The sequence below is a fragment of the Erwinia sp. JUb26 genome, assembly GCF_003751505.1.
Classification (GTDB): Bacteria; Pseudomonadota; Gammaproteobacteria; order Enterobacterales; family Enterobacteriaceae; genus Erwinia.
The window spans coordinates 783,344-841,014 of sequence record NZ_RJVB01000001.1 but is presented as its reverse complement, the minus strand read 5'-3'; the positions used below and the strand labels follow the sequence as shown (position 1 = coordinate 841,014).

Below are 57,671 nucleotides of genomic sequence, written 5' to 3'. Positions count from 1 at the left end.
CGCGCTGAGCGTGCGCGATGGCGTGGTGGTGAAAGCGGTGCAGGACAGCTGCGGCGTTGGCAAATGCCAGAAAGCAGAACTGCCCGGGATCCTGCAACGGCAGATGCGGCGGCTGGAAGAGGCGTACGATGAGCGGCTGCCCGTGCTGCTGTGTGGGATGATCGGCAGTAATATCGGGCTTGCCGACGCCGGTTATCTCGAAATGCCGCTCAGCTTTTCGCAACTGCTGGGGAAAGGCCGGGCGCTGCCGGGCATCCTGCCCAATCCGCTCACCCTGCGGCCCGGTATCTGCGACCGGCGGGTCCACGAGATCTGCCGGGGGGAAGAGATGCAGCTGGCGGGGGCGCTGACGCAGTCCGATGCCTCGCTGTTTGCCGCCGTGGGCACCCACAGCAAATGGCTCAGGGTGGACCGCGCCCGGCAGGCGGTTACGGGTATGCAGACCATCATGACTGGCGAGCTTTATCATCTGCTGCTAAATCACGCGGTGGTGGGTAAAGGCCTGCCGGAACAGGTTCACTCAGCGGCAGCATTTCAGTCCGGCGTCGAGACGGCGGTCACGGTGGTGCGGGATCGGGCCGAACTGGTGACGGAGCTGTTTCGCTGCCGGGGCCGCTACATCCTGGATGCGCTGGCAAAAGAGGCGGCTGCTTCCTGGCTTTCCGGTCTGCTGATGGGATACGAAATACTGCGCGGCGATCCCGGCGGCAATGAAACGGTATGCTTTATCGGCAGCGAAGCGCTGCTGCCGCACTACCGGCAGGCCTGTGAAATCCTGCACCGCCGCTATCAGCTCCTGGCCGCCGAAAGCGCCACCCTTGCCGGATTCAATGAGGTGTTTCGTCATGGAGAGTAATCAGAAAATTATCGCCATCCTTCGCGGAATAACCGCTGATGAGGCCGTGCCGCATATTGCCTGTTTAGCCGAGAATGGCATCACTCGTATTGAAATTACGACCAATTCCCCCAGCTGGGAAACCAGTCTTTGCCGGGTTCGGCAGCGCTTCGGTGGCGATATTCAGCTTGGGGTGGGGACTGTCACCACCGCCGATCACCTGCGGCGCAGCGTGGCCGCCGGTGCCGATTTCATCCTGACGCCGAATCTCAATCCGTCAATTGTGACTCAGGCAAAAGCGCAGGGGCTTTTCGTCTGCGCGGGGGTGTTTACTCCAGGCGAAATATTTAGCGCGGTCGAACTGGGGGTGGATGTGATGAAAATATTTCCCGCCTGCGCGCTGCCGCGCAACTATCCGCAGCTGATCAAAGGCCCGCTTTCTCAGCCCGTCAGCTTTTCGGCCGTCGGGGGCGTGGAGGTGGATAATGTCGCTGAGTTTCTGCGCTATTACGACAGCGTGGGTCTGGGGTCCGCGCTGTATAAACCGGGCCAGCGCGTGGCCGACACGGCAGCCCGCTGCGCACAACTAAGGCAGCATGGGCAGTGATTCCCCGCTGATTTTTTTCGCCGCCGAGATCAGGTACAAACGCAGGCTCGCCGTATCCATCTTCTCACTGTTGATGTTCGACAGCGCAATGGCGGCCTGCATGCCCGGGATGTTACACGCCAGGCGGTAATCGCCGGGCCCAAAATCTTTGGCAAACACCTGATGCCGGCGCGCCTCATCAATATCCGGTTTGAGCAGATGATAATCATTAATGCCGATCTGGCCGATGATTTCTTCATCGCTCATCGCCGACAGCAGCTTAATGCCGATCACGGAATCATGAACCGGATACGACTGGTAATTACCGATGGCACGCGCAATGCTCTCCCCACCGCGGGTATGGATCAAATAGACCACGTTCTTGCCGCTCAGCGCGCCGATCACGATGGAAATCGTACGATTGCCGCTTTCTTCCAACAAATCCATTACTGCACTGTAAAACGCCGAATTATGGATCGCATGAGCCGAGAGGCGGTGGATGCCGATTCCCAGACTGTATTTGCGCCTGGCATCACGCTGCACCATATCCAGCGCCAGCAGGGTCTGCATCAGCCGCGTGACCTTGGCAGAGTCCAGCGCCAGCTCGCGGCCCATCTCGCGAATGCCCTGCGGCCGGTTCGCCGTGGCCAGTAAATTCAGACAGCGAAAGGCATCATAGACGGTACTGTTCATCGGGGTCCTTGCCGGAGGTGGGAGTCCGCTAATGATAAATCCGGTGCGTGCACGGTGACATCGGTTTAGCGGTGGAATGTGAAGTGTCTCAATTGTACGAATGAAGTTAATTTGGTCATTCCGCGGCGGGATTAGTGACTGGGTTGACCGCTTCGGGCAGATCGCCGGGTCGCCGTAAATACCTTCCTGTAGGCTTGGCTGCCGCCTCCCTGCGGCAGACACCCGGCTAACCTGTCCCGCAGCGGTCTCCCTTCTGAGTCATGGCGTTGCTGCTAAAAGAAGTGTTTTCCTGACAGCAATACCAGTATCCACAGGCAATCGGTGCTATCCGGAAAAGCGGACCGTCCGAGCACAGGGAAGTGCGAGGCCGAGCGAACATGGATGTGACAGCGGGTCCGCGTTCCGGATAGCACCGATGCGCCAGGCGCGAATACCAAAGCGATCGTTTGAAGCGCTGTAATATGCATGACGAGCGAACAGGGAGGAGCCAGCGGGTCCGCGTTCCGGATAGCACCGATACGCAAGGAGCAGGAATTGAAGCGATAAGCTCATTCTCGAACCCGGCGGCAGAAAGTCTATATTGCAGCCTGTCAAAATGCGTCACTCATCACATTTCAAACAATTAAATTTCTCCCGCCAGCCGCGATTTACGCGATTAATTACACGAGTGTCACGCCTTGTGACACTATGGTCGGCATAAATGACAATTCAGGATACTAACGTGATGTTCAATGCTAAAAAAATCGCTGCTCTGAACCTGTTGGAAAGCCACGTCCACAATTACATTATCAAAAATATTAACGCGGTTATTTATATGACCATCAGGGAACTTGCCGACAATTCCGCGGTGTCTACCGCAACGGTACTGCGCTTCTGTAAAAAGATGGATTTCAAAGGCTACTCCGAACTGAAAACCTGTTTGAAAATCCATCTGCAGAAAAATAATACATTATTGATTCCGCACGGCGCGGACGAAATAATGACATTCTTTAAAAGCATCAGGAATGATGAGTTCGATGAAGTGATAAGCTGTGCCGCCGAGCAGATCCGCAGCGCGGAGCGCGTGTTCTTCGTCGGGGCAGGGAGTTCAGGCTCGCTGGGCCGCTACGGGGCGCGTTTTTTATCTAACATCGGCAAGTTTAGCAACCACATTGATGACCCCTGGTACCCAGTCAGCACGGACATGGCCCAGAGTGCCGTTGCTATAGTGCTCTCCGTCTCGGGTGAAACGCCTGAAATAATAAAAATCGCCAGGCAATTTGTTATTCATCAGTGCAAGGTCATTGCGATTACCAGCAACCAGAAATCCACCCTTGCCAAATTGGCTGACTTTACTATTCCCTATCATGTCTCGCGTATTCTTATTGATGATGAATACGATATTACGACACAGGTTCCGGTCCTGTTTATCCTCGAATCTATCGGGCGAAAACTGGCGCTGGGTCGTCAGAATGGTCAGTCACAGGGTGTGACATTTCTGTAATTAGTGACGGATTTATTCATATTGTGACCACGTGACATTGCCTGATGCTTTACCTAACATGCCGGGAACAATTTGGGACCTCAGACCTGAACTCCCCTCTGGCAATGGAAAAAAACGATGGCAATAAATTATGCAGACTCTGCAAAAGAAATCGTAAGGCTTATTGGTGGTGATAATAATGTGCTCAGCGTCACGCATTGTGCGACGCGGCTGAGATTTGTGCTCAAGGACCCTTCTCAGGTCGATGTTGAATCGCTAAAACGCGTGCAGGGTGTGATTACCGCCGTGAAGGCCAGCGGTCAGATGCAGGTGGTGATTGGTAACCACGTGAGTGATGCTTACCGTGAAGTGCAAAACCTGCTGAACATCGACGAGAACGCCGCGGTTGAGGCACCGAATGTCGGTATCGTGAACCGCATCATGGATATCATATCCAGCATTTTCGCGCCTTTTCTCTATCCCCTTGCCGCCTGTGGCGTACTGCAGGGCATTATTTCCCTCCTGACGGCGATCGATCTTATGGATCCTGCGGGGGGCACCTATCGCATACTTAACTTCGTTTCCTGGACGGGGTTCACGTTCCTTCCCGTGATGGTCGCCTTCACCGCCGCCAAAAAGTTTAACGTGAATCCGTTTACCGCAGTTATTTCAGCCTGTGCTCTGGTCTCCCCGGACTACTTGAACATGCTGACCGCCAATAAAATACTGACGGTCAATTCAGCCGACCCGGCGATGCAGGCGCTGATGAAAAGCGCGGTTGAAAACCCAGCGATTGCAAAAGTGCTGGTGGAAGTCGCCGGCATTCCCATTGAGTCCGCGCCTCTGACCTTTATGGGCTTGCCGGTAGAGTATCTGAGCTACACCTCGTCGGTGATCCCCATCATTCTGATGGTCTGGGGGATGTCTTACGTCCAGCGTTTCTTTGAACGGATCCTTCCGATGGTGATCAGGAATCTGTTCACGCCGATGTTTTGCATCGCGATTATGGTGCCGCTAACGCTCCTCGCCTTCGGTCCCGTCGGCAATATGATCGGTGGAGCGATCGGCGGCGTCTATAACACCCTGTATCACCTGAGCCCTGCCGTTGCAGGCTTTGTCGTGGGCGCACTGTGGATGCCGCTGGTGACGCTGGGTGTGCACTGGGGCATTACGCCGGTCACCGTGGGTAACTACGCGACGCTGGGCTACGACACGTTCACCGGCCTGCAGGCCTCCGCGGTGTTTGGCATGGCGGGTGCCGTGCTGGGCGTGTACCTGAAAGCGAAAGATGCGGAGCTGAAGCGGCTGGCGTTATCCGCCGGGGTCACCGCCCTGTTTGGCATCACAGAACCGGCGATCTACGGGGTTGCACTGCGCCTTAAGCGCCCGATGATTTGTGGCTGCTTGGCCGGGGCCGGCGGCGGGGTGATTGCCGGCGCCTTTAATGCGGTTTCCTGGAGCTACTGCATCCCGGGGATTGCCGTGCTGCCGGTGTTCTTCAAGGAAGGACATATGACCCAGTTCCTCGGGTTCCTGATGTCGATTTCCGTCGCGTTTATCCTCGGGATTGTCTTCACCTGGATCGCCGGCTTTACAGAAAACACTCAGCCCAATACTCGCGCCATGGCACAGCCCGGCACTGTCTGAATATTTTTAGAGAAACATTATGAACAACGTATTTCCAGAAAATTTCATGTGGGGAGGTGCCGTAGCGGCACATCAGGTCGAGGGTGGCTGGGACCAGGGAGGAAAAGGCCCAAGCATTGTTGATGTGCTGACCAGCGGAGCGCACGGCGTTGACCGGGTGATCACCGACGGGATTCAGGAGGGCTGTCTCTACGCCAATCACGAGGCTTCAGATTTTTACCACCGCTATCGTGAGGATGTTGCGCTGCTGGCAGAGATGGGGTTCCGCTGCTTCCGCACCTCTATCGCCTGGTCACGTATTTTCCCCCGTGGCGATGAAGCTGAACCTAACGAAGAGGGTCTGCGTTTTTACGATGCGCTTTTTGATGAGCTTTTGAAGTATGGCATCGAGCCGGTGATCACCCTGTCGCATTTCGAAATGCCTAATTTCCTGGTGACGGAATACGGCGGCTGGAAGAACAGGAAGGTCGTCGACTTTTTCGTCAATTTTAGCGCGGTGGTATTAAAACGTTATCAGCACAAAGTGAAATACTGGATGACGTTTAATGAGATTAATAATCAGCGCAACTGGAAGACGCCGCTGTTCGGCTACTGCTGCTCCGGGGTGATTTTTACTGATGAGCCTAATCCCGAAGAGTGCATGTACCAGGTGCTTCACCACCAGTTTGTCGCCAGCGCACAGGTAGTGAAGCTGGGTCATGAGATTAACCCCGCGCTAAAAATTGGCTGCATGATCGCCATGGTGCCGCTTTATCCTTACTCCTGCCATCCTGATGATGTGATGTACGCGCAGGAGGCGATGAGGGAGCGATTCCTGTTCAGCGACGTGCATATGCGCGGCCATTATCCGGCCTACATTCTGAAAGAGTGGCAGCGTAAGGGCTACAGCATTGCGATGGAACCTGATGATGCGCAGATCCTCCGCGAGGGATGTGCAGATTACATCGGGCTGAGTTATTACATGAGCAATGCGGTCAGTAAAGCCAATGCAGGCACAGGGTCGGCGCTTTCCGGTTTTGAGGGCAGTGTGCCGAATCCGCATGTGAAGGCATCCGACTGGGGCTGGCAGATCGATCCGGTCGGCCTGCGCTACGTGTTGAACATCCTCTATGAGCGCTATGAGAAACCGCTGTTCATCGTTGAAAACGGCTTTGGTGCGATTGATAAGAAGGACGCATCCGGTGAAATCAACGATGACTATCGCATCGACTACCTGCGTTCACACATTGAAGAGATGAAGAAAGCCGTGGTGGAAGACGGCGTAGACCTGATGGGTTACACCCCGTGGGGCTGCATTGACTGTGTATCCTTCACGACCGGGCAGTACAGTAAGCGGTACGGCTTCATTTATGTCGATAAGAACGACGACGGCAGCGGTACTTTTGCGCGTTCTAAAAAGAAAAGCTTCGACTGGTATCGCCGGGTCATTGCCAGCAACGGGAGTGAACTTTAACGATCGCTAAGGGCAGATCGCGGTGGGATTGGTGTATGGGGTGACCGTTACGGGCAGATCGCCGGGTTGCCGTTAATACCTCCCTGGGGGCTTGGCTGCCGCATCCTTGCGGCAGACACCCGGCTAACCTGTCCCGCAGCGGTCTCCCTTTCAAATCATGGCGTTGCTGCCAGATACAATCAGTTGTTCCAGCAGCAACACCAAAACATGCGGGTAATCGGGGATGGACGGGTTAGTGGACCGTCCGAGCACATGGATGTGCGAGGCCGAGCGGATATGGACGTGACAGCGGGTCCGCGTTCCGACCAGCCCCGATAAGCCAGACACAGGATCTGAAGCAACTCCCCGAGCACTGGAACATGTCAGTGGGTCCGTGTTCCGGATAGCACCGATACGCCAGGCTCAGGAACCCGCAGCGAGACAGCCCTGCCTGACCGCAGCGTTAAAAATCATCCTGTTGCAGATAACGCCACGCATACTGCGCGTAAAGCTCCGCGCCGTGCACCATCACATCTTCATCAATATTAAAGCAGCCGTGATGATGCGCCCAGTCGGTACCTTTCTCCTTGTTACCGCACCCCAGCAGCGCAAAGCAGCCCGGGATATTTTCGATAAAGTAGCTGAAATCCTCACCGCCGGTAGTAGGGCGCTCGGCGTACAGCACCTCTTCACCAAAGGCATCGCGGATCACCGACTGCGCCAGCAGGGCGCTGCGCTCTTCGTTGATCACCGGCAGCGTACCGTAGGTGTACTCCACTTCGGCCGTAGCCCCGTAGATCCCCGCCGTCTGGTGGGCGTAACGCTCGATGGCCGCCTTCAGGCGCTCGCGGGTGGCGACGTCAAAGCAGCGCACCGTACCGTCCAGTTCCGCGTTCTCGGCAATCACGTTAAAGCGCGTGCCGACTTCCATCCGACCAATAGTGACTACCGCCGAGTCCAGCGGCGAGGTCTCGCGGGAGACGATGGCCTGCAGATTCATCACAAACGACGAGGCGACGACGGCGGCGTCAATGCAGGCTTCCGGCATCGAACCGTGGCCGCCGCGGCCTTTGAATTTCACCTTAAGCAGGTCGGCAGAGGCAAAGCTGGATCCGACGTTGCAGGAAATCTTGCCGGAGGCGGTGGTGGTCCAGATATGCATACCGAACACGTTATCCACGCCCTCAACCGCACCCTGGCGAACCATCTCGCGTGCGCCCTGGGCAATCTCTTCCGCCGGCTGGAAAATCAGCCTGACGTTGCCGCGCAGTTCGGCGCGGTGCTCCTGTAGCGCTCTGGCCGCGTTCAGCAGCATGGACGTATGCGCATCGTGGCCGCAGGCGTGCATCTTGCCGTCGGTCAGCGACTTATAGCTCAGCGTGGTGCTCAGTTCCTGAACCGGCAGCGCATCCATATCGGCGCGCAGCGCCACGGTTTTACCCGGCTGGCCGCCTTTTATCTCGGCGATAATGCCGGTCGGTTCAGTGAGACGATAGCTGATGCCGATCTCATCCAGCGCCTGCGCCACCTTCTGCGTGGTGCGGACTTCTTCCCACGGCAGCTCGGGGTGGGCGTGCAGGTCGCGGCGGAAGGCGATCATCGCCTCGGCCCAGGCTCGAACGGACTCGGTGATTGACTGACTGGTCATGAGTATTGCTTCCCTTATCTCTTGTACCGGTTGTACTGAATAATGCGTTAAACAGCAGGAATAATGTAGCCGACCATGATCCCGGCAAGGACCACCGACACCATGGTAACGGAAATAAAGCCACCGACCAGCATCGGGGCCAGCATGTGCTGGGTCAGCACCTCGCGCTCTTTCTCATCTTTGGTCAGCGCGGTGATGGCTTCGTTAGTAATAATGTAGTCCGCCGGGAAGCCGTACATCGAGGTCAGCGCAATGGCGAAGGCCATCTCCATACTGACGCCCAGCAGTTTGCCCACCACCCAGGAGACGATAAACATCCCCACCACGGCGGCGGCAATCAGCACCAGCATCGGAAACAGCAGGCGCAGCAGCATTTCCGGCGTGGCGCGGTTCAACGTATCAAAAATAAACAGCATCAGGCCCATCACCGCGAAGCCAAAGCCGTTGGCCTTTTGCAGCGGCTGCCTTTCCAGGAACCCCAGCGAGGCGGCGATCACCCCGAACAACAGGCAGAGCACGAACGGGCTGACCGCGACAACGGGCGCCAGCCAGCCGGAAACCAGATACGCCAGCCAGCCAACGAAGGCGAGGCGCATAAATTTGAAGTAGCTGGTGTTGTAGTGGGCGGGGAAACGGCCAAACAGGCGCGGCATGGCATTTTCGGCGCTGGCGGCACCCGCCGCCTTTTCCGGCAGCGGTGCGGCGGCAACGGTTTCCTGCCATTCCCCACGGCGGTATTTCTGCAGCACGCGCCTGCCTTCGCGCTGCAGCATAATGGCGGTAAGCGGATAGCCGGCAAAACCCTGCATTACGTAGATCAGAATGGCGAAAACGGACAAATCGACCAGCCCGGCGGACGCCGCACCTTTGGACATGATGATCGCCGACACGATGCCGCCGACCAGCGGTGGGATGGTGACAATGGCGGTATTACGGTCGAACATCAGCAGGCAGACCACGAAAACCGTGGCCATTATCCCGGCGATACCGGCCAGCGAGATAATAATGGTTTTCCACTGGCGGATCAGTTCAGGGACCGAGAGCAGGGTGCCCATATTGGTGATCAGCAAATACATCAGCATAACGGCCACCACCGGCGTGATACCGGCGCGGCTGACAATATCCTGCGGGAAGAAGGTCCAGTAGCCAATTAAAAACAGCACCGCACAGACAAATACGGACGGGATCCAGGCTTTGGTTCTGACCGATACCAGGTCACCCAGGTATAAAATGACCACAACCAGCAAAAGTGCGAACATTTGAGACATAAGACACATCCATTTGATTATTTTTAGAATAACAGCCCTGTTAGTCAGATAATCTGATTTTTACCTGAAAACTATAATTATCAACTTGTTGGTGGGGCTGGTAAGTCGGGGTTTTAGAACAAATGCCCAGGGTGTTAAATAAAGTGACCCGTGACAATAATTAACACAGCGCCAAACTGATGACCAGAGAAGAATGGGTGAAAATGTGAGGTTATAAGGAAAAACGATGCGCATTTAAGATGGCGGGATATTTCCCGCAGCGTTGAAACTGGCGTGCGGCTATATTCGGCTGGATACAAAATCTAATTTTACTTACGGTACGTAACCATCAAATAAGCACCGGCAGCACCGTCAGGCACCGCCGGTACATTTTTTAGCGTGCCAGACGATAATAAGCGTCGTTCCAGCGCAGCGCATCGCGGAAGCCGTGAATGGTGGTGTCGTTATCGATCACCAGTACCTCGATATTATGCAGTTCGCCGTACAGTCGCATATCGTCCACCGTCAGCGCCTGGCTGAACACCGTATGGTGGGCGCCGCCGCCGAGGATCCAGGCTTCTGAAGCCGTCGCCAGCGAAGGCTGGGCGCGCCACAGCGCACGGGCCACCGGCAGCACGGGCAGTGCGTGAGGCTGCTCGATGGCATCCACCACGTTAACCAGCAGGCGGAAGCGATCGCCCATATCAATCACGCTGGCATTCACCGCCGCACCGGCCGGAGAGGAGAAGATCAGGCGTGCAGGATCCGCCTTACCGCCAATGCCCAGCGCCTGCACGTCCAGCAGCGGGCGGGCTTCGCGGGCGATAGACGGGCACACTTCCAGCATGTGCGAACCCAGCACCAGATCGTTGCCCGGCGAGAAGTGGTAGGTGTAATCCTCCATGAACGAGGTGCCGCCCGCCTGGTTACCAGCCATCACTTTGAAAATATGCAGCAGCGCGGCGGTCTTCCAGTCGCCTTCACCGGCAAAGCCGTAGCCCTGCTGCATCAGGCGCTGCACCGCCAGCCCCGGCAGCTGGGTCATGCCGTGCAAGGTCTGGAAGTTGGTGGTAAAGGCGCGGCAGCCTTCGCCGTCGAGGAAGCGCTTCATGCCCAGTTCGATGCGTGCGGCATCCAGCACGTTCTGGCGTCGTTCACCGTTTACCGCCGCCGCCGCTGAGAACTCGTAGCTGCTCTCATATTCATCAACCAGCGCGCTGACGTCGCCGTCGCTGACCTGATTAATCACCTCCACCAGGTCGCCGACGCCCCAGCCGTTCACCGCATAGCCGAACTGGATCTGCGCGGCGACTTTATCGCCTTCGGTCACCGCCACTTCACGCATATTGTCGCCGAAGCGCGCCACCTTCAGTTGCTGGCTGGCAAGCTTCGCCGCCGCGCCGCGCATCCACTGTGCAATGCGCTGCACCGCCTGCGGATCCTGCCAGTGGCCGGTGACCACCTGATGCGGCAGGCGCATCCGCGCGCCGATAAAGCCGAACTCGCGGCCGCCGTGCGCGGTCTGGTTGAGGTTCATAAAGTCCATATCCATGCTGTCCCACGGAATTTCCGCATTGAACTGGGTATGGAACTGCAGCAGCGGCTTGTTGAGAACGGACAGCCCGCCGATCCACATTTTCGCCGGTGAGAAGGTATGCAGCCAGGTAATAATCCCCAGGCACTGCTGGTCGTGGTTGGCATCGCGGCACAGCGCCAGCACCTCGTCCGGGCTTTTGACCAGCGGCTTAAGCTGAAGTGGGAAGGGCAGTTTTCCTTCACGGTTAAGCTGGTCAACCACCTCTTTGCCGTGCTGTTCAACCTGACGCAGGGTTTCCGCGCCGTAAAGATGCTGGGTACCAATCACAAACCATACGGTTGCGGTGCTTAACTGGGTCATAAAACCACTCCTTCACTAACGGTTGACTGTTGTGGCGCAAACTGCGGTTCGGCAACTTCGCACCATTGAAGATAACGCTGATAAAGCTGTTGAAAACGGGCGACGCGCGCGGGGTCCGGCTGCAGGGTCTGCTCCAGCGGGCTGGCCATGTGCTGCTGCGCGGCCGGAATATCGGCATAGACGCCGGCGGCAACTGCGGCAAAAATGGCCGCACCCAGCGCGCAGCACTCGTCGGAGGCGACGATATCCAGCGGGCGGTTCATCACGTCGCAGCACACCTGCATAATCGCCGGTGACTTGCGGGCGATGCCGCCGAGCGTCAGGATCTGCTGCACCGGAATATCCTGCTGCTCAAAGCACTCCATAATCGCTCTGGCCCCGAAGGCGGTGGCGGCGATAAAACCGCCGAACAGGGTGGGCGCATCGGTCCCCAGGTTAAGATCGGTAATCACCCCCTTCAGGCGCTGGTTGGCGAACGGCGTGCGGCGGCCGTTAAACCAGTCCAGCACTACGGGCAGATGATCGAGCTGCGGATCGCTGGCCCAGGCTTTAGTTAAATCCTCCAGCAGGGCGCGGCGAATGGGTTCCAGCTGGGTTTTGAGTTCCGGCCGCTGCTGCATGGCCTGCACCAGCGGCCAGCTGAGAAGACGGCTGAACCAGGCATACATATCGCCAAACGCCGACTGCCCGGCTTCAAAACCGATCATGCCCGGCACCACGCTGCCGTCGACCTGGCCGCAGATGCCCTTGATGGCCCGGTCGCCTACGCGCTCGGGGTCGGCAATCAGAATGTCGCAGGTGGAGGTGCCGATCACTTTCACCAGTGTGTACGGCTTCGCACCGGCCCCGACCGCGCCCATATGGCAGTCAAAGGCACCGCCGGAAATCGCCACGCCGCGCGGCAGGCCGAGCCTTTCCGCCCACTCGGCGGTCAGCTCACCCACCGGCAGATCGGCGGTCCAGGTATCGGTAAACAGGGGAGAGTCCAGATCGCGGGTCAGCAGCGGATCCAGCGCATCAAGGAATGCGGCCTCCGGCAGCCCCTGCCACAGCGGATGCCAGAGTGATTTATGCCCGGCGGCGCAGCGGCCACGGCGCAGGTCGGCGGGGGCGGTGGTGCCGCTGAGCAAAGCTGGGACCCAGTCGCATAACTCCACCCACGAGGCGGCGGCGTCACGCACCGCGGCATCTTCACGGCTGACGTGCAGAATTTTGGCCCAGAACCATTCAGACGAGTAGATCCCACCGATATAGCGGGAATAATCTCCGAACTCGCCGCTGTGGCACAGGCGGGTAATGGCTTCCGCTTCTTCGATGGCGGTGTGATCCTTCCACAGCACAAACATCGCATTGGGGTTATCGGCAAATTCCGGGCGCAGCGCCAGTACACGGCCTTCGCGGTCGATGGGGGCCGGGGTCGAACCGGTCGAATCCACGCCAATCCCGACCACGTTCTGGCTGTCCGCGCCGAGTTGAGTGACAACGTCACGAATTGCCTGCTCCAGCGCCTCAATATAATCCGCGGGATGATGGCGGAACTGATTGCGATTGGGCTGACAGAAACGACCTTCCTGCCAGCGGGGATAGGCGACCACCTGTTTCGCCAGTTCACGTCCGCTGGCACATTCCACCGCCAGCGCCCGAACCGAGTCGCTGCCAAAATCCAGACCGAGGGTAATGGCACCCTTGTTCATAGTTGTTCTCCAGAGACGATAGTCAAGTCTCCTTATCCTGAGCACATGGTGCAGAAGCGGTTAGGTGTGAGTGGCTGCATATATGCACTTTTCTGCCATCCGTTCCGGTTATGTGATGCGCTTCAAATGTTATTTTCCGGTTAAATCAGCTGAATGCATGGACAAAACGCCTGTAATTCCAGTGTGTGATAGCGCTCTACAAATTTCCGTTTATATACGGGTAAAACTAATTAACCGCCGCCGCAAAAAACACGACGGTTTTAGATAAGTTGCTGTTTATACGATTTTAATAATTTCATCTTCCGATTGTTACCGTTTACACAACCCCGTCAAAAGCGGGCACTGAGCCGGAGAGCCTCATGCACAAATTTACTAAAGCACTGGCCGCAATCAGCCTTGCTGCCGTTATGTCACAATCCGCTATCGCAGAAACAATGAAACTCGGTTTTCTGGTGAAGCAGCCGGAGGAACCATGGTTCCAGACCGAATGGAAATTCGCTGACAAAGCCGGTCAGGAGCTGGGCTTTGAGGTGATAAAAATCGCCGTACCGGACGGTGAGAAAACCCTGAACGCCATCGACAGCCTGGCGGCCAGCGGTGCCAAAGGCTTTGTTATCTGCACCCCGGACCCGAAACTGGGTTCCGCGATTATGGCGAAGGCGCGTAGCTATGACCTGAAGGTGATTGCGGTCGACGACCAGTTCGTTACCGCGAAAGGCAAGCCGATGGATACCGTGCCGCTGGTGATGATGGCGGCGACCAAAATCGGTGAGCGTCAGGGTCAGGAGCTTTATAAGGAAATGCAGAAGCGCGGCTGGGATGTGAAAGAAACCGCGGTGATGGCGATTACCGCTAACGAGCTCGATACCGCCCGCCGCCGTACCGGTGGATCGATGGATGCGCTGAAGGCGGCCGGGTTCCCGGAAAAACAGATTTATCAGATCCCGACCAAATCTAACGATATCCCGGGCGCGTTCGATGCCGGCAACTCGCTGCTGGTGCAGCATCCTGAAGTGAAAAACTGGCTGATCGTCGGCATGAACGACAACACCGTGTTGGGCGGCGTGCGCGCAACGGAAGGCCAGGGCTTTAAAGCGCCTAACGTTATTGGCATCGGCATCAACGGCGTGGATGCGGTCAGCGAACTGTCGAAAGGCCAGGCCACCGGCTTCTACGGCTCGCTGCTGCCAAGCCCGGACGTTCACGGCTACCGCAGTATCAAAATGCTGCATGACTGGGTGACCAGCGGTACGGAGCCCGCCAAATTTACCGAAGTGACCGACGTGGTGCTGATCACCCGCGACAACTTTAAGGCCGAGCTGGCTAAGAAAGGATTGATGTAAATCATGGCGTGACAATGTCACTTAATGTGGGTCGATTGCTGCCGCGATCGGCCCACGGTCAGGTTAACCGTATGACTGGACGCGCACAGTTTACGCCGTCCCACACCGTTTCAGGGGAGTGATATGACCAGAGAACCCGCTTATCTCAGCTTTCACGGCATAGGTAAAACCTTTCCCGGCGTGAAGGCACTGCAGGACATCAGCTTCGACTGCCATGCCGGAGAGGTCCATGCGCTGATGGGGGAAAATGGTGCCGGGAAATCAACGCTGCTGAAAATTCTCAGCGGAAGCTACCGCGCCAGCAGCGGAGAGATTCGCCTTCAAGGCCAGCCGGTGAATTTTCAGCACACCACCGATGCGCTGAACGCCGGGGTGGCGATTATTTATCAGGAACTGCATCTGATCCCGGAAATGACCGTGGCAGAAAATATTTTCCTTGGCCAGCTACCGCAGCGCGGCGGGCTGGTCAATCACCGTCGCCTGCGCGCCGAAGCGGCGAAGCAGCTGGCGGTGCTGGGTATGGATATTGACCCGGACATGCCGCTGAAATACCTGTCGCTGGGGCAGTGGCAGATGGTTGAAATCGCCAAGGCGCTGACCCGCAACGCGCAAGTGATTGCCTTTGATGAGCCAACCAGCTCGCTTTCCGCACGTGAAATCGACCAGCTGTTCCGCGTGATCCGCCAACTGCGCGCCGATGGCCGTGTGGTGCTGTACGTCTCGCACCGCATGGAGGAGATCTTTGCACTCAGCGATGCGATTACCGTTTTCAAGGACGGCCGTTACGTCCGGACCTTCAGCGACATGAGCACCTGCGATAACGAACAGCTGGTGCAGGCGATGGTTGGCCGCGATATCGGCGATATTTATGGCTACCGCCCGCGCCCCTGCGGTGAGGTGCGCCTGCGGCTGGATAACGTGCAGGCGAAAGGCGTGCGCAGCCCGGTATCCTTCAGCGTGCGCGCCGGTGAAATCGTCGGGCTGTTTGGCCTGGTGGGCGCAGGGCGCAGCGAGCTGATGAAGGGGCTGTTTGGGGCCACCCGGCTGACCGGCGGTGAACTGTGGCTGGACGGCGTAAAACTCACCCTGCGTGAACCGGTCGAGGCGATCCGCGCCGGAATTATGCTCTGCCCGGAAGATCGCAAGGCCGACGGCATCATTCCGGTTCACTCGGTGCGCGACAATATTAACATCAGCGCCCGCCGCAATAACCTGACGGCAGGCTTTCTGATTGATAAAGCCTGGGAGTCGAAGAACGCCGGGCTGCACATCCGCTCGCTGAACATCAAAACCCCGACGGCGGACCAGCTGATTATGAATCTTTCCGGCGGCAACCAGCAGAAGGCGATCCTTGGCCGCTGGCTGTCGGAAGAGATGAAAGTGATCATGCTCGACGAGCCGACGCGCGGCATTGACGTGGGCGCCAAAAACGAAATTTATCAGCTGATCTATGCGCTGGCCGAGCGCGGCATTGCCGTGCTGTTTGCCTCCAGCGATTTGCCGGAGGTGATGGGCCTGGCCGATCGCATTCTGGTGATGCGCGAAGGCGAGATCGCCGGCGAGCTGGCCCACGACGATGCCACCGAAGCGCTAACCCTCGGTCTGGCGATGCCTAAAACCGCAAAACCTGCCACCGCGGTGGCCTGACATGCAGGAGAAACCTATGTCTTCGACAACTTCAACGACCGCTCCGGCGGCACCCTCGCGCCTGAGCTTAGGGCGTATCTGGGATAACTTCGGCATGCTGGTGGTGTTTGCCGCGCTGTTCCTCGCCTGTATGGTCTTCGTGCCTAACTTCGCCAGCATTATCAATATGAAAGGGCTGGGGCTGGCTATCTCGATGTCCGGAATGGTCGCGTGCGGCATGCTGTTTTGTCTGGCCTCCGGCGATTTCGATCTCTCGGTGGCCTCGGTGATAGCCTGCGCGGGTGTGACCTGCGCGGTGGTGATCAATCTCAGCGAAAGCCTGTGGATCGGCGTGGGTGCCGGGCTGCTGCTCGGCGTGGCCTGCGGCTTCGTCAACGGCTTCGTCATCGCTAAACTGAAGATCAACGCGCTGATTACCACCCTGGCGACCATGCAGATTGTGCGCGGTCTGGCCTATATTTTCTCGGACGGCAAAGCGGTCGGCATCGAAGACGAGCGCTTCTTTGCGCTGGGTTACGCCAGCTGGCTGGGCGTGCCTGCACCGGTGTGGTTAACCATTATCACCCTCGCGCTGTTCGCCTTCCTGCTGAATAAAACCACCTTTGGCCGCAACACGCTGGCTATCGGTGGCAACGAAGAAGCTGCCCGCCTGGCCGGGGTGCCGGTGGTGCGTACGCGGATCATCATCTTTATCCTCTCCGGCCTGGTGTCGGCGGCTGCGGGCATCATCCTGGCCTCGCGCATGACCAGCGGCCAGCCGATGACCTCGATTGGCTATGAGCTGATTGTGATCTCGGCCTGCGTGCTGGGGGGTGTATCGCTGAAGGGCGGCATTGGTAAAATTTCCTATGTCATCGCGGGCGTCCTAATCCTGGGTACGGTTGAAAACGCTATGAACTTATTGAATATCTCGCCTTTCTCACAGTACGTGGTGCGCGGTTTGATATTGTTAGCAGCAGTGATTTTTGACCGCTACAAACAGAAAAATAAAGCAGCCTGATAAGGGGACGCGTTATGTATCATCGCCTGGCACCGGTCACACAATCTAACCCGCTGTTACCCGGTTATCAGTTCGGTGCCTGGCTGGTGGCCGGACTGACGCCGATCAACGCCGACGGGCCGCTCGATTTCTTTGTCGATCGGCCGCACGGTATGAAAGGCTACATCCTGAACCTGACGGTGAAAGGGCGCGGACGTATCTTTGACGGTGAGGCCGCCTTCGACTGCGAAGAGGGCGATCTGCTGCTGTTTCAGCCGAAAACCCCGCACTACTACGGTCGTTCGCCGGACAGCGACGCCTGGCATCATCGCTGGGTTTACTTCCGCCCGCGCGCCTACTGGAGCGACTGGCTCTCGTTTCAGGACGAAGTGCAGGGCGTGGGGCGGCTGCATCTTCCCGAAGCGCTGCGCGGGGAGTTTGACCGCCTGTTCGCCAGCATTGAAAACACCCATAACTCCGGGCGACGCTTCGCGGAAGAGCTGGCAATGAATCTGCTGGAGCGCCTGCTACTGCGTGCGGTAGAGGAAGATCCGCGCAGCCATCAGCAGGTGCGCGATTCCCGGGTGATTGAAGCCTGTCAGTACGTCACCAGCAACCTGGCGGCGGAGGTGAAAATTGAAGAGGTGGCAAAACACGTCTGCCTGTCGCCTTCGCGGCTGGCGCACCTGTTCCGCGAGCAGATGGGGGTTAATCTGCTGCGCTGGCGTGAAGACCAGCGGGTGATACGCGCCAGGCTGCTGCTGCAGACTACCCAGGAACCCATCGCCAGTATCGGGCGTGAAGTGGGCTATGACGACCAGCTTTACTTTTCCCGCGTTTTTCGTAAACGGGTTGGCGTCAGCCCCAGTGATTTCCGCCGCCGCAGCCTGGATGCGCACGATGCGCTGGTCGCTCAGGAAACATGGTACGTACCACGGCGTGCTAATGAATAAAAATCAGAATGATTTCAGCTTGTCCTCTCTGGACCGATCGTCTTAAATCAATGGGTAACCAATGAGGGAAAGTGATGACTGATAAAATACGTGTAGGGCTGGTGGGCTATGGTTTCGCCAGTAAGACGTTTCATGCGCCGCTGATTGCCGGAACGGCAGAAATGGAGCTGGCGGCGGTTTCCAGCAGCGATGCCGCCAAGGTTCATGCCGACTGGCCTTCGGTGCAGGTAGTATCCGATCCTCAGGCGCTGTTCGACGATCCGACCATCCAGCTGATCGTCATTCCCACCCCGAATGACACCCACTTCCCGCTGGCGAAAGCCGCGCTGGATGCGGGTAAAAACGTGGTGGTGGATAAACCATTCACCGTGACGCTGTCACAGGCACGCGAGCTGGATGCGCTGGCAAAATCCAAAGGTCTGCTGCTGTCGGTGTTCCATAACCGCCGCTGGGACAGCGACTTCCTCACCGCTAAGTCGTTGCTGGCTGAGGGAACCCTCGGTGAAGTACGCTACTTTGAGTCGCACTTCGATCGTTTCCGTCTGGAAGTGAAACAGCGCTGGCGCGAGCAGAAAGGTCCGGGCAGCGGTATCTGGTACGATCTGGGGCCGCATCTTATCGATCAGGCACTGCAGCTGTTCGGTTCCCCGGTAGCGATTAATGTCGACACCGCCGAGCTGCGTCCCGGCGCGCAAACCACCGACTATTTCCACGCCACGCTGATTTATCCTCAGCGCCGCGTGGTGCTGCACGGCAGCATGCTGGTGGCGGCGGAATCCCCGCGCTATCAGATCCACGGCACGCAGGGCAGCTACGTGAAATATGGCCTTGACCCGCAGGAAGATGCGCTGAAAGCGGGTGCGCGCCCGCCGCAGGAAGACTGGGGCTACGATATGCGCGACGGCGTGGTGACGCTGGTCAACGGTGACGTGCTGGCGGAGAAAACGCTGCTGACCATTCCGGGCAACTATCCGGCGTACTATGCGGCGATCCGTGACGCGCTGAACGGCGTGGGTGAGAATCCGGTGAAAGCCGAAGAGGCGATTCAGGTGATGGAGCTGATTGAGCTGGGCCTGCAGTCTGCCGAGAAACGCCAGACTCTGTCGCTGAGATAATCTGATCCGCCCAAGGTAGATCCTGCCGCTGAGTTTATCTGGGCAACCAGGGTAAGATCCTGCTGCTGAGTTAATCTTGGCGGTCAACGTTAGTTCCTGCGGCGGAGTTAATCTGGGCAGTTAACGTAAGAGCCTGCCGCAGAAATAATGCGCGGGGTCTTCGTAAGTCACTGTCGCTGAGATAATTCGCACAGCCGGGGACTTCCCCTGATGAGAAGTGTCGAACCACTGCCGCCGCCTGTCGGATCGCTATCCGTGGTGCGGCGGCAGTTTTTTTATTTTCCTGCTGAGCAAATCAACCCGCGACGCGAGCCTGCACCGTGGCTTTTTCGGCGGCGCTCAGGAAGGCGATTTTCAGGCCGTTCTCCTGCGCGGTACGCATCTGCTGCTGGCTCAGACCGGCTGCCGGCGCGGCAACCTCATATTCATGACCAATCTCGATACCCTGAACCGCCGGGTCGTCGGTGTTGATGGTGGCCAGAATGCCGTGTTCCAGGAAGGCTTTCAGCGGATGGCCCGCCAGCGACGCCACGGTGCTGGTCTGGATATTAGAGGTCAGGCAGGATTCAATACCGATACCGTTTGCCGCCAGATAATCCATCAGTGCCCGATCCTCAATCGCCTTCACGCCGTGGCCGATACGTTCTGCCCCCAGCTCGCGAATCGCCTGCCAGATGCTTTCTGCACCGGCTGCTTCGCCCGCGTGCACGGTGATGCGCAAACCGGCATCGCGTGCGCGGTTGAAGTGGCTGAGGAACTGATTGCCCGGGAAGCCGAGTTCATCACCGGCCAGATCCAGCGCGGTGATGCCGTCGCGGTGGGCCAGCAGGGCATCCAACTCGCGCAGGCAGGCTTGCTCCCCGAAGGTGCGGCTCATAATTCCGATCAGGCGCACGTCGATATTGTGCGCGGCACATCCCGCTTTTACGCCGTCAATCACCGCTTCGACCACGCCGTCAACCGGCAGGTGATGGGTCATCGCCATATAGCCCGGGGAGAAACGCAGTTCGGCGTAGTGAATTCCGGCGCGCGAGGCATCCTCAACGTTTTCCTGCGCCACGCGGCGGCAGGCCTCCAGCGAGCCGAGGACTTTAACGCCCCAGTCGAGTTTATTCAGGAAGCTGACCAGATCCGGTTCGGTTTCGATAACCTGCACGTGCGGGCGCAGGGTTTCCAGGGTGCTGGCGGGCAGGGTGAGGTTAAATTCACGGCCTAAATCGAGGATAGTTTGCGCACGAATGTTGCCATCAAGGTGGCGATGAATATCGGTAAGGGGGAGCAGGCGGTCGATCATTGTCGGCACTCTTGAGGTGAGGTAAAAGTGCAGAGCATTATAAAAACTATTTGCGCAACAGTACCAGTTATTTGCGCAAATGAGCGATTGGTTGCTGGTTAATTGGGCGGAACGGTTGTTTGCAGGGTTGTCGTTGGCTGCTGATAATGGCATCTGTGCTGGATTGTTTGCAGCGTCGGAGTGGGCGCTGGCTGGCCGTACCCCCGGTCGGGCGGTCCTCGCGCCGCGTTGCGGTTCCCTCACTTCGTTCGTCAGCCGGTCGGACCGCCACAGACGCGCGTCCTGCGCGGCTGTGACTTTCGGCCACGTCCGTGTGGCCGAATCCTGGCTTCCTCAATGCGCTCAGCGCTGCGGATTGCCCGCTCGTGGGCACGGCCAGCCTGCTTTCTGACTTCTGTGTTGCCTGAAAGACAAAATGCAAAAAACGATGAAATTGTTGAGAAGGGACAGCCTCTGCTGCTGCGTAAGGGCATCCGCAGCGCTGAGGTGGAGCCATTGAGCCAGGAGGCGACAACAGGGATAGATTGGTTGCAAATCCGGGCATTGCTGCTGGCTGGCCGTGCCCCCGCTCGGGCGGTCCTCGCGCCGCTTCGCGGTACCCTCACTTCGTTCGTCAGCCGGACGGACCGCCACAGACGCGCGTCCTGCGCGGCTGTGACTTTCGGCCACGTCCGTGTGGCCGAATCCTGGCTTCCTCTCTGCGCTCAGCGCTGCGGATTGCCCGCTCGGGGGCACGGCCAGCCTGCTTTCTGACTTCTGTGTTGCCTGAAAGCCAAAAAGCAAAAAGCGATGAAATTGTTGAGAAGGTACAGCCTCTGCTGCTGCGTAAGGGCACCGCAACGCGGCGCGAGGACCGCCCTGGAGCAGCAGCACAGGCTGAGCCCAAGTCGCGATTTCACAGCAGCTTATTAATTCTTTAAAAAAACAATGGAGTTATCAAAGGAGGACCGCCCTGGAGCAGCAGCAGAGGCTGATCCCCAGTCACCGCTCTCCCAGCCCCAGGCAAAAAAAACCGCCATCACAAGGATAGCGGTTCTGGATTTCTACCAACATCACCGGATAAATCAGTTCTGCGGAGCTGCCTGCGGCTGGGCTTCAGGTGCTTGCGGTTGAGCTTCAGGCTGTACCTGTGGCTGCACTTCCGGGGACTGCGCCGGAATCTCTTCACCACCACCCAGCATATAACGCGACAGGAATTGCTCCAGCGGCATCTTCTCACCGTTCATCGTCACCTGACCGGTAGCGTACTGCAGCGTGGTGAGAATATTATTATCCTTCTGCGTGGTCAGCTTAAACATCTGCCCCATCGCGGCCAGACCTTTAACCTGCTGATCGGCCAGCTTCCCGGCCTGATCTTTATCATAACCCTCGGTCATCGCCACGTGAGTCATCATCTCCGTCGCCATATCCATCGAGATCTGCAGCTTACCGTCGAAGGACTTCAGCACATTATCCACCTGCTGACCCACGGTCTGGGCTGGCGCGGTGGCAGCGGCCGGATCCTTAAACTGTACGGCAAGATTGAAGCTGCTCTCACCTTTATCATTGCTCCAGCTCAGCGGGGCAATATTGACCGACGGATTGCCCTTCAGCAGCAGCGGCAGATTCGCCGCCAGCAGTTCGCTAACGCGCTGCTGATAAAGTTCAGGGTTGTTCTGGACCGTTGGATCGCTGGTCAGCGCCATCACCTGGTTGTTGTACTGGGTGGAGAACTGTTTCATCGCCTTGCCGTCGAAGTCGGCGAGTTTTATCAGCAGCTTACCGTGACCGAAGTCCTGGCCCTGCAGCTTGAGGCTGTCGAGGGTGTAGTCAATCTGGCCTGAAACGTGATTATCCTTCGAATCAAAGGTCGATTTACCGTTCAGATTCTCCAGCGTCAGCGCTTCTTTATCACTTACCGACGCGCTGAGTTTTTTCAGCGCCAGATTCTGATCGCCTACACGCAATCCTTCCGGGCTGAGATGGCTGTTGGCATCAAGCTTCAGGCCGTTAATGGTGAACAGCACCGGCATTTCCAGCTCGTTTTTGCTGGCGATAGATACGCTGTCGATATTACCGTCGAACTTCACCGCGTCGCCCTTCGAGTCCGCTGCGATAGTCAGCGTACCGCCGTTAAAGGCAAAGCGCTCGCCGGTTTGCACGTTGCTGTAATCGGCGGGCAACAGGCGTACATCGGAGTCCGTGCTACCGCTGTAACCGATGCGCGTTTCCACCTGAACGATGGACTGGCCCTTGGCGATTTCAAACAGCTTTTTCACCGGATCGGTATTTTCTAACTCGCTATGTACCGACGCCATGCTCGGGATCAGATTGAATTTTTTCAGCTGGGCAAGCGGGAAGGGACCGTGATCGATGGTTTCCTTCATCACGATACTCTGGCCGGGCTTCAGAATTGAGTTGTCTTCGGTTTGTGAACTGGACTGAAGGATCAGACGTACGGTACTGCTAAACAGGCCGCGCTGATAATCCTGATAGCTAAGCTGCAGGCGGCTTTCCGGTGCCGTATCGCGAATCTGCGCGTTTGCTTGCTGTACCAGCCCGTCCATGTTTTTTTCCAGCTGCTTACCGGTAAGCCAGGCGCCTCCGGTCCAGATAACGCCAAGGGCAATCACCACGCCGACGGCAATCTTGGTTTTTTTCATCTGTAAGTCGTCCTTTTTTGTTCACTAACGCCGGTTAACCGCTTCGAACCCTGCAGGCAACATAGTGGCGAATAAAAAACGCCTTACGGCGTTTTTGTGGAATAACTTCAATAATATTAGCAATTATGGCCGGATACGTCAGCCGCAATTAGCCAGATCGTTAAACGCACGCGCAACGCGGCCGCTTCCACGCAGGGTCACAGGGGATTCGCTGGCGGCAATAAACGCCGACTCGCCCGGCTTCAGGGTCAGCTGCTGCTCGCCGCTGCCGAGAATCGCTTCGCCTTCAATACAGAAAATAATCGCCGCGCTCTGCTGCTCAACGCTAATCGGTTCAGCGCCAAGGGTGTGAATGGCGAAAGCAAAATCTTCCACCGGGATCGGGAAGGTTTGCGTATTTCCCTGCTGAACCGGCACCGTCAACAGCGTACTGGCCGGTTTTTCGACAAACTTCAGGTTAGCCAGCAGTTCGGGAATATCGATGTATTTTGGCGTCAGACCGGCACGCAGCACGTTATCGGAGTTGGCCATAATCTCCAGCGCGACGCCGTTCAGATAGGCGTGCGGCGTTTCGGCAAACAGGAACATCGCTTCGCCCGGCTGCAGTTCAATCACGTTCAGCAGCAGGGGGGAAAACAGCCCGCTGTCGTCAGGATAAACGTCAGCGATGCTGCTGATGGTCTGCCACGGCTCGCCCGTGTTGGCGCTCAGCTGCGCGCGCAGAATATCCAGCGCATGCGCCTTCACGTCACCGTCCATCGACAGCAGGCTGGCAAACAGATCGGAGAGGTTCGCGGCGTCCGGCGACTGGATAAATTTTTCAATTGCCGGGTGCGCGGCGGCGACCGGTTGCAGCAGGGTGGCAATTTCCTTCAGCGGACGGAAGCCGTTGATCGCCTGGAACGGGGTCAGCGCGTAAACCAGCTCGGGCTTATGGTTATCATCTTTATAGTTGCGGTTCGCGGCATCAATCGGGATCCCCGCCGCATTCTCGCGGGCGAAGCCTTCAACCGCGGCGGATTTGCTTGGGTGAACCTGAATGGACAGCGGCTGGTCGGCGCACAGCACCTTAAACAGGAACGGCAGCTCGTTAAAACGTTTCGCCACGCCTTCGCCCAGCAGCGCGGTTTTATCAGCGGCAATCACCTCGCGCAGCGACTGCGGGGCACCCTCCACGATCACCTGCGAGGAGCTTTTTGGGTGGGCACCCATCCACAGCTCAGCCATCGGCTGCTGCGATGGATTCTCGATGCCGTACAGTTCGGTGAGCGCCGTTTTACTTCCCCAGGCGTAATTTTGCAGCGAATTGATTAATTTTTGCATGATGTGTCCCTGTTAAACCCTGTTCAGGTAGCTAATTGCCGATAGTAATACCGAAAGAATACCCTGGAAGACAATCCGAAAAATCCGCTTTAAAACAATCGGAGTGCAATAAACGCGAATGAGTCGCATAATGTTAAATAGTTGTATGCAAAAATATGGCCCGCAGTATCTGGCCGCCGGTTAGCAAAAACGGGCCATTTAAATCATATATTTGTGCTAAAGGAGAGAGAGGAATGGCAGCCCACCGCATTGAAAAAGACTCAATGGGACCTATCGAAGTACCGGCTGATAAACTTTGGGGCGCGCAGACCCAACGTTCACTGGAACACTTTCGCATTTCAACGGAAAAAATGCCCGTCGAGCTGGTTTATGCTCTGGCGCTGACCAAGCGCGCCGCAGCAAAGGTGAACAACGATCTCGGCCTGCTGCCGGGCGATCGTGCCGGTGCGATTATCAGCGCAGCGGATGAAGTGCTGGCCGACGAGCACGCGGCTGAATTCCCCCTCGCCATCTGGCAGACCGGTTCCGGTACGCAAACCAACATGAATATGAACGAGGTGCTCGCCAACCGCGCCAGTGAAATTCTGGGCGGCGAGCGCGGCATGTCGCGTCTGGTGCATCCAAACGATGATGTGAATAAAAGTCAGAGCTCTAACGACGTCTTCCCAACGGCGATGCACGTGGCTGCGGTTGTCGCCGTGCAGGAACACCTGCTGCCGCAGCTGAAGGTGCTGCAAAAAACGCTGAACGATAAGGCCGAAGCCTATAAGGACATCGTTAAAATTGGCCGTACTCACCTGCAGGATGCCACGCCGCTGACGCTGGGCCAGGAAATTTCCGGCTGGGTTGCGATGTTGGCGCACAGCCTGAAGCACGTTGAGCAGAGTATTCCTCACGTCGCCGAACTGGCGCTGGGCGGTACCGCCGTGGGCACCGGTCTGAACACCCATCCCGAATACGCCGTGCGCGTGGCGAAAGAGCTGGCCGCCTTAACCAAACAGCCATTTGTGACTGCGCCTAATAAGTTCGAATCACTGGCAACCTGCGATGCGCTGGTGCACGCGCACGGCGCGCTGAAGGGCCTGGCAGCGTCGCTGATGAAGATTGCTAACGACGTGCGCTGGCTCTCCTCCGGCCCGCGCTGCGGCATCGGTGAAATTGCTATCCCTGAAAACGAGCCGGGCAGCTCAATCATGCCGGGCAAAGTCAACCCGACCCAGTGCGAAGCGCTGACCATGCTCTGCTGTCAGGTCATGGGCAACGATGTGGCGCTGAATATCGGCGGCGCGTCCGGTAACTTCGAACTGAACGTTTATCGCCCGATGGTGATCCACAACTTCCTGCAGTCGGTGCGCCTGCTGGCCGACGGCATGGACAGTTTCAATCACCACTGCGCGGTGGGCATTGAGCCGAACCGTGACCGCATCACCCAGCTGCTGAACGAGTCGCTGATGCTGGTGACCGCGTTAAATACCCACATCGGCTACGACAAGGCCGCCGAGATCGCCAAGAAAGCGCATAAAGAAGGGCTGACGCTGAAAGGCTCGGCGCTGAAACTCGGCTACCTGACGGAAGAAGAGTTTGATGCGTGGGTTCGTCCGGAAGAGATGGTTGGCAGTATGAAAGTCTGAACCCTCCCGTGAGGCAGTAAGAATAAGCCAGGTGAATGCCTAATGCTGGTCACTTAAGGTGACCAGCATTGTTTTTAAAAGGATATTGTTACCATTTAAACCGGATTTCCCTTTCGTATTCCCGCTCACGTCTGGGCGGCAGTTTCATCATACCTGTATAACTGTAAAAGTGTTTCAGATGCACCGGCATTGCTCCCGGCGATGACCAGGGCAGCCCGATTAACAACCGTAATATCTCTGCCACTGACCCGCTGAAGCTTAGATAGTCTCCTTTCAGGCTGAATGCCATTTTGTAGTGGCACACTAAATTCATTGCCATCATCGACATGAGTTTTCTGATATTCGATTTAAGGTACATGTTATGCGACTTTCTGGTTACGCACGGGTATCAACCAGTCAGCAGTCTCTAGATATTCAGATCAGGGCATTCAGAGATGCTGGAATAAAAGCTAATCACATTTTTACCGACAAAGCATCAAGTGGTTCACCCGTTCGTGAAGGACTGGATATGCTGCGCATGAAGGTGGAAGAAGGCGACGTCATTCTGGTGAAGAGACTGGATTGTTTGGGCCGGGACACCGCCGATATGATCCAGTTGATAAAGCAATTCGATGCACAAGGCATGGCTGTCCGGTTTATCGATAACGGGATCAGTACTGATGGTGTCATGGGAAAAATGGTGGTCACAATTCTGTCGGCTATAGCCCTGGGCGAACGACAGAGAATTCTGGAACGTACAAACGAAGGCAGGTAGGAGGCAAAGCTGAAAGGCATACGCTTTGGTCGTAAGCGAACAGTCAACTGGGAACAGGTGCTGGCTCTACGGCAGGAAGGCCTTGGTGCATCAGAAATATCCCGCAGACTCAATATTGCCCGCTCCACGGACTATAAAATATCTGGTGAGGCGTAAGTAATCCGTATTTTCTTTGCCAGTGGACAATGCTCATTTCAATAAAATTGCGCTATTCCGCGCTTTTATGAATTCTACATATCAGACAGGGAGTCAGCATGATAATCAGTCCGCCGTTTGTCCGTCCCCGGAACGCCGGAGAAAGTGACCTGTCATGGGTCAACAGAATGATGCCCGTGGATATAAACCGGGATTTCCCGCTCAACCGGCACGCGTCATGGCACGGTGGTGTACATGTTCTCCACACCGACCGTCACGAGGAAGGCTACGACCGCATTGAGTTTGTCCGCGCGATTGCGGATGGGGAAGTTGTTTCTTTTCGTACTCCGTCTTCCACAGACAAACGCGATACTTTCCCGCTGAATTACAATGGCAGAACTGATGACGGCTATGTACTGCTGAAGCATGAAACCGATATCGGGGAAAACTGCTGCGTCGTGTACTACTCCCTGTATATGCATCTCCGGGAGCGGCTGGACCCTGCTATCAGGGACGGAGCCAGAGTCTGGCGCAAGGACCGCATCGGGCAGAGCGGTACAGTGGATAACGTGAACGCCTTTCACTTTGAAGTGTTTTGTGACAACGAGAACATGCTGAAACTGACCGGACGCACCAAGCCCGAACTCGATATCACCCGTGACGGCAGAACCGACACCCTATATGGCGATATCCATTTTTATCTGCCACCCAACACACACTTTTATGAATCGGTGTCTGACGCGGCCTCACCGGGCACGGACCACCTGAATCTCGTTCATACCAGTACCGGACCACTGTTCGTCAGCATGACCTTCGAAAAAGGCGACTGTACGATGGTCACCCGCAGACAGAATACCACCACAGAGGCACTTTACGACGCGGTGGGGGAACCGTTGCTCAATACCGATGTTGCTCAAAATGATGATACAGCGAAGTATGAATACAATCTGTACAGGACGGCCAGGCGCCTGTATCCGCAGAATCCGTCTGCCGGGTTCGAACTGCTCCGCTTTGGGCGGGTCGTCAGTGCAGAATATGAAAGCTTGATACCTGCTGATGCCCCGCTGTGGCGTACCGTAAGCTTCCCCGGCGGAACGGGCATGGTCAACCTGGCCGCCCCTGCCATCAAAAAATTCAGCGATGCCGACTTCCCGCACTGGACAGGCTGGCGGATGGTGGACGATGACACGGACAATAACAGCCAGTGTAATTCCCCCCTTATCGCCGGATTGCAGGACAGCGAACATTTCAGTGATCTGAGCAGCCTACTGGTCTCCCATTTCCCGTTGGAATGGAATGCTGCCACCTTTGACCAGCGCTATGCCTGGCTTAAAACCGGCTTTATTAGAAGTGACTTTGTCCGGACAGATAGTTTTACGCTATCTCAAAATCTTGCGGACAGAATTTTTTCTATTGGCAGTTTTAACTGGCGATTTCCGGGGCAGAGCATCCGTTCTGACGATGTTCGTGCTATGTCTGAAGAAGACTATGGCCGATTGAAAAGCCATGCCTCGGCGCTATGCTTTGACACGGGCACTCTCGGTTCAGACAGAGTGTGGCATTTCCACCCACAAGCCTTCATCACCCATTTCCGCAAATGCTGCTGGCTCAGCAAATCAGAGCTGAAACAACTCATTCCCCGGAACGCATTAAGAATGGCCGGGCGGAATGATTATCGCTGGGAGGCTATCACCTACAGGGACAGCGTCGGCAGCGTAGCGGACAGCATCCGTACGCATATAAACAGGACAATGCAGAAACACCTGATAACCACCCCGCTACGCATTGCCTGTTTCCTGGGGAATGGCATTCAGGAAACGGGCTGGCTCGGGACGATGGAGGAGGGATTCCGCTATACAGAAACAAATCCGCGCACGCATCAGATCATTCAACGCTACAACATCTGGTATTACCCGTGGTACGGGCGTGGCCTGTTACAGCTGACTAACCCTGAAAACTACTTTGATTATTTCAGTTTCAGGGGAAGAGCCAGCCCTGAAAATATCAGGAACACCCTGGTAAATGAATATAGTCACCTGTATACACACCGGAACCTTCGCTACCCCGACAATCACCTGTCAGATACCGAAAATCACGTCCCGGAAGACATTATCCAGTGGCGGAATAATGTCAGCAGTGACCTCCATGAAGCGGCCAGTAGCGCCGGGTTTTACTGGGTGGCCAGAGATATGGCCACCTATGCCGATGCAGAACATGTACTGGAACGGTGCAGCGTTGCTCCCCGGCGGAGTGGGATAAAGATTTACTACCGTAGCCCGGCCTTCTGGCAGGCCAGCGCTGCCGTTAATCTGCCCAGTCAGATCCATAATGAACACTATCAGGGGCTGCATGGTTTTGATACCCGCTGCTGCGTCTACGGCAGCGCGATAGCCGTCCTCACCGAGCAGAAATTCCCGGACAGCAATAACATCCCGGTCAACGCAAAACCCGAATCAGAGCAGATAAGGAGAGAGTGATGAGAAAATTTTTAATTCCATTAACTCTGGCATTGATATCACAGAACGCAGAGAGTGACATCGTTCCTGAAATACATGTGCCACCTGACTTCAATAGAAATAATTTTTATATTTATTACAATGAAATAACTAGTGGTGGTTATGGTGGGAGAAGCTGTGGTTATGTATCTTTTGAAAACTTCTATCCGCCTGAATACACTGCATCAAAAATAAAACGCCCCCCGTTTGATCCTTGGCTTTGTCTGTATGCTTTAGATGTAATCCACAACGGGTATGGACCGGATAGAGTACTGCCTGAAGAGGTTTATTTTGATAAAAAAACAGGAATATGGAAAAAGAAAAAGTACACTTTGAGCAAAGAAAGTACCCGGAATTCTCTGGACGTTTATGGCATCAAAAGCCTGAACGAATTACAGCCTCTGGAGCTGTATAATATCCGGTCCGTCAATACCAGAGGCTATGCGGTAATCGACAGCAATATTCCCCTGCGGAAAAAAAAGATAGGGGTGAAGAAAAGCCTGTCATTCTGCCTGATACGTGATGGAGCTGCATTTTGCGGTACAGGATCGATGATCAACCTTGTTGACGATAAAGAAGTCGATTTCACTCCCTATATGCTCAAATCCCTTGAAACAGTCGAAATGGGACTGCCAGAAAAATCAAATAATTGACGGTGATTGAAATTCGTCATAAGTTCCATAAACAGCTATGTTTCTCACAAGCAAAAGGATCTAATAATGATCTTTTTGCTTACCATGGATAACCATAATCTCTTAGCGTGAGTTTTCGTTCCACTGAGCGTTAGAACTCTGATAATGCTGAGGGCTTGTGAAAGTTCCATTTAAAAAGGCTCCATGATAGACATGGAACCCTTTTACACTAGCCACCGGATCGTTCAACCTATCCTTAAACGATCAGCATTAAGGTGAATGCCTGGCTTTTTTACGCCTCAAATTCCTCAACCCGGCAGGGGCGTCAGGCGAGGATGTCGGTGTAAAGATGCAGACGGGGGATCAGCATAAACAGCGGCTGGGCCAGCGGTTTGTGGCGATGATTGACGTTGTCCGCGTCATAATTTAGCAATTCCCCCAGCGCGGGAACGCTGGCCGTATCGTTACACAGCACAATCAGCGGTGAAGGGCAGGCCAGCTGGGTCTGCTTCTGGCTGCTGCTGTTCCACACCCTGGCGATAGGCTGCACCTTTACCGGTCGCTTGATCTTCAGACGCGCCGAGTCGGGCAGGGATTTGACCGACTCGATCTCCTGCGCCACTTTTTCCGCCCACTGCTCACGGCTCCACGGCGCCTGGGATCGCCCGGCGTTGAGGCTTTTTTGCAGCTTCTCCAGTATTTCGTCGCGGCTGACGTTTTTAATAATATGCTTATTGGCCCAGCCGAAACGTACTGAATCAGGATTATCCAGCAGGACCAGCGAGCGATAGGCGTTGAGTGTAATCAATCCACGCTGGTGGGTGTGAACGAATTCAAATCGCTCTTCGCTGGGCAGGCCGGAATCGACGGTGATGATTTTCTCCAGCTGCTGCTTTAAATCGTTAATCCGTTTGACCTGCTGGTGAAGCAGGGCAGACTGCTCGCTGTCGGCCTGCAGGCAGATAGCCCCGGGCAGGCGTACGGCGGATTTGGTGCTGATTTTTTCCGACTGATGCTGCATAAAAAGGCGGCAGAAATGCGCCAGCGCACGCTGTAATGCGGCCTGACCAACCCATTGCTCAACGGCAATCTGCGTTAGCGGATCGCTCTCTTTGCCTTTCTCAACGGTGGGAAGTTCAAATACTCTGGCCGCCAGCAGGCGCAGGGTGAGGAGCTGTTGTTGCAGGCCGTCGAGTTCGGACTCAAGTTCAGCCACGCAGTGGTGCAACCGGTCTACGGCATGATAAAGGCTCATCGCATCTCCATTAGTTACAACATACTAAAGAGTATAGGTAAGAGAGGTGCTCACATCAACAGCGGCGTACTGTTTATTCAAGCAGGAGAGGAAAGGGTAAATGGAGGCGTTGAGCGCGATGGCAAGAAAGGATATCCGCAAAAGCGGGCCTGCGCTGCACGCATTAGCCCGCCTGAAAGCTTAATCAGAGTTTTTTGCTGTGCAGCCGCATCCCGACAAACAGCGACAGCAGCAGCATGACGGCGATGAATGCGGTGATCCCGCCCCAGCCAAAGTTATGCCAGAACACGCCGCCCAGCGTACCAGCAACGCTGGAACCCAGATAGTAGCTGAACAGATACAACGACGAGGCCTGGCCTTTAGCACGACGCGCGCGAGGGCCGATCCAGCCGCTGGCGACGGAGTGCGCGGCAAAGAAACCGGCGGTGAACAGCATCATCCCCGGCAGGATCAGCCACACGCTGCTGAACAGGGTAATCAGCAGGCCGCTCAGCATCACCAGCGTTGATACTAACAATACCGGTGACCGGCCATATTTAGCGGTCATCGCTCCGGCTTTAGGTGAACTCCAGGAACCGGTGAGATACACCACGGACAGCAGGCCCACAAGGGTCTGACTGAGTGAATAGGGCGGTGCCAGCAGACGATAGCCAATATAGTTAAATAGTGTGACGAAAGACCCCATCAGCAGAAAACCTTCGGCAAACAGCAGCGGCAGCCCGCTGTCGCGCCAGTGAAGACGGAAATTAATCGCCAGGCTGCGTGGTTTTAATGAGGACGGGCGGAAATGGCGGGAGTCCGGCAAAATTTTCCAGAACATCACGGCTGAGGCGAGGGCAAAGCAGCCGATGACGGCAACCGCGATGCGCCAGCTGCTGTAATCGGTGATCACGCCGCTCAACAGACGGCCGCTCATGCCGCCGATTGAATTACCGCTGATGTACAGCCCCATCGAGAACGCCACCACCGTGGGACTGATCTCCTCACTGAGATAGGTCATTCCCACCGCCGCCACGCCGCTTAACGACAGGCCGGTGAGGGCGCGCATCACCAGAATGCCATGCCAGCTGGTCATGGTAGAGGAAAGCAGCGAAAAAATGGCCGCCAGCATCAGTGACGTCACCATCACCGGTTTACGCCCCAGCGCATCGGAAAGCGGGCCGGTAAACAGCATGCCCAGCGCCAGAAATCCGGTGGAAATGGAAAGGGAAATACTGCTGCTGGCGGGGGAAACGCCAAATTCATGTGAGAGCACCGGCAGGATTGGCTGCACGCAGTAGAGCAGGGCGAAGGTCGCCAGCCCGGCGGAAAACAGGGCCAGCGTGACGCGCATAAACTGCGGCGATCCGCGATGAATGTACAAACTGGTGTTAGAAAAGTCTGACGGGATGCGGTTAACGGGCTCTTCAAGCGTAACGGCATGGGTTGAGCGATTCACTTCAGGTTCCTTAGCTGGGATGGCTTACTCTCTCCGTGGTAAAGATAAGAAAAAGCTATTATGCTGTCTAATATATTAATAATCTCAAATGAGATGTTTAAAGTATGAATATCGAGCTTCGCCATCTGCGCTACTTTGTTGCCGTTGCTGAAGAACTGCATTTTGGTCGCGCGGCGCAGCGGCTGAATATCTCCCAGCCCCCGCTCAGCCAGCAGATCCAAATTCTTGAACAGGAAATCGGTGCCAGACTGTTTGCCCGAACCAACCGCAGCGTGCGTTTAACGGCGGCAGGACAGCAGTTTTTACTGGATGCCCGTTTGATTCTGCAAAACGTTGCCCAGGCCGCCGATAAAGCGGCGCGACTGCACCGCGGCGACGAGGGAGAACTGCGTATCGGTTTTACCTCTTCCGCACCGTTTATCAGCGTGGTGTCCGATGCGCTGTTCACCTATCGCCAGCGTTTTCCTGCGGTACATTTGCAAATGCAGGAGATCAACACGCGCCAGCAGCTGGCTCCGCTGATTGATGGTCGACTCGACCTGGGCGTCATGCGCAATACGCCGTTACCGGAGACGCTGGACCACCAGCTTATCCTGCAGGAACCGATGTACGCCCTGGTTCATCGCGATCATCGGCTGGCCGGGCGCGAGCGAATAAGCGTGAGTGAACTGACTAAAGAGCCGTTCGTCTTTTTCGATCCGCAGGTCGGCACGGCGCTGTATACCGAAATTCTCACCCTGCTGCATCACTATCAAATCGAGCCGAACATTGCTCAAGAAGTGGGCGAAGCGATGACCATTATCGGGCTGGTGTCCACCGGGCTGGGCGTATCGATTTTACCCGCCTCTTTTCGTCGCGTTCGGCTGGCCGACGTGGTGTGGATCCCCCTTCAGGAACCGGATGCCCTGTCGCAGGTCTGGCTGGTCTGGTCGCGTCTGCGGGAGCGGCCGGCGGTGATGTCATCCATGATGTCTTTATTGCTCAGCGCGGAGTAAATCGCGGAAAACATGAGCGCTATTCAGTGGTTTATGTGCTGCAAATCACATATCGAATCAAATATTTGACCTTGTGTGCGAAGTGTTTCACCATGAGCGGTAAGCTTTATTTTGAAGCGTGAAAATAAGCGGGAGCTGGGGTGTGATTGCGGACAATCAGCCTGGTCATATCGACCAGATTAAACAGACCAATGCCGGTGCGGTCTATCGGCTTATCGACCGGTTTGGCCCTGTCTCGCGTATTGAACTGTCGAAAAAGGCTCAGCTGGCACCGGCCAGCATTACCAAGATTGTCAGGGAAATGCTGGAAGCCCATCTGGTAAAAGAAACGGAGTTCCAGGAACCGGGTAGTCGGGGGCGTCCTGCCGTCGGTCTGGTGCTGGATACCGAAGCCTGGCATTTTCTCTCCGTACGGATCGGCAAAGGGGATATGACTATCGCCCTGCGCGATCTGAGCAGCAGGCTGGTAGTTGAGCAGCAGTTTGCGCTGCCGCCTGCCGATCCGCAACCGCTCCTCCAGCGCATTGTTCACCTCATCGACCAGTTCTTTGTGATCCACCAGAGCCGCCTGGAGCGGCTGACGGCAATCGCCATTACGCTGCCGGGCAGAGTCAACGGCCAGGCCGGGATAGTGCATCGCATGCCGTTTTATCAGGTGGATGATATGCCGCTGGGGCCGGAGCTTGAGCGGCGAACCGGTCTGCCGGTCTTCATTCAGCACGATATCTGCGCCTGGACCATGGCCGAATCGCTGTTTGGTGCCTCGCGCGATGCACGCGATGTACTGCAGGTCGTAATCGATCATAACGTGGGTGCCGGCGTGATCACCGGCGGCAGGCTGCTGCACGGCGGTGGCGCAACGCTGGTTGAGATTGGACATACTCAGGTCGATCCCTGGGGGAAACAGTGCTACTGCGGCAATCACGGCTGCCTTGAAACCGTAGCCAGCACGGAGAATATGCTCGAGATGGCCGCACAGCGGATGCAGGCGTCAATGAGCTCTTCACTCCATAACCAGCCGCTGTCGATTGAAACCCTGTGCGATGCTGCGTTGAGCGGCGATCAGCTGGCCTGCGACATTATCACCGGCGTAGGCGGCAGTATCGGTCGTATCCTGGCGATTATGGTGAACCTGTTCCACCCGCAGAAGGTGCTGATTGGCTCGCCGCTGAATCGTGCGCACCGTATTTTATTCCCGGCCATTAATGCCTGTATTCAACAGCAGTCCCTGCCTGACTATGGCGCAACGCTGTCCGTTGAACCCACCGAGTTCCTGAATCAGGGAACCATGCCCGGCGCGGCGCTGGTAAAAGATGCCCTCTATAACGGCTCGCTGCTGATCAAACTCCTGCAGGGATAACGAATCCACTAAAAATTGCGCCAACGCAATCTACGCCCCCAGGCGCTGCCCTACAATTTTCGCTCCATTACTTCCCAAAAGTTTATCTGTGGGCCAGACAGGGCCTGCTGGAGCCGTTTATGCATAAACGTTTATTTGTTACCGGAACCGATACTGAAGTCGGTAAAACGGTGGTTTCACGAGGGCTGCTGCAAACGCTGGCGACGGACGGTAAGCATGCCGTTGGCTACAAGCCGGTAGCGAAAAGCAGCCAGCAAACCGAAGAGGGGCCGCGTAACAAGGATGCGCTGGTGCTGCAGGCGTCTTCTTCACTTCAACTACCGTATCAGGCGATTAACCCGGTGACGTTGCTTGATGATGAAATCAGCACCAGCCTCCAGTCATTCAGCTACTCGACACTAAGCCGCGGTCTGCACGCGCTCGATGAACAGGCCGACTATGTGGTTACCGAAGGCACCGGCGGCTGGCGTAGCCTGATGAGCGATCGGCGTCCGCTTTCCGACTGGGTGGTGCAGGAGCAGATGCCGGTAGTCCTGGTGGTGGGCATTAAGCTGGGCTGTATCAGCCACGCGCTGTTGACCGCGCAGGCGATACTCAATGACGGGCTGCCTCTGCTCGGCTGGGTGGCCAACCGGATTAACCCCGGCCTTGCGCACTATGCTGAGATTATTAACGTCTTACAGGATAAAATCCCCGCGCCGCTGCTGGGCGAACTTCCCTATCTGCCCCGAGCCGAAACCCGCGATCTTTCGCGCTACTTTGATCTGTCCCCCCTGAATTTATAAGCCAGATAGCGTGGGCGAACCGTGAAATCGTTCGCCCCGGGCATCCTTATCTTTGCACCCAGGCTACAAAAGCCCGTTGTTTTCGTTTACTTTCCTGCCGGTATCTTGTTTTAATTATCGTCATTTCAAGAATTGAAATTGGCAAAACCACATTCATTATGTGACGTTGTCACCAATTGAAAGCGCACAATCCGAAAACTCCACGGCAAAATCTGGTTCACACTTAGCAGGGAAGCAACGAAAAGGAATCTCATGTCAGAAAATACACTTCACGCCGTAACCCGGCGTCACTGGGTGCTGATCGCCTGCATGCTGTCGATGTTTATGGCCGCGATAGAAGTCACCATCGTCGCCACGGCGATGCCAACCATTATTACCGAGCTGGGCGGTTTTTCGCAGTTTGGCTGGGTATTTTCTATCTATCTGCTGACACAGGCCGTGACCGTGCCGATCTACGGCCGCCTGGCGGATATGTGGGGGCGCAAACGGGTGTTTTTTATCGGTGCCGGGCTGTTCCTGCTGGGATCGATACTCTGCGGATTTGCCAGCAGCATGGGCTGGCTTATCCTGTTCCGTGCTTTCCAGGGGCTGGGGGCCGGCGCAATAATGCCCCTGACCTCAACGATCATCGCCGACGTCTATCCGCCGAAGGAACGTGCGGGGGTGCAGGGCTGGCTTTCCAGCGTCTGGGGCGTGGCGGCCATCGTCGGGCCGCTCACCGGAGCCTGGCTGGTGCAGCACTTTAACTGGGCGCTGGTGTTCTGGGTTAACGTACCGATTGGCATTATTTCAATGCTGCTGCTGGTGAAATTCTTCCCGGAAAGCCGTGAAAAATCCGATAGCCGCATTAATTATACCGGCAGCTGCTGGCTGATGCTGACCGTAACGGCTTTATTGACCGCGCTGTTACAGGCGGAATCGCTGGGTTACTGGACGCTGGCGCTGGTTGCTGTGGCGTTGCTGGCCGGATGGCGACTGCTGCGCCACGAGCGTTATTCAGGCGAGCCGCTGTTTCCACTGGCGATTTGGCGCACCCGCACGCTGCTGGCGGGCAACGTCGGCAATCTGCTGATCGGGGCCGCGATGATGGGCATCAGCGCATTTCTGCCTACCTGGATCCAGGGCGTTAACAGCGGGACGCCGCTGCAGGCCGGTAGCGCGCTGGCGATGATGTCGATTGGCTGGCCGCTGGCCAGTACGCTAAGCGGCAGGCTGATGCAGCGGACCTCGTATCGCTTTACCGCGCAGCTAGGATCGCTGCTGCTGATCGCGGGTACGGCTTTACTTCTTTTGTTGCACCGGGAAAGTCCGGTCTGGTTTGCGGGGTTCTCCGCCTTTGTCATCGGGACGGGAATGGGGATGACCAGTACCACCTTCCTGATTGCGGTGCAGAACACAGCGCAGTTTGAGATCCGCGGGATCTGTACCGCTTCGGTGATGTTCAGCCGCATGCTAGGCTCGGCGCTGGGTACGGCGTTAATGGGGGCCGTGCTGAACTATAACCTGCTTCTGCGTCTGCCGCAGTTCAGCGATCCGGTGCAGCAGGTGATGTCACCCGCCGGACGCGAGCACCTGTCGCCCGCCAGCCTGAATCTGATGCTGACGGAAATCGCGCATTCGCTGCACTGGGTATTTGTGGTGTCGCTGCTGATTGCGTTTGGCAGCCTGCTGATGTCGCGGCTGGTGCCGATACAAAAGCCGCATTAGGAAGGGCCGCCGACGGCACGTAAACTGCGACGTCGGCGGTGATAGATTACTGAGCCGGTGCGTCCTGCGAGGTTCCAGCGCTGGCGGGAACGTTGCTGTCGCTGTCATTACCGTTGCGCTTGTAGACGATTTTTTGCGTATCGCTTTCGCAGTGACCAACAACCTGACCACCGGCCTGTTCGGCCTGATCGTTAGGCACGATGTCCAGTGAGAAGCCGGATTCCGGTACGCCGTTATTAATGATTTTCTGACTAATATCAGCCTTGACGCTTTCGCAAGATGCCTGCACGGCCAGCGGGCTGGCAACGAGCAGGGCGGTTAACATCCACTTAGAACCTTTCATCATTTCATCCTTTTGCGTGAGAACAGCGGTAATTATAAGCCAAAATTTCAACGGTAAGGATTAAGCCACTGTCTGGAACCGATCCAGTTCGCGTTCGTCAGACTGCCGTGCAAAACGCGCATCGCGTGACTCGGTGCGATTACGGTGCAACGGGGCGACCGGTGCGACGATCCAGGCAGCGCAGGGTATTTGGCTCCCAGTAGGCGTTAACATTCAGGCTTTTTTCACAGCCGTCGCGGGTATCAAAGGCGCGATCGACCTTGTCGAACTCTTTCTCCACGCGGTTGTTCACTTTGCCACGCAGGCGATGCGTATCGTCCCACTGTTCTTTCTCCTGACGAGCCTGTTCTTTGCTTAACGAGTTATCGCCGTTTTCAATCACCAGACGGTCGGTGCGCGCCATCGCACTGTGCTGCACGGAAAAAAGGGCAGCCAGTAAAACCAGCGGCAGGGTGGTACGGGTCAGACGTTGCTGTAGTGATTTCATTAAAGGTTTCCTTTCTTTACAGACGCGAAGCGGAGATAGCTGCTGCGCAGAGATTGCGAATAAGTATATCATCAGCGCCGAAGTGCCCACCAGCGACCCGGTGTGTTCATTGAGGATTCGGAGAGATTTACACGTATGTTGACCACCACGTTACTGTTTTTTGCCACCGCGCTGGCCGAAATTATTGGCTGCTTCTTGCCCTGGCTGTGGTTAAAAAAGGGCGGTTCACCCTGGCTACTGCTGCCCGCCGCGCTGAGCCTGATGATTTTCGTTTGGCTGCTGACGCTGCATCCGGAGGCGAGCGGTCGGGTTTATGCCGCTTACGGCGGAGTGTACGTGGTAACGGCGCTGATCTGGCTGCGGGTGGTGGACGGCGTGAAGCTGAGCAGCTGGGACTGGGTTGGGGCGGCGGTGGCGTTTTGCGGCATGCTGATTATTGTCGCGGGCTGGGGGAAAACAATCTAGTCGGTGATGGGACCGCTTATACATGACCTGCTGACCTGCTGACCTGCTGACCTGCTGACCTGCTGACCTGCTACCGAGTTACCGTCTCCCGCCGCGGGAGACGGTAACGCGCAGCGAATTAGGATTTATGCACGCGTAAACCGGCCTGGCTCTGGCCAACCGGCATCATTTCCAGCGCGTTAATGTTGACATGGGCTGGCAGCGTGGCGACCCACCAGACTGCTTCGGTCACATCTTCCGGGGTTAGCGGCACGGCGCCGTCGTAAACGCCGTCAGCACGGGCATCGTCGCCCTTGAAGCGCACGTTAGAAAACTCGGTGCCGCCCACCAGGCCCGGCTCAATATCGGTCACGCGCAGCGCGGTGCCGTGCAGGTCGGTTCGCAGGTTAAAGCTGAACTGACGCACGAAGGCTTTGGTCGCACCATAGACGTTTCCGCCAGGATACGGCCAGCTTCCGGCAATCGAACCCAGATTGATGATATGACCGACGTTGCGCTCCACCATGCCCGGCAGGATCGCCCGCGTCATATACACCAGCCCTTTATTGTTGGTGTCGATCATATCTTCCCAGTCATCCAGGCTGGCGCGCTGTGCCGGTTCAATGCCCAGAGCCAGACCGGCGTTATTCACCAGAATATCAATGTTGCGCCATTCGGCGGGCAGGCTGGCGATTGCCTCATCGATGCCCGCACGGTCGCGCACGTCGAGCTTCAGCGGATAGACATTTTCACCCAGCTCTTCCTTCAGCGCATCCAGACGTTCCTGGCGACGGCCTGTCGCAATCACCTTATGGCCCTGCGCGATAAAACGACGGGTAATGCTCTGACCAAAACCGGCGGTCGCGCCGGTAACAAATACGATCATCTCACTGTTCCTCAACACAAAATTGGGCTTCATCACCCGGAAAATTCCACCATGCAGCGGCGATCACCATACCATCTCACGGCGGGAGTGATAAGAAGCGAATGGTTATGATTAATAAGAAAATGTTGCACCGGTGTGGTGCGCGACTCACAAATTTTGCGTTATTACGGTGCCATCGCGCAGCCGGATTAATCACAGCACGCGAATAAAAATATTTGTACAAACAGGCAACCGTTTGCGCGTGAAATAGCAAACGGTTGCCTGTCGTTTATATTTTACTGAAGCCTTAAAATATGGCCGAAATTAATACATGTTACTGATTTGTATGAGTAATTTAATTATTACCTGCTGGTACGGTTATTGCAAAACACCAGGATGGTTTTCTGTGCAACAGAACAGTCACGCCGATCGTTTATCACTAACCAGCACAACTCCCGTTATTTCGGGACGGATTTTCCGCCGTGCTTTAAGGAATTATTATGCCAGCAACCTGTAGCCACGCGATTCGCGGCAGCTTTTTTGATATAACCCGTACGGTGAGTACACCGGATGAGCTTCTGGACGCCGCCCGCTATATTGAAGACGGTCTGCTGCTGCTCAACGGCGGTGAAATTATTTCCCTCACGCCCTGGCAGGAGGGAAGTGGTCAGCTGCCGCCGGGCTGTGAGCTGATGGATTACCGTGGCAAGCTGATTGTCCCGGGATTTATCGATACGCACATTCACTATCCGCAAACCGAAATGATCGGGGCCTTTGGCGAGCAGTTGCTGGAGTGGCTGAACCAGTACACCTTCCCGGTAGAGAGCCAGTACCACTGCCCGCAGCATTCTGCGCACATGTCGGCATTCTTCCTCCAGCAGCTGTTGAGCAACGGCACCACCACCGCGCTGGTGTTTGGCACCGTCCACCCGGAGTCGGTCGACGCACTGTTTTCAGCCGCACACGGGCTGGGCATGCGCCTGATTGCCGGAAAAGTGATGATGGATCGCCACGCGCCGGAAGCCCTGACCGAAACACCGGAGCAGAGCTATCAACAGACGCGTGAACTGATTGAACGCTGGCACAACGTTGGCCGCCTGACCTACGCGCTGACGCCGCGTTTTGCGCCGACCTCCTCACCGCAGCTGCTGGAAAAAGTCCGCCAGCTGCGTGAGGAGTTTCCGGATACCTGGCTGCATACCCATCTGAGCGAAAACCCGCAGGAGGTTGCCTGGGTGAAGGCGCTGTTCCCGGAAAACAGCGGCTATCTTGATGTTTATCATCAGTACCGGCTGACCGGCCGCCGCAGCCTGTTTGCCCACTGCCTGCACCTTGAAGATGAGGAGTGGGACTGTCTGCACCATACCGACTCCGCCATCGCCTTCTGCCCAACCTCGAATCTGTTCCTCGGCAGCGGCCTGTTCGACCTGCAAACCTGCTGGCAGAAAGGGGTGAAAATGGGCATCGGTACCGATGTCGGTGCCGGGACCACCTTTAACATGCTTCAAACACTTGGGGAGGCTTACAAAGTGGGCCAGCTGCAGCGCTATAAACTTTCCGCCTGCGAAGCGTTTTATCACGCCACGCTCGGTGGGGCGAAGGCACTGGATCTGGACCAGCGGATTGGCAGCTTTATGCCGGGGAAAGAAGCGGATTTCGTGGTGATCGACCCGGCGGTCTCCGCGCTGCAAACCCTGCGCCACGGCAACAGCCGCGATATCTGGGAAAAGCTGTTTGTCCTGATGACGCTGGGCGACGACCGCAATATTGCCGCCACCTGGGTTGAGGGTCGCTGCGTGTGGCAGAGTGAAAAATCGCAGCAGGCAGCATAACTTAATCCATAAATAGCAGGTTCCAGCGGGCAGGAAGGCATTGCTTCCTGCGCGGCGGCATGTTTATTCTTGAGGGCGTACTCAATCCGCCATTTACGCCATATTAATGGCCCTGAACGCCAGCGAGCCACCGCTGGCGGCAGAATCGTTCAAGGAGAATCAGCCGATGTCCACCCGCCAGGTCAACCCGTTCAGTCAGGTCAGTACGCTGCCTTATCAGGCACCGCCTTTCGATAGAATCACTGAAGACGACTACCGCACCGTGCTGGAAAGTGCGATTGAGCAGAAGCGCGCGGAGATCGCGGAGATTGCCGCCAATCCTGCTCCGGCCGATTTCAGTAACACGTATCTGGCGCTGGAACAGAGCGGTGGGAGCCTGCGCCGGGTCTACAGCGTATTCAGCGCAATGACCGCCGGGAACACCAGCGAGGCGCTACAGGCGCTGGACGAGGATATTTCACCGAAGCTGGCCGCGCTGGATGATGAAATTCACCTGAACGCCGCGCTCTTCACCCGGCTGGATGCCGTCTATCACCAGCGCCAGCAGCTGCCTCTGGATGCAGAATCGTTACGGCTAGTTGAGGTCACCCGGCAGTCGTTTCAGCTGGCCGGGGCGACGCTCAGTGACGCCGACAAAACAGCGCTAAAGGCGCTGAATCAGGAATCGGCAACGCTCAGCAGCCGCTTTACCCGTCGGCTGCTGGCCGCCACCAAAGCCGGGGGCCTGGCCGTGACCGATAGCTCGCAGCTTGCCGGACTGAGCGAAGCGGAAATTGCCGTCGCCAGCGCGGCGGCGGCAGCGCGCGGCCTGCCTGCTCAGTGGCTGCTGGCGCTACAAAACACCACGCAGCAGCCCGCGCTGCAGTCCATCGACGACCGCAGTTTCCGTCAGGCGCTGTTTAACGCCGCCTGGATCCGGGCGGAAAAGGGCGACGAAAACGATACGCGCGAGGTGATTTCCCGACTGGCGCAAGTGCGTGCTCAGCAGGCAAAACTACTGGGTTTCGACAGCTTTTCCGCGTGGAAAATGCAGGACCAGATGGCGAAAACCCCGCAGGCCGCGCTGGAATTTATGCGGCAGATTGTGCCGGCATCCCGCAATCGGGCGAAGCGTGAAGCCGACGATATCCAGCAAGTTATTGCCCGCCAGAACGGCGGCTTTAACCTCGCACCGTGGGACTGGCTGTACTACGCCGAGCAGGTACGGCGCGAGCAGTACGATCTTGATGACGCGCAGCTCAATCCCTACTTCGAACTGAACAGCGTGCTGGAAAACGGCGTGTTCTATGCCGCAACCGAACTGTTCGGCATCTTCTTTCAGGTGCGCACGGATATCCCGGTTTACCATCCCGACGTCAAGGTCTACGAGGTGCTGGATAAGGACGGCAGTCCGCTGGCGCTGTTCTACACCGACTGGTTCCGCCGGGATAACAAGGGCGGCGGCGCGTGGATGGGCAATTTCGTAGAGCAGTCGACCCTGCTGGGTACTAAGCCGGTGATTTACAACGTCGCCAACTACACGAAACCGGCAGAAGGGCACCCGGCGCTGCTCTCGTGGGATGATGTCATCACGCTGTTCCACGAGTTTGGCCACGCCCTGCACGGCATCTTTGCCGAACAGCGCTATGCCAGCCTGTCCGGCACCAATACGCCGCGCGACTTCGTGGAGTTCCCGTCGCAGATTAACGAGCACTGGGCCAGCAATAACCAGGTGTTTAACCATTACGCCCGCCACTATCAGACCGGTGAACCGATGCCCGCCGCTCTGCGCGAGCGGATGCAGGCCGCCAGCAAATTCAATAAAGGCTACGATATGAGCGAGCTGCTGGCGGCGGCGCTGCTCGACCAGCACTGGCATCTGCTGGCGGCGGATGAACCGCTGCAGCAGGCTGAGGTAATTGAGCAGCGGGCGCTGCAGCAGGAAGGGCTGGATCTGCCTGCGGTACCGCCGCGCTATCGTTCCAGTTATTTCCAGCACATTTGGGGCAACGGCTATGCCGCCGGTTACTATGCTTATCTGTGGACGCAGATGCTGGCGGACGACGGCTATGCCTGGTTTGAAGAACACGGCGGCCTGACCGCTGAAAACGGCCAGCGCTTCCGCGAGATGATCCTCTCGCGCGGCAACAGCCGCGATTTACAGCAGTTGTTCCACCGCTGGCTGGAACGTGAGCCGAAAATCGAACCGATGCTGCATCATCGCGGGCTGAAATAGCGCCCGCAACGGCGGCGCAAACAGTGCCGCCACTTTAATCCCCGGAGGGAAATATGGCCATTGTCGCCTGCCTGCATGCGGCCAGAAGTAATATCGAGGTGTTCGAACAGGCGCTGCTGGCGCTGGATTACCCGGACGTTGAGCTGCTGCATCGGGTGGAAAGTGAACTGTTTGAGCGCGCGGTTGCGCAAAATGAAGTGACGCCGGACATTACTGCCGCCACCCGGCAGGCTATCAGCGAGCTGTGCGAACAGTCCGACGTGGTGATTGTTACCTGCACCACACTGGGCGTGGCGGCCTTTGAAACCGAGTTCAGCAAGCCGGTGCTGCGGATCGATGCGACGCTGGCGAAAGTGTCTTCGCGCTATCACGGCACCGTCCTGGTGCTGTGCACCGCCAGTTCGACGCTGGAATCCACCACGCGCCTGTTCAGCGCTTTTATTCCGGGTGAACGCCTGGTGGTGGAGCTGATCCCGCGCGCGTGGGCGTGGTTCAATCAGGGGGATATCGCCGGATATCATCAGGTTATTGCCGATTATATTCGTGAGCGACCAGAATGTGCGCTTGGCTGCATCGTGCTGGCTCAGGCTTCCATGAGCGGCGCCGAAAAGCTGATCCACACCACGCTGTCGGTGCTGAGCGGCCCGCAGGTCAGCCTGCAGGCCGCGATCGACAGCCTGGTCTGATTACGACGGTAACAGCCTGGCCGCAATAACCCGCCTTTGCAGCCAGGCATACAGCGCCACCGCCAGCGTACAGAGTGCCAGCACCGTCAGCATCACACCGCCGCCAAAGCGATCAAGCAGCAGGCCGCTAAACAGCGGAACGCTCAGCCGCGACAGGGTGAACAGGCTGGCCTGAATACCGTAATCGACCGCCCGGTTTTCCGCCCGGCTGAATGCCATCATCAGCATAAACATCAGCATAAACATCAGCGCCGACAGGCCGCCGATGGCACAGGCCATCAGCGTGGAGATCGCCAGCAGCAGGGCGGCGGAAAGCTTCAGCGATACGCCTGCCGCCAGCAACAGCAGCGACAGCCCGGCAAACAACAACCAGCCCGGCAACGCCGAACTGGCATTACTGCGATTCAGCCAGCGCGCGCCCACCAGGCTGACCAGCGCGCCGGTCATGCTGCCGCCCACGCCCACCCACATAATCACCTGCTGCATCGGAAGCCCGGCATCCAGCAGTAGCGGTTTCAGCCACAGCCAGCCGCTGCCGAGGAAGGGAAACGCCAGCACGCAGAGCGGATACCAGCCTTTTCCTCCCGGCTGGCGGAAAAAGCCCAGCATCTCGCTACGGCGATACGCTCCGGCGGGCGGTTCCGGCAGCAGCCTCAGCAGCAGGGCGCAGATCAGGGCGGCGGCACTCATCAGCAGGCAGGGCAGCGCCCAGCCGTAATGCTGCCAGAGCAGCAGCATAATGCCGCTGCCGCCCACCGCGCCGGTAAACAGTGCGGCGGCACGCACGCTACCGGCACGCGCCTGCTCACCGTCGTGAAACAGCGCAATTGCCAGCGCGTTGACCGGCACGTCGCACCAGGCTAGCAGCAGGCTACAGCACAGCAGCAGAACAAACAGCAGGCTTTTGTTCTGCTGCAAATCGAACTGGCTGAGCAGGGCAAACAGCAGCGCCAGCCCGAGCCAGAGCAGGCTTCCCCAGCTTTTGTAGCGCTGACGAAACAGCCGTGCCCGTTCCACCGGCAGCGCCAGCCACAGTTTGATTACCGCAGGCAGCGCCGCCAGCTGAAACAGCCCCAGCTGCTGGCCGCTCCAGCCCTGCTGATGCAGGATCAACGGCAGGCCGAGCATCAGCCAGGTCACCGGCAGCGTCAGGCTGACGTTAAACCAGAAAAACATCAGCTGCAGCAGCGCGCGGTTCACGATTTTTCCTCACGAAAGGCACAGTGAACGTGCAGCGGTGCCATCGGAAACGGCTGTTCACCGCGATCCTCCACGCGAAAGCCCGCGTCGGTCAGCATCTGCATCAGCCGGTCGTGATGGAATACGTGCTTGCCGCGCATCAGCAGCGGCAGGAAGAAGGGCAGAACCCGGCTGACCTGCTGCGGATCGTCACCTAAACGTGCGTGCGCACTGATCAATACGCCCCCCGGATTCAACCGCTGATACAACTCTGCCAGCGTCTGCGCCGGATCGGCAACGAAGTGCAGGAAAGAGGAGCACCAGATAATATCGAAGCGATCGTCGGCGGCCAGTTCACTGACCGCGCTGAAGCGATCGTCCACTCCGGCCGCGACGAGGTGGCCCTGCGCCACCCCGGCGGTCAACGGCAAATCTTGTACCACGCCGCTCAGCTGCAGATAGCGCTGAGCCAGCGCCGCGCTCACCAGTCCCGGTCCGCCGCCCATATCCAGCATTCTGGCCGGGCGGTTGAATCGTGCAACGGTGGCGGCGATCGCGCAGGCGGTATCGGCGGTCAGCGCCCGCTGCTCCTGAGCGATTTGGCCCCCGGCCGCGGCGGCCCAGGCGGCATCGTGCGGCAGCTGCTCACTGTATTCCGGCTGCGGCTGTTTCAGCATTTCGGCCAGCTGCTGGCCAAACCCACGCAGCGCCTGCAGGCGATAGCGCCACGCATCGCCCATATAGCGTTCGCCGTCCCGGCACAGATAGGGGCGGACGGCGGGCGCGGTATGATAATACAGCGATCCGTCCAACGGCTGCCGCTCCAGCAGCTGAAAACTCCACAGCAGCTCCAGTAGATGGGCGGTCGGATCGGCGTGCCAGCTCAGTCGTTTTGCCAGCTGCCGTGCGCTGAGTGATGCCTGCAAATGGTCGAAAAGATGATGTTCAAGCGCCAGCTGCACGCTATCGGCCAGCACGCTGTCGGCGGCCAGACGGTCAATCAGGGCGATCGGAAAGGTCATAGTTTGTAGCTCACTTTCAGGCCGAGTTCACGCGGCGGGCTGTAAATGCGTACGCTGCCGCTCAGGTAGCCCACGGCGTCATACTCTTTATCGGTCAGGTTATCGACGAACAGCGAAATGTCGAGATCGCGCCAGGCGTAGCCGAGGGTCATATCCACCACGCCGTAACCGGCCTGGCGATACTGATTGCCGGCGTCGAGGAAGCTGTGGCTGGCTCCGTGCCACTGCAACAGGCCGTACGCGCCGCTGGCGTGTTCGTAGCGCAGCCCCAGGCTGGCGGTGGCGTCCGGGGCGAAGGTGTTGTGATTACCGGCATAGTCGTTGCTGCCGTCGCGATAGTTATCGAAGCGGGTATGGTTGAGACCGAGTGAACCCTGCAGACGCAGTTCAGGCAGCAGGCTGTAATCCGCCTCCAGTTCCCAGCCGGTGGAGCGGGCTTTGGCCGCGTTGTTGATGTACACCACTCCGGCCTGCACCACCTGCTGCACCTGCATATCGTCGATATCCATCAGATAGACCGAACTGCTGTAGCGCAGGCGGCGATCGTCGGAAAGGCCTTTTACCCCCAGCTCCCAGGAATGCACTTTCTCCGGGTTATAGCGGAAATAGTCGGTGGCCGGTGAAAACAGGTTGTAGCCACCGGCGCGGTAGCCCTGGCTGTAGCTGGCATAGCTTTGCAGGTCGGGCTGCCACTGATACTGCACGGTGATTTTCGGCGAGACGTTGTGCCAGCTGCTGCTGCGTTTATCCATGCCCGTTGGTGACATTTCAATTTCGCTGCGCTCGATGCGTCCTCCCAGCGTTACGCTCCACGGCCCGCCCAGCATCTGCGTCCATTCACCGAACAGCGCCTGCGTATTGCCGCGCTGGGCGTTACGCATTTCGGTGGACATCATCGGCAGCTTTTGCACAAAGCGGTAATCGTTGTCGTCGCGATCGAGGTACAGCCCGGTCAGCCAGTGATGATTATTGCCCTCGCCCTGCAGACGAAATTCCTGCGAGAGGGTGGTGAATCGATTATCGCGCTGCATGCGCAGCGTATCCGCCGCGGTGAAATCGGTATCCTGCTGAATACGGTCGAGGATCTCGGTGCGGGCGCTGATCGAGCGGAACTGCCAGCCGTTTGACAGCAGATGACGATAGTCGAGAGACACCACGCTGGCCTGCGAGTGGTTCCAGGAGTCGCTGCCGCTGGCGACTTTTCTGTCGCGGCTGGCAGCCGGTCCCCACTGCGAGCCGCCGTCGTGATAGCGCTGCTGGCTGTAGCGCAGGCGGACATCGTCAGCGTCGTTCGGCGTCCAGCGCAGCACAATACGCGCGTTGTTGCGCTCGCGATCGTCGGCCCTGCCGCCGGTGGTGGTGTTATCGACGTAGCCGTTTTGCGATTTCCATTCGCCCGCCACGGCGGCATACAGGCGATCTTCAACCAGCGGAGTGCTGAAACTGCCGCGCACCTGCTGGCGCTGGCGGCTACCGGCAATGGCGGTAATTTCACCACGCTGGAGATTATCCGGTGTGCGGGTGACCACGTTGATCACCCCGACTTCGGCATTGCGGCCGTAGAGCGACGACTGCGGCCCGCGCAGGATCTCCACCCGGTCCACATCAAGGAAGTTATTATCAAACCCCTGTCCGGCCAGCAGCGGCACGCCGTCTTCGCTCAGCAGCATCGCCGAATTAAATCCGCTGCCGCTGCCGGTCACGCCGCGCACCACCGCAAGGTTAGTCCCGGCCTGTCCCCAGGGCTGAAACGCCATGCCGGGCGTCATTGCCGCCAGCTGGCTGACGCTGTCCACATGGCGCTCTTCAAGATCCTCGCCGTATAACACGGAAAGCGATGCCGGAACCTGCACGGCGGGCAGTTCGGTTTTAGTGGCGGTCACCACCATCTCATTATTCTGCACGTCGGCGGCGATTGCCGTCATGCCGGGGGCGGCCAGCAGGAGGCCCCAGTAAGGTCTTACCATTCTCATCCTCATCGTTTGTCGATAGCGCAGGGTCAGCAACTATGATATCTATGGATGAGAATGCTTATTATCCTCGTTTATATGCGGGGCGGTGAATTTAGTCTGCGAAACGGTGACGGTAATGATTCAGGCTTTTCAGGGGACACAAAGCTACCGGCTGACGGCGGCGGATGCCGAACAGCAGGGTAATCTGCGCTCGCTGCCCGCCACCGTGGGCCCGTGCCTGTCGCGCTTTAATCCGGTGGCCGAAGGCTTTACCGTCGTTTGCTCCGACTATCTGCCGGTGCGGCCCCTGATCGAGGAAACCTGTAACCCGCACGACCGCCCGATGCTGGTGCTGACCTTTGGCATGGCCGGGCATTCGCAGTTTCGCGGGCGGGACGGCAGCGAAACCGACTTCACTGCCGGCCAGCTTACCGTTACCAGCTTTCACGGCAGCCGGGGGGAGCGCCGTTATCGGGCAGGGGAACAGGTCAGCCAGCTGCGCCTGCTGCTGAGCGCCGACAGCGTCACCCACTATCTGGGGCAGGCGGTCAGCGACAGGCTGTTTGCCACCGGGCGCGTGGTCAATCACGCATTCACTCCCTACAGCCGCGCCACTGGAGCGCTGCTGAAGCAGTTCACGCAGGGCGCGGATGACGCGCTGATGCGGCAAATCCACGCGCTGAACCTGCTGGCCCAGCAGCGGCATTTAGTGGAAGAGGTGAAGGTCAGGCCGCTGCACCCCAGGGACGATCGGCAACTCGAACAGGCCCGCGAGTGGATGTTGGCCCATCTTGATGAACCCTTTTCGTTAAGTACGCTGGCGATGGCGGTGGGGCTGAGCGACTACAAGCTGAAGCAGGGCTTTCACCAGCGCTTCAATACCACGCCCGGCCAGATGCTGCTGCAACTGCGCATGGAAAAGGCGCACCGCCTGCTGGAGCAGGGCTATCAGGTGGCGCAGGCGGGATGGCAGGTGGGTTATCGTCACGCCAATAACTTTAGTGTGGCCTTCTTTCGTTATTTTGGACGCCAGGCCAGTGCGGTTGTCGGGAAAAAAAAGTAGAGGATGTGAAAAAAATGTTTATGCTGGGATAACAATATGCTGCAACCGATTTTGTCGTCCGGGAAATAAATATGTTCGATTTGTCATTAGTGATCCTGCTGTTCCTCGCTGCCCTCAGTTATTTCAGCCATAACCTGACCGTGACCATCGCTCTGCTGGTGCTGGTTGCCATTCGTCTGACGCCGCTGCAGCAGACGTTTCCGTGGATAGAAAAGCAGGGCGTTACCGTCGGGATTATCATCCTGACGATCGGCGTTATGGCCCCGATTGCCAGCGGTTCACTGCCCTCCAGCACGCTGCTGCACTCTTTCCTGCACTGGAAATCGCTGCTGGCGATTGCCATCGGAATTTTTGTTTCCTGGGTGGGGGGACGCGGCGTTTCACTGATGAGCAGCCAGCCCACTATCGTCGGTGGACTGCTGATCGGCACCATTATCGGCGTGTCATTATTCCGTGGTGTGCCGGTCGGCCCGCTGATTGCTGCCGGGCTGGTGTCGCTGCTGATCGGCAAGTCATAAGCCGCCTGGCAAAGTGGATTAACCCGGCCAGAGCTAACTTCGCGTCCTGGCGCAGGCAGGAACCTTAGCGCTCATCAGGTGGCGCGGTCGCGACATCACCGCTGGCGGGCATTTCGCGCCGCCGCAGTTCGGTCAGGTGCCGCGCTGTGTTATCCTGCGGCCATTCCATCCCGTAAGCAGAGAAAACCGTGAGTACAAAACAGGATAAGCGCAATAAGCGCGCGAAAGAAAAAGCGAAACAGGCCAATAAAAGCCGCGCGCATGGCCGCAAACTCGATGCAATTGGCCGCCAGAATTATGAAGCGACGCCGGAAATGGTTGAGCTGTTCCACACGCTGCCAGCGCTGGATGAAAACGGCGACATGCCGTTTGTGAATGCCATTTACGACTGGTCGCTGGCCGAGTATCAGTTTGATGGCGAAAATCAGGAAGGTGAGGCGTTGCAGGTTGCCGCGCTGTGCGTGATGTACATCCACTGGGTGACCAGCGGTGGCGCGACCACCCTGATGCAGAACGAGTTGATTGAAGCGGCACTGCGTCTGGTGGAAGAGAACGAAGCCTTTAAGCAGCGCTATCAGGCAGCGGAAGCGGCGGCAAAAAGCGCCTAAAAAAAGGGCAGGTTCCGCATGGAACCTGCCAGTCATCTTGCCAACCCTACTTCATTGTCCACCTCCCTTCCTGTCCGGCATGGCTGTGCTGGTAAGCACCACGCTGGATAAGAGGGAGGTTTTGTTTATCTCTTACTTATTTGCTGGTGTACGCCGTCAGGCTGTCCATTGAATCTTTAGCGATCTGCCACAGATCGTCTTCCCAGTGTGTCGGGCTGAGCAGCTCCGGGCACCAGACGCCGCTGTAGCCGGTTTTGTTTACCGCCGCGACCCAGCGGTCGATATCCACTTCCCCTTCGCCCGGCTGATAGTTGCGCTGTACGCGTTCGTCCCACGCCTCTCCCGGGTGCAAACGTCGGCCATCGCAAAAATGCACGCCGTAAATCAGATTCACATCAAGGGCTTCCACCTCTTCCGGCGTGGTATCGCCACCGGCGTACAGGTGCCAGAAATCAATTACCACGCCCACGTTATCCGCGCCGACCGCATCGATAATCGCCTGGCCCTGCTTAAGACTGTTAAACGGTGTAAAGGCGACAACCTCTATCTGGAATTTAATCCCGTACTGCGCGCCAATTGCCGCAATCTCCCGCACGTTCTGCGTGAGGATAGCTGTACGCTCCGCTTCCGACAGTGCATCAATTTCATTCAACGCCATAATCTGCACCACCGGACAGCCCAGCGCCTGGGCGGCACGACAGATTTTGTCCGCCTCATCCAGCATTTCGCGGCGTTCCTGCGGCTGGTGACGGCCAATTCGCTTTAGCGCATTCATGCAGCTGATTTCAATGTTGTAGTGCTGCATCAGCTGCCTGTATTTTTCCAGCGTGCCGCCGTGCTCCAGATAGCGGAACAGATGTTCAGGCAGCAGTTCCAGCGCATCAAAGCCGGTTTCGTGGGCAATACGCAGCTGGGTGACCGCGTTAGAATGTAAAACGGAAACGCCATGCAAAGCTTTTTTCATCGGTGTTCTCTCATCCTGATCGCTTCAATATGCTGCAAGGCTGAATGATACCTATCATCATGGGATGATGTGTTTGATAGATTCTATCATTCCGGGCTTTAGGCCATTTCTGACCGGTAGCGGCCTGCGAATGGAGACAGCGTAAGGTTAAAGAAATTAAAATTCCATTTAATATGCAAATGAAATATAAATTCTTTGAAGCCGATCATGTTTTGCGAGCGGTATAGCGGTGAAATGATAGTTTTTGATAGGTTATTATCATATAACTTCGGGGCGGTGGCCCGCCCCGAAAGGAGAAGGGCGATCAGCCCGGGTAGATACCGCGATCTTTACGTGCCATCAGGATGCGTTCACAGGCCACAATATAGGCCGATGTGCGCAGACTGCACTCTTTCTCGCGCGCTTTGTCCCAGACGTGGATCATCGCCTCGGTCATGATCTTATCCATGCGCTCGTTGATTTCGTCTTCGCTCCAGAAGAAGCTGGCCATATCCTGCACCCACTCGAAGTAGCTGACGGTTACCCCTCCGGCGTTGCAGATGACGTCCGGCACCACGGTAACTCCGCGCTCGGCCAGCACATCGTCCGCTTCCGGGAAGGTCGGTCCGTTAGCCCCTTCAAGCACCAGACGGCAGTGCAGCTTCTCGGCGCGCTGACGGGTGATTTGCCCTTCCAGCGCCGCAGGGATCAGAATGTCCATCTCCACGTCCCAGAAGGCCTCATCGCTAATCACATCGGCGCCGGTGAATCCGGCAATTTTCTTATTCGCGGCCTGCCATTCGGTGAGGGCGGCAAGGTCGATGCCCTGGGCGTTAAACAGGGTGGCGGTATGATCCTGAATCGCCACCACGCGGCCTCCGGCGTTAGCAAACAGGCGTGCGGCTTCGCTACCTACGTTACCAAATCCCTGAACGGCAATTCTGGCGCCTTCAAGCTCAATGCCGCTGCGGCGGGCCACTTCGCGGCCGGTAATAAAGACCCCACGGCCGGTCGCTTTTTCACGGCCCAGCGAGCCGCCCAGATGGATCGGCTTACCGGTCACCACGCCCGTAATGGTGGTGCCGTGATTCATGGAGTAGGTATCCATCATCCAGGCCATCACTTTCCCGTTGGTGCCCACGTCCGGTGCCGGGATATCTTTCTGCGGGCCGATAATCAGGCCGATTTCGCTGGTATAGCGGCGGGTCAGGCGCTCAAGCTCGCCTTCAGACAGGGCGAAGGGATCGACGCGGATCCCGCCCTTAGCGCCGCCGTAGGGCAGGTTTACCGCCGCGCATTTAATGGTCATCCAGGCGGACAGCGCCATCACTTCATTCAGGTCAACGTTGGGATGGTAGCGCACGCCGCCTTTTCCCGGACCGCGTGAGAGGTTGTGCTGCACACGGAAGCCTTCGAAGTGACGAATGGTACCGTCATCCATCTGGAGGGGAATATCAACGATCAGCGCACGCTTGGGGTGGCGCAGGGTATCAATCCAGCGCGACAGTTCGCCAAGGTAAGGGGCAACGCGATCGATCTGCTGCAGGTAGGTTGACCAGGCTGTCTTGCTGCCTTCAGATACGTAAGATAGCTTTTCCATAACAAACCTTTATTTTATGAGCACCGCTTCATCGGTGATGAGAATGCACCGGCGCGAGATGCTTAGTTATAACTACTAATTACCGTGGATTGCTCAGGACATCTCACTGAGCTGCCATCAATTTAACACCAAAAAAAAGTTTCAAACTTATTAAATAATTGTAAATTGCTCCGTTTTGGTGCAGGTTTTTGGCGCAAAACTGCATAGTTACCCTCGCCGAACCGGCAGAGTTGCTTAACGGACGGTTCCCAGCTAATAGTTATGCAGGTAAACTGCATAGTGTTCTTTTTATTATATTTTTCAGAAATTTGAATGCGATCATACTTTGCCTTCAGCGCCCGCTCTTTGGGCCAGTTCGCACTGAATGAACAACCGACCCCACGGATTCAGGAGAAGAAACTATGTTAACGGACGTTGAAAGCCTGAAGCAGAGCTTTCCACTATTAAATGAGTTGTGCGCATTACAACCCGTCACCTGGTTTAATCCTCGCTATACCCGCCTGCAGGAAGGCTATCCGTACGTGGGCTTACGCGCGGAGCAGGTGGCCGACGCCGCCGCGAGGCTCCAGCGCTTTGCCTCCTGGCTGACTATCGCCTTCCCGGAAACCCAGGCCCGCGGCGGCATTATTGAATCCGCTATCTGTCCGCTGCCCGCACTGCAAAAAGCGCTGGATGTACGCTATGGCCAGCCTCTTGCCGGGCAGCTGTGGCTAAAAAAGGACAGCCATCTGCCTGTATCCGGCTCGATAAAAGCCCGAGGCGGCATTTATGAAGTGCTGGCCCATGCGGAGAAGCTGGCGATTGAGGCCGGATTACTAACGCAGCACGACGACTACGCGTGCCTGGCACAGCCTGAATTCCGGCGGTTCTTCAGCCAGCATCGCATCGCCGTCGGCTCTACCGGCAATCTCGGCCTGTCGATTGGCATTATCAGCGCCAGCCTGGGCTTTGAGGTGACCGTCCATATGTCCGCCGACGCCCGCGCGTGGAAAAAACAGAAGCTGCGCAGCCACGGCGTCACCGTGGTGGAATACGAACAGGATTACGGCGTGGCGGTAGAAGAAGGGCGGCGACAGGCCGCGCTGGACGAGCGCTGTTTCTTTATCGACGACGAGAACTCGCACAACCTTTTCCTCGGCTATGCGGTGGCGGGAGAGCGGCTGAAGCAGCAGCTGGCCGCAGAGCAGATCCGCGTGGATGCCGAACATCCGCTGTTCGTTTACCTGCCGTGCGGCGTGGGTGGCGGTCCGGGTGGCGTGGCGTTTGGCCTCAAGCTGGCCTTTGGGGACCATGTCCACTGTGTCTTTGCGGAACCCACCCATTCACCGTGCATGCTGCTGGGCGTGCATACCGGCCTGCATGATGCCATCTCGGTGCAGGATCTGGGGATTGATAACATCACGGCGGCGGACGGGCTGGCCGTCGGGCGTGCTTCCGGTTTTGTGGGCCGGGCAATGGAACGGCTGCTGAGCGCCTTTTATACTCTGGCGGATGAAGAGATGTATGCGCTGCTGGGCTTAACCGAGCGTCATCAGCAACTGGCGCTGGAGCCGTCGGCGCTGGCGGGCATGGCGGGGCCGTGGCGCGTGACCGCGCACCCCGAACAACTGGCGAAGCAGGGGATCTCCGCGCAGGCGCTGGCCGGGGCAACGCATCTGGTGTGGGCCACCGGCGGCGGGATGGTGCCGCCGGATGAGCAGGATAAGTACCGCGCGGCGGCGGCAATGGCGCTTAAGGAATAGGCAATCATCGCCTTCAGAGTGGTCGGTCGGGTGATAAGCGCGCATCCGGGCTTTGCCTGGAAGGGCATAAGCGGTATTCTAGCGCCGAAAAAGTTTCCTATATTGAGGTCGACATGATTATTAAACCACGCATTCGTGGCTTCATCTGTGTTACTGCCCATCCGGCGGGTTGTAAAGCTAACGTAGAAAAACAGATCGAGTACGTTACTGCTCAGGGCGAGATCGCTTCCGGCCCGAAAAAAGTTCTGGTCATCGGTGCCTCAACGGGTTACGGCCTCGCCGCGCGTATTTCAGCGGCATTCGGCTGCGGCGCCGACACGCTGGGCGTGTTCTTTGAACGCCCGGGCGAAGAGAGCAAGCCAGCGACCGCCGGCTGGTACAACTCTGCGGCATTTGAAGAGCTGGCAACCGAGAAAGGCCTGTATGCGAAAAGCATCAACGGCGACGCCTACTCCGATGCGGTAAAACAGAAAACGATTGAGCTGATCAAACAGGACCTCGGTCAGGTTGATCTGGTGGTGTACAGCCTGGCCGCGCCGCGCCGTACCCATCCGAAAACCGGTGAAGTGTTCAACTCAACCCTGAAGCCAATCGGCAAATCACTGGTCACCCGTGGTCTGAACACCGATAAAGAAACCATCCACGACGTGGCGCTGGAACCGGCTTCGCAGGAAGAAATCGACGGCACCGTGGCGGTCATGGGTGGCGAAGACTGGCAGATGTGGATCGACGCACTGCTGGAAGCAGGCGTGCTGGCTGACGGTGCAAAAACCACCGCCTTCACCTACCTGGGCGAGAAAATCACTCACGATATCTACTGGAACGGCTCTATCGGCGAAGCGAAGAAGGATCTGGACAAACGCGTCCTGACTATTCGCGACACCCTGGCCGCACACGGTAACGGCGATGCACGCGTTTCTGTGCTGAAAGCCGTGGTGACTCAGGCTAGCTCCGCTATCCCGGTGATGCCGCTGTATCTGTCGCTGCTGTTTAAAGTGATGAAAGAGAAAGGCACCCACGAAGGCTGCATCGAGCAGGTTTACGGCCTGTTCAAAGACAGCCTTTACAACGCCTCGCCGATCCTGGATGAAACCGGTCGTCTGCGCGCTGACTACAAAGAACTGCAGCCGGAAGTGCAGGATGAAGTGACTCGTCTGTGGTCCGTGGTGACCGACGAGAATCTGAACGAGCTAACCGATTTTGCGGGCTACAAAGCCGAGTTTATGCACCTGTTCGGCTTCGGCCTGGACGGCGTTGACTATGCGGCCGACGTCAATCCGGATGTGAAAATCAAAAATCTGGTGCAGATGTAATTTCTGCCCGGATGCCTGAGCCGGGCTGCGATTAACGTCAACAGCGCGGCTCCATTCAGATCGACAAACCGTCATCGGCTAACGATGGCGGTTTTTTTTGCCGCCGCCGCGTTAATCAGCGGATGTTTTCCCGCGTGTACAGCACAAACTCAATCTTGCCGTCGGCGTATTCGTCCGGTTCGCTCTGCTGCTCCAGATATTTCAGCATTAGCGTCATAGAGCGCTGCGCCATCTCCCGCGTATTCTGATCGAGCGCCAGCGCCAGAGCATCCTGCGCCAGCTGCGAGCGGGTGGTGGGATACAGCTCGTGGGTGATAAACACCGCTTTGTTGAGCAGCCGGTAGCGCGCCAGCGCCTCGCCAATTTCGCGATTACCCAACCCGGTGTTGTACACCCCGTGAATAGTTTTACTCTCGTACAGCTGTTGTTCCAGCAGGCGGCTGACCTGCTGGCGATCGTCCAGAGCCGCCAGTACCTTATGGACCCGCAGATGTGGAAACTGACTGGCCAGCACCGTGCTGAACCCTTCCACACGCTGTCGGTGTGCCAGATAATCCACGCGCCCGCTGATGATAATCACCTCGCCCGGTCCGTGGATCATTTTCCCCATCAGCAGCCCGGCGGTGCGACCGGCCTGCAGCTGGTTAATGCCGACATGGCACAGGCGTTTAGCTCCGGGAAGATCGGTCGCGAGGGTGATCACCGGGACCTTTTTCTGCTGACAGTGCTCCAGTGCGGCATAAATCGCCGGATGCTCGTGAGCAAAAACAATAATGCCGTCGCGCTGCTCGCTGGCCTTGACGATCTGCGCCGCCAGCAGTTCCGGGTTGTCTTCGGCAATCAGCGTGCGGTGTAGCGTCACCTGGCCATAGCCGAGCTGCCCGGCGAGATGACTGAAATCCTGGCTCAGCTGGCTGAAGAAAAACGCCTCGCTGCTGCTGAGTAACAGTTCAATCTGCCACGGCTGGTGATGGGCATCCGGTAAAACACGCTTCAGGCCCGCGTCTCTCGCCGCCTGCAAAATCCGACGGGTGGTGGCGGGAGAAACGCCGCCGCGCTCGTTAAGTACCCGATCGACGGTCGCGACCCCCACGCCAACCTGCTTTGCCAGCGCCTCCAGCGTGATCTTCTTCACTCTTTCCTCCACATGATGGATTTCCATCAAAAAGTCGATTCAGCCAGTATATTCACTGGCGCTATCCTGGCAATCGAACACTGATGTTTAACCAATAAAG

General features: G+C 57.2%; 45 protein-coding genes and 2 pseudogenes (1 of these 47 cut by a window edge). 27 read left to right on the top strand and 20 right to left on the bottom strand.

Annotated elements, in window-relative coordinates:
* Both EC836_RS03965 and EC836_RS03960 read left to right on the top strand, forming a co-directional pair.
* Positions 1-856, top strand: partial view of a 2-dehydro-3-deoxygalactonokinase gene (locus EC836_RS03965; RefSeq protein WP_123330298.1) — the 3' portion only. Its footprint begins 41 nt before the window's first position; the window shows 856 of its 897 coding nt (coding positions 42-897); its start codon lies off the left edge, out of view; it ends in the stop codon at positions 854-856.
* On the top strand, positions 846-1,442 hold the full coding sequence (locus EC836_RS03960) for a bifunctional 4-hydroxy-2-oxoglutarate aldolase/2-dehydro-3-deoxy-phosphogluconate aldolase (protein ID WP_123330296.1): 597 nt from the start codon (positions 846-848) through the stop codon (positions 1,440-1,442). The genes EC836_RS03965 and EC836_RS03960 overlap by 11 nt, the downstream gene beginning before the upstream one ends.
* Here EC836_RS03960 and EC836_RS03955 read toward each other — a convergent pair.
* The gene (locus tag EC836_RS03955; protein WP_123330294.1) at positions 1,422-2,114 is read right to left on the bottom strand and encodes a helix-turn-helix domain-containing protein; all 693 of its coding nucleotides are present in this window, start codon (positions 2,112-2,114) and stop codon (positions 1,422-1,424) included. The two genes, EC836_RS03960 and EC836_RS03955, sit on opposite strands and share 21 nt — an antisense overlap.
* A gap of 724 nt (positions 2,115-2,838) precedes the next feature.
* Here EC836_RS03955 and EC836_RS03950 point away from each other — a divergent pair.
* The 3 genes from EC836_RS03950 to EC836_RS03940 all read left to right on the top strand — a co-directional run bounded on the left by EC836_RS03950 (position 2,839) and on the right by EC836_RS03940 (position 6,676).
* Positions 2,839-3,597, top strand: a complete 759-nt coding sequence (locus EC836_RS03950) for a MurR/RpiR family transcriptional regulator (RefSeq protein WP_123330292.1) — start codon at positions 2,839-2,841, stop codon at positions 3,595-3,597.
* Positions 3,598-3,714: 117 nt separating this feature from the next.
* On the top strand, positions 3,715-5,223 hold the full coding sequence (locus tag EC836_RS03945) for a PTS transporter subunit EIIC (RefSeq protein ID WP_123330290.1): 1,509 nt from the start codon (positions 3,715-3,717) through the stop codon (positions 5,221-5,223).
* 19 nt (positions 5,224-5,242) lie between these two features.
* Positions 5,243-6,676, top strand: a complete 1,434-nt coding sequence (locus EC836_RS03940) for a 6-phospho-beta-glucosidase (RefSeq protein ID WP_123330288.1) — start codon at positions 5,243-5,245, stop codon at positions 6,674-6,676.
* Positions 6,677-7,118: 442 nt separating this feature from the next.
* On the opposite strand, the gene EC836_RS03935 is transcribed toward EC836_RS03940, so the two are convergent.
* The 4 genes from EC836_RS03935 to EC836_RS03920 all read right to left on the bottom strand — a co-directional run bounded on the left by EC836_RS03935 (position 7,119) and on the right by EC836_RS03920 (position 13,141).
* Positions 7,119-8,303, bottom strand: coding sequence for a M20 family metallopeptidase (locus tag EC836_RS03935; protein WP_123330286.1), 1,185 nt, complete (start codon positions 8,301-8,303; stop codon positions 7,119-7,121).
* Between the two features lie 47 nt (positions 8,304-8,350).
* Complete coding sequence (locus EC836_RS03930; RefSeq protein ID WP_123330284.1) at positions 8,351-9,571, bottom strand: hypothetical protein; 1,221 nt, start codon at positions 9,569-9,571, stop codon at positions 8,351-8,353.
* Positions 9,572-9,944: 373 nt separating this feature from the next.
* Positions 9,945-11,447, bottom strand: coding sequence for an L-arabinose isomerase (gene araA / locus EC836_RS03925; RefSeq protein WP_123330282.1), 1,503 nt, complete (start codon positions 11,445-11,447; stop codon positions 9,945-9,947).
* Entirely contained in the window at positions 11,444-13,141 is a 1,698-nt protein-coding gene (locus tag EC836_RS03920) for a ribulokinase (protein WP_123330280.1), read from the bottom strand. Before EC836_RS03920 ends, araA begins: the two co-directional genes overlap by 4 nt.
* 359 nt (positions 13,142-13,500) lie before the next feature.
* Here EC836_RS03920 and EC836_RS03915 point away from each other — a divergent pair, with 359 nt between their 5' ends.
* From EC836_RS03915 to EC836_RS03895, 5 genes are all read left to right on the top strand, one after another.
* The gene (locus tag EC836_RS03915; RefSeq protein WP_123330278.1) at positions 13,501-14,484 is read left to right on the top strand and encodes an arabinose ABC transporter substrate-binding protein; all 984 of its coding nucleotides are present in this window, start codon (positions 13,501-13,503) and stop codon (positions 14,482-14,484) included.
* A 123-nt stretch (positions 14,485-14,607) separates the two neighbouring features.
* The gene (gene araG / locus EC836_RS03910; protein ID WP_123330276.1) at positions 14,608-16,131 is read left to right on the top strand and encodes an L-arabinose ABC transporter ATP-binding protein AraG; all 1,524 of its coding nucleotides are present in this window, start codon (positions 14,608-14,610) and stop codon (positions 16,129-16,131) included.
* Between the two features lie 16 nt (positions 16,132-16,147).
* Positions 16,148-17,131, top strand: coding sequence for an L-arabinose ABC transporter permease AraH (gene araH, locus EC836_RS03905; protein WP_123330273.1), 984 nt, complete (start codon positions 16,148-16,150; stop codon positions 17,129-17,131).
* A 14-nt stretch (positions 17,132-17,145) separates the two neighbouring features.
* Positions 17,146-18,063 (top strand): arabinose operon transcriptional regulator AraC, encoded by a 918-nt coding sequence (gene araC, locus EC836_RS03900; protein ID WP_123330271.1) that lies wholly within the window; start codon positions 17,146-17,148, stop codon positions 18,061-18,063.
* A gap of 74 nt (positions 18,064-18,137) precedes the next feature.
* Positions 18,138-19,178, top strand: coding sequence for an oxidoreductase (locus tag EC836_RS03895; RefSeq protein ID WP_123330269.1), 1,041 nt, complete (start codon positions 18,138-18,140; stop codon positions 19,176-19,178).
* 295 nt (positions 19,179-19,473) lie between these two features.
* On the opposite strand, the gene add is transcribed toward EC836_RS03895, so the two are convergent.
* The 3 genes from add to manA all read right to left on the bottom strand — a co-directional run bounded on the left by add (position 19,474) and on the right by manA (position 24,437).
* On the bottom strand, positions 19,474-20,472 hold the full coding sequence (gene add, locus EC836_RS03890) for an adenosine deaminase (protein WP_123330267.1): 999 nt from the start codon (positions 20,470-20,472) through the stop codon (positions 19,474-19,476).
* Between the two features lie 1,064 nt (positions 20,473-21,536).
* Complete coding sequence (locus EC836_RS03880) at positions 21,537-23,114, bottom strand: YdgA family protein (protein ID WP_123330263.1); 1,578 nt, start codon at positions 23,112-23,114, stop codon at positions 21,537-21,539.
* A gap of 138 nt (positions 23,115-23,252) precedes the next feature.
* On the bottom strand, positions 23,253-24,437 hold the full coding sequence (manA, locus tag EC836_RS03875) for a mannose-6-phosphate isomerase (protein ID WP_123330261.1): 1,185 nt from the start codon (positions 24,435-24,437) through the stop codon (positions 23,253-23,255).
* 233 nt (positions 24,438-24,670) lie between these two features.
* On the opposite strand from manA, the gene fumC reads away from it, so the two are divergent.
* Positions 24,671-26,068, top strand: coding sequence for a class II fumarate hydratase (gene fumC / locus EC836_RS03870; protein ID WP_123330259.1), 1,398 nt, complete (start codon positions 24,671-24,673; stop codon positions 26,066-26,068).
* Positions 26,069-26,156: 88 nt separating this feature from the next.
* On the opposite strand, the pseudogene EC836_RS24915 reads toward fumC, so the two are convergent.
* A pseudogene (locus EC836_RS24915) lies at positions 26,157-26,363 on the bottom strand (IS4 family transposase); the annotation flags it as partial.
* 66 nt (positions 26,364-26,429) lie between these two features.
* Between EC836_RS24915 and EC836_RS03860 the strand changes: the two are divergent.
* From EC836_RS03860 to EC836_RS03845, 3 genes and pseudogenes are all read left to right on the top strand, one after another.
* Positions 26,430-26,978: pseudogene (locus tag EC836_RS03860) on the top strand (recombinase family protein).
* A gap of 98 nt (positions 26,979-27,076) precedes the next feature.
* Positions 27,077-29,434, top strand: a complete 2,358-nt coding sequence (locus tag EC836_RS24910) for a M23 family metallopeptidase (protein ID WP_233599099.1) — start codon at positions 27,077-27,079, stop codon at positions 29,432-29,434.
* Positions 29,434-30,105 carry a hypothetical protein gene (locus tag EC836_RS03845; RefSeq protein WP_123330257.1) on the top strand — a complete coding sequence of 224 codons (672 nt, stop codon included), beginning with the start codon at positions 29,434-29,436 and terminating at the stop codon, positions 30,103-30,105. Before EC836_RS24910 ends, EC836_RS03845 begins: the two co-directional genes overlap by 1 nt.
* A gap of 304 nt (positions 30,106-30,409) precedes the next feature.
* Here EC836_RS03845 and tus read toward each other — a convergent pair whose 3' ends face one another.
* Positions 30,410-31,339 carry a DNA replication terminus site-binding protein gene (gene tus, locus EC836_RS03840; RefSeq protein WP_123330255.1) on the bottom strand — a complete coding sequence of 310 codons (930 nt, stop codon included), beginning with the start codon at positions 31,337-31,339 and terminating at the stop codon, positions 30,410-30,412.
* Positions 31,340-31,523: 184 nt separating this feature from the next.
* Positions 31,524-32,777: an MFS transporter gene (locus tag EC836_RS03835; RefSeq protein WP_123330253.1), complete on the bottom strand. Its 1,254-nt coding sequence runs from the start codon at positions 32,775-32,777 to the stop codon at positions 31,524-31,526.
* 104 nt (positions 32,778-32,881) lie between these two features.
* Between EC836_RS03835 and EC836_RS03830 the strand changes: the two genes are divergently transcribed.
* The 4 genes from EC836_RS03830 (at position 32,882) to EC836_RS03815 (ending at position 37,624) form a co-directional block, all read left to right on the top strand.
* A complete protein-coding gene (locus tag EC836_RS03830) occupies positions 32,882-33,772 on the top strand; it encodes a LysR family transcriptional regulator (RefSeq protein WP_123330251.1) in 891 nt (296 codons plus the stop codon).
* A gap of 142 nt (positions 33,773-33,914) precedes the next feature.
* Entirely contained in the window at positions 33,915-35,132 is a 1,218-nt protein-coding gene (locus EC836_RS03825; RefSeq protein WP_123330249.1) for an ROK family protein, read from the top strand.
* Positions 35,133-35,251: 119 nt separating this feature from the next.
* Positions 35,252-35,917: a dethiobiotin synthase gene (gene bioD, locus EC836_RS03820; RefSeq protein ID WP_123330247.1), complete on the top strand. Its 666-nt coding sequence runs from the start codon at positions 35,252-35,254 to the stop codon at positions 35,915-35,917.
* 252 nt (positions 35,918-36,169) lie between these two features.
* Complete coding sequence (locus tag EC836_RS03815) at positions 36,170-37,624, top strand: MDR family MFS transporter (protein WP_123330245.1); 1,455 nt, start codon at positions 36,170-36,172, stop codon at positions 37,622-37,624.
* A gap of 46 nt (positions 37,625-37,670) precedes the next feature.
* Here the strand turns inward: EC836_RS03815 and EC836_RS03810 are convergent, their stop codons facing one another.
* Both EC836_RS03810 and EC836_RS03805 read right to left on the bottom strand, forming a co-directional pair.
* Positions 37,671-37,970, bottom strand: coding sequence for a DUF1161 domain-containing protein (locus tag EC836_RS03810; protein WP_370346544.1), 300 nt, complete (start codon positions 37,968-37,970; stop codon positions 37,671-37,673).
* A 136-nt stretch (positions 37,971-38,106) separates the two neighbouring features.
* Positions 38,107-38,454, bottom strand: a complete 348-nt coding sequence (locus tag EC836_RS03805) for a DUF1283 family protein (RefSeq protein ID WP_105595497.1) — start codon at positions 38,452-38,454, stop codon at positions 38,107-38,109.
* Positions 38,455-38,589: 135 nt separating this feature from the next.
* Here EC836_RS03805 and EC836_RS03800 point away from each other — a divergent pair, with 135 nt between their 5' ends.
* Complete coding sequence (locus tag EC836_RS03800) at positions 38,590-38,919, top strand: YnfA family protein (protein ID WP_123330241.1); 330 nt, start codon at positions 38,590-38,592, stop codon at positions 38,917-38,919.
* A gap of 118 nt (positions 38,920-39,037) precedes the next feature.
* On the opposite strand, the gene ydfG is transcribed toward EC836_RS03800, so the two are convergent.
* Positions 39,038-39,784: a bifunctional NADP-dependent 3-hydroxy acid dehydrogenase/3-hydroxypropionate dehydrogenase YdfG gene (gene ydfG / locus EC836_RS03795; RefSeq protein ID WP_123330239.1), complete on the bottom strand. Its 747-nt coding sequence runs from the start codon at positions 39,782-39,784 to the stop codon at positions 39,038-39,040.
* Between the two features lie 479 nt (positions 39,785-40,263).
* On the opposite strand from ydfG, the gene guaD reads away from it, so the two are divergent.
* From guaD to EC836_RS03780, 3 genes are all read left to right on the top strand, one after another.
* Positions 40,264-41,595, top strand: coding sequence for a guanine deaminase (gene guaD / locus EC836_RS03790; RefSeq protein WP_123330236.1), 1,332 nt, complete (start codon positions 40,264-40,266; stop codon positions 41,593-41,595).
* Between the two features lie 106 nt (positions 41,596-41,701).
* Positions 41,702-43,810: a peptidyl-dipeptidase Dcp gene (gene dcp / locus EC836_RS03785; protein WP_370346537.1), complete on the top strand. Its 2,109-nt coding sequence runs from the start codon at positions 41,702-41,704 to the stop codon at positions 43,808-43,810.
* Between the two features lie 53 nt (positions 43,811-43,863).
* Entirely contained in the window at positions 43,864-44,496 is a 633-nt protein-coding gene (locus EC836_RS03780; RefSeq protein WP_123330235.1) for a hypothetical protein, read from the top strand.
* On the opposite strand, the gene EC836_RS03775 is transcribed toward EC836_RS03780, so the two are convergent.
* The 3 genes from EC836_RS03775 to EC836_RS03765 are packed head-to-tail and all read right to left on the bottom strand — an operon-like array spanning position 44,497 to position 48,664.
* A complete protein-coding gene (locus EC836_RS03775) occupies positions 44,497-45,696 on the bottom strand; it encodes an MFS transporter (RefSeq protein WP_123330233.1) in 1,200 nt (399 codons plus the stop codon).
* Positions 45,693-46,697: a methyltransferase domain-containing protein gene (locus EC836_RS03770; protein WP_123330231.1), complete on the bottom strand. Its 1,005-nt coding sequence runs from the start codon at positions 46,695-46,697 to the stop codon at positions 45,693-45,695. The genes EC836_RS03775 and EC836_RS03770 overlap by 4 nt, the downstream gene beginning before the upstream one ends.
* Positions 46,694-48,664, bottom strand: coding sequence for a TonB-dependent receptor (locus EC836_RS03765; RefSeq protein ID WP_199735001.1), 1,971 nt, complete (start codon positions 48,662-48,664; stop codon positions 46,694-46,696). Before EC836_RS03765 ends, EC836_RS03770 begins: the two co-directional genes overlap by 4 nt.
* Positions 48,665-48,785: 121 nt before the next feature.
* On the opposite strand from EC836_RS03765, the gene EC836_RS03760 reads away from it, so the two are divergent.
* The 3 genes from EC836_RS03760 (at position 48,786) to EC836_RS03750 (ending at position 50,838) form a co-directional block, all read left to right on the top strand.
* Positions 48,786-49,712, top strand: a complete 927-nt coding sequence (locus EC836_RS03760; RefSeq protein ID WP_123330229.1) for an AraC family transcriptional regulator — start codon at positions 48,786-48,788, stop codon at positions 49,710-49,712.
* Positions 49,713-49,783: 71 nt separating this feature from the next.
* Entirely contained in the window at positions 49,784-50,230 is a 447-nt protein-coding gene (locus EC836_RS03755; RefSeq protein WP_123330228.1) for a DUF441 domain-containing protein, read from the top strand.
* A gap of 188 nt (positions 50,231-50,418) precedes the next feature.
* The gene (locus tag EC836_RS03750; protein ID WP_123330226.1) at positions 50,419-50,838 is read left to right on the top strand and encodes a hypothetical protein; all 420 of its coding nucleotides are present in this window, start codon (positions 50,419-50,421) and stop codon (positions 50,836-50,838) included.
* A gap of 136 nt (positions 50,839-50,974) precedes the next feature.
* On the opposite strand, the gene EC836_RS03745 is transcribed toward EC836_RS03750, so the two are convergent.
* Positions 50,975-51,802 (bottom strand): sugar phosphate isomerase/epimerase, encoded by an 828-nt coding sequence (locus tag EC836_RS03745; protein ID WP_123330224.1) that lies wholly within the window; start codon positions 51,800-51,802, stop codon positions 50,975-50,977.
* A 304-nt stretch (positions 51,803-52,106) separates the two neighbouring features.
* Positions 52,107-53,381 (bottom strand): Glu/Leu/Phe/Val dehydrogenase, encoded by a 1,275-nt coding sequence (locus EC836_RS03740; protein WP_123330222.1) that lies wholly within the window; start codon positions 53,379-53,381, stop codon positions 52,107-52,109.
* Positions 53,382-53,782: 401 nt separating this feature from the next.
* Between EC836_RS03740 and EC836_RS03735 the strand changes: the two genes are divergently transcribed.
* Positions 53,783-55,123: a D-serine ammonia-lyase gene (locus EC836_RS03735; protein ID WP_123330220.1), complete on the top strand. Its 1,341-nt coding sequence runs from the start codon at positions 53,783-53,785 to the stop codon at positions 55,121-55,123.
* A 113-nt stretch (positions 55,124-55,236) separates the two neighbouring features.
* Positions 55,237-56,436, top strand: a complete 1,200-nt coding sequence (gene fabV / locus EC836_RS03730; RefSeq protein WP_123330218.1) for an enoyl-ACP reductase FabV — start codon at positions 55,237-55,239, stop codon at positions 56,434-56,436.
* A 115-nt stretch (positions 56,437-56,551) separates the two neighbouring features.
* Here fabV and EC836_RS03725 read toward each other — a convergent pair whose 3' ends face one another.
* Positions 56,552-57,571: a LacI family DNA-binding transcriptional regulator gene (locus EC836_RS03725; RefSeq protein ID WP_123330773.1), complete on the bottom strand. Its 1,020-nt coding sequence runs from the start codon at positions 57,569-57,571 to the stop codon at positions 56,552-56,554.
* Positions 57,572-57,671 lie beyond the last annotated feature (100 nt).

What these genes read in the sequence shown, in the direction of transcription:
- EC836_RS03780 (WP_123330235.1), top strand. Translation starts at nt 43,864, where the DNA reads ATGGCCATTGTCGCCTGCCTGCATGCGGCCAGAAGTAATATCGAGGTG.
- fumC (WP_123330259.1), top strand. Translation starts at nt 24,671, where the DNA reads ATGGCAGCCCACCGCATTGAAAAAGACTCAATGGGACCTATCGAAGTA.
- dcp (WP_370346537.1), top strand. Translation starts at nt 41,702, where the DNA reads ATGGCCCTGAACGCCAGCGAGCCACCGCTGGCGGCAGAATCGTTCAAG.
- fabV (WP_123330218.1), top strand. Translation starts at nt 55,237, where the DNA reads ATGATTATTAAACCACGCATTCGTGGCTTCATCTGTGTTACTGCCCAT.
- EC836_RS03940 (WP_123330288.1), top strand. Translation starts at nt 5,243, where the DNA reads ATGAACAACGTATTTCCAGAAAATTTCATGTGGGGAGGTGCCGTAGCG.
- EC836_RS03745 (WP_123330224.1), bottom strand. Translation starts at nt 51,802, where the DNA reads ATGAAAAAAGCTTTGCATGGCGTTTCCGTTTTACATTCTAACGCGGTC.
- araA (WP_123330282.1), bottom strand. Translation starts at nt 11,447, where the DNA reads ATGACCCAGTTAAGCACCGCAACCGTATGGTTTGTGATTGGTACCCAG.
- EC836_RS03800 (WP_123330241.1), top strand. Translation starts at nt 38,590, where the DNA reads ATGTTGACCACCACGTTACTGTTTTTTGCCACCGCGCTGGCCGAAATT.
- manA (WP_123330261.1), bottom strand. Translation starts at nt 24,437, where the DNA reads ATGCAAAAATTAATCAATTCGCTGCAAAATTACGCCTGGGGAAGTAAA.
- EC836_RS03830 (WP_123330251.1), top strand. Translation starts at nt 32,882, where the DNA reads ATGAATATCGAGCTTCGCCATCTGCGCTACTTTGTTGCCGTTGCTGAA.
- EC836_RS03735 (WP_123330220.1), top strand. Translation starts at nt 53,783, where the DNA reads ATGTTAACGGACGTTGAAAGCCTGAAGCAGAGCTTTCCACTATTAAAT.
- EC836_RS03805 (WP_105595497.1), bottom strand. Translation starts at nt 38,454, where the DNA reads ATGAAATCACTACAGCAACGTCTGACCCGTACCACCCTGCCGCTGGTT.
- EC836_RS03935 (WP_123330286.1), bottom strand. Translation starts at nt 8,303, where the DNA reads ATGACCAGTCAGTCAATCACCGAGTCCGTTCGAGCCTGGGCCGAGGCG.
- EC836_RS03815 (WP_123330245.1), top strand. Translation starts at nt 36,170, where the DNA reads ATGTCAGAAAATACACTTCACGCCGTAACCCGGCGTCACTGGGTGCTG.
- EC836_RS03765 (WP_199735001.1), bottom strand. Translation starts at nt 48,664, where the DNA reads ATGGTAAGACCTTACTGGGGCCTCCTGCTGGCCGCCCCCGGCATGACG.
- EC836_RS03960 (WP_123330296.1), top strand. Translation starts at nt 846, where the DNA reads ATGGAGAGTAATCAGAAAATTATCGCCATCCTTCGCGGAATAACCGCT.
- add (WP_123330267.1), bottom strand. Translation starts at nt 20,472, where the DNA reads ATGATCGACCGCCTGCTCCCCCTTACCGATATTCATCGCCACCTTGAT.
- EC836_RS03845 (WP_123330257.1), top strand. Translation starts at nt 29,434, where the DNA reads ATGAGAAAATTTTTAATTCCATTAACTCTGGCATTGATATCACAGAAC.
- araC (WP_123330271.1), top strand. Translation starts at nt 17,146, where the DNA reads ATGTATCATCGCCTGGCACCGGTCACACAATCTAACCCGCTGTTACCC.
- EC836_RS03930 (WP_123330284.1), bottom strand. Translation starts at nt 9,571, where the DNA reads ATGTCTCAAATGTTCGCACTTTTGCTGGTTGTGGTCATTTTATACCTG.
- EC836_RS03810 (WP_370346544.1), bottom strand. Translation starts at nt 37,970, where the DNA reads ATGATGAAAGGTTCTAAGTGGATGTTAACCGCCCTGCTCGTTGCCAGC.
- EC836_RS03915 (WP_123330278.1), top strand. Translation starts at nt 13,501, where the DNA reads ATGCACAAATTTACTAAAGCACTGGCCGCAATCAGCCTTGCTGCCGTT.
- EC836_RS03950 (WP_123330292.1), top strand. Translation starts at nt 2,839, where the DNA reads ATGTTCAATGCTAAAAAAATCGCTGCTCTGAACCTGTTGGAAAGCCAC.
- EC836_RS03920 (WP_123330280.1), bottom strand. Translation starts at nt 13,141, where the DNA reads ATGAACAAGGGTGCCATTACCCTCGGTCTGGATTTTGGCAGCGACTCG.
- EC836_RS03760 (WP_123330229.1), top strand. Translation starts at nt 48,786, where the DNA reads ATGATTCAGGCTTTTCAGGGGACACAAAGCTACCGGCTGACGGCGGCG.
- bioD (WP_123330247.1), top strand. Translation starts at nt 35,252, where the DNA reads ATGCATAAACGTTTATTTGTTACCGGAACCGATACTGAAGTCGGTAAA.
- EC836_RS24910 (WP_233599099.1), top strand. Translation starts at nt 27,077, where the DNA reads ATGATAATCAGTCCGCCGTTTGTCCGTCCCCGGAACGCCGGAGAAAGT.
- guaD (WP_123330236.1), top strand. Translation starts at nt 40,264, where the DNA reads ATGCCAGCAACCTGTAGCCACGCGATTCGCGGCAGCTTTTTTGATATA.
- ydfG (WP_123330239.1), bottom strand. Translation starts at nt 39,784, where the DNA reads ATGATCGTATTTGTTACCGGCGCGACCGCCGGTTTTGGTCAGAGCATT.
- EC836_RS03740 (WP_123330222.1), bottom strand. Translation starts at nt 53,381, where the DNA reads ATGGAAAAGCTATCTTACGTATCTGAAGGCAGCAAGACAGCCTGGTCA.
- EC836_RS03880 (WP_123330263.1), bottom strand. Translation starts at nt 23,114, where the DNA reads ATGAAAAAAACCAAGATTGCCGTCGGCGTGGTGATTGCCCTTGGCGTT.
- EC836_RS03895 (WP_123330269.1), top strand. Translation starts at nt 18,138, where the DNA reads ATGACTGATAAAATACGTGTAGGGCTGGTGGGCTATGGTTTCGCCAGT.
- EC836_RS03755 (WP_123330228.1), top strand. Translation starts at nt 49,784, where the DNA reads ATGTTCGATTTGTCATTAGTGATCCTGCTGTTCCTCGCTGCCCTCAGT.
- EC836_RS03955 (WP_123330294.1), bottom strand. Translation starts at nt 2,114, where the DNA reads ATGAACAGTACCGTCTATGATGCCTTTCGCTGTCTGAATTTACTGGCC.
- araH (WP_123330273.1), top strand. Translation starts at nt 16,148, where the DNA reads ATGTCTTCGACAACTTCAACGACCGCTCCGGCGGCACCCTCGCGCCTG.
- tus (WP_123330255.1), bottom strand. Translation starts at nt 31,339, where the DNA reads ATGAGCCTTTATCATGCCGTAGACCGGTTGCACCACTGCGTGGCTGAA.
- EC836_RS03770 (WP_123330231.1), bottom strand. Translation starts at nt 46,697, where the DNA reads ATGACCTTTCCGATCGCCCTGATTGACCGTCTGGCCGCCGACAGCGTG.
- araG (WP_123330276.1), top strand. Translation starts at nt 14,608, where the DNA reads ATGACCAGAGAACCCGCTTATCTCAGCTTTCACGGCATAGGTAAAACC.
- EC836_RS03945 (WP_123330290.1), top strand. Translation starts at nt 3,715, where the DNA reads ATGGCAATAAATTATGCAGACTCTGCAAAAGAAATCGTAAGGCTTATT.